At 46.2% G+C, this 57671-nt stretch carries 34 protein-coding genes and 1 tRNA gene (1 of these 35 running past the window's edge); 25 read left to right on the top strand and 10 right to left on the bottom strand.

Annotated features, from left to right (window positions below):
- The 17 genes from JHD69_RS05165 to uxuA form a co-directional block, all read left to right on the top strand.
- Positions 1-974, top strand: partial view of a DUF5009 domain-containing protein gene (locus JHD69_RS05165; protein WP_199138012.1) — the 3' portion only. Its footprint begins 202 nt before the window's first position; the window shows 974 of its 1176 coding nt (coding positions 203-1176); its start codon lies beyond the left edge, outside the window; the stop codon is at positions 972-974.
- Positions 975-976: 2 nt separating this feature from the next.
- Complete coding sequence (locus tag JHD69_RS05160) at positions 977-2119, top strand: glycoside hydrolase family 18 protein (protein ID WP_233165715.1); 1143 nt, start codon at positions 977-979, stop codon at positions 2117-2119.
- 3 nt (positions 2120-2122) lie between these two features.
- Positions 2123-4588 (top strand): glycoside hydrolase family 2 TIM barrel-domain containing protein, encoded by a 2466-nt coding sequence (locus tag JHD69_RS05155; protein WP_199138010.1) that lies wholly within the window; start codon positions 2123-2125, stop codon positions 4586-4588.
- The gene (locus JHD69_RS05150; protein WP_199138008.1) at positions 4588-5754 is read left to right on the top strand and encodes an alginate lyase family protein; all 1167 of its coding nucleotides are present in this window, start codon (positions 4588-4590) and stop codon (positions 5752-5754) included. Before JHD69_RS05155 ends, JHD69_RS05150 begins: the two co-directional genes overlap by 1 nt.
- A 178-nt stretch (positions 5755-5932) precedes the next feature.
- Positions 5933-7327 carry a hypothetical protein gene (locus JHD69_RS05145; RefSeq protein ID WP_233165712.1) on the top strand — a complete coding sequence of 465 codons (1395 nt, stop codon included), beginning with the start codon at positions 5933-5935 and terminating at the stop codon, positions 7325-7327.
- A gap of 3 nt (positions 7328-7330) precedes the next feature.
- Positions 7331-8512, top strand: a complete 1182-nt coding sequence (locus JHD69_RS05140; RefSeq protein WP_199138006.1) for a glycoside hydrolase family 88 protein — start codon at positions 7331-7333, stop codon at positions 8510-8512.
- An 85-nt stretch (positions 8513-8597) separates the two neighbouring features.
- Positions 8598-12752 carry a hybrid sensor histidine kinase/response regulator transcription factor gene (locus JHD69_RS05135; protein WP_199138005.1) on the top strand — a complete coding sequence of 1385 codons (4155 nt, stop codon included), beginning with the start codon at positions 8598-8600 and terminating at the stop codon, positions 12750-12752.
- A 776-nt stretch (positions 12753-13528) separates the two neighbouring features.
- Positions 13529-16657, top strand: coding sequence for a SusC/RagA family TonB-linked outer membrane protein (locus JHD69_RS05130; RefSeq protein ID WP_199138004.1), 3129 nt, complete (start codon positions 13529-13531; stop codon positions 16655-16657).
- Positions 16658-16667: 10 nt separating this feature from the next.
- The gene (locus tag JHD69_RS05125; RefSeq protein ID WP_199138003.1) at positions 16668-18398 is read left to right on the top strand and encodes a RagB/SusD family nutrient uptake outer membrane protein; all 1731 of its coding nucleotides are present in this window, start codon (positions 16668-16670) and stop codon (positions 18396-18398) included.
- A 31-nt stretch (positions 18399-18429) separates the two neighbouring features.
- Entirely contained in the window at positions 18430-21477 is a 3048-nt protein-coding gene (locus tag JHD69_RS05120) for a SusC/RagA family TonB-linked outer membrane protein (protein ID WP_199138002.1), read from the top strand.
- 21 nt (positions 21478-21498) lie between these two features.
- Entirely contained in the window at positions 21499-23214 is a 1716-nt protein-coding gene (locus JHD69_RS05115; protein ID WP_199138001.1) for a RagB/SusD family nutrient uptake outer membrane protein, read from the top strand.
- Positions 23215-23306: 92 nt separating this feature from the next.
- Positions 23307-25061: a glycoside hydrolase family 2 protein gene (locus tag JHD69_RS05110; protein WP_233165710.1), complete on the top strand. Its 1755-nt coding sequence runs from the start codon at positions 23307-23309 to the stop codon at positions 25059-25061.
- A gap of 1 nt (position 25062) precedes the next feature.
- Positions 25063-26658 carry a hypothetical protein gene (locus JHD69_RS05105; RefSeq protein WP_199137999.1) on the top strand — a complete coding sequence of 532 codons (1596 nt, stop codon included), beginning with the start codon at positions 25063-25065 and terminating at the stop codon, positions 26656-26658.
- 18 nt (positions 26659-26676) lie between these two features.
- The gene (locus JHD69_RS05100) at positions 26677-27744 is read left to right on the top strand and encodes an endo-1,4-beta-xylanase (protein ID WP_199137997.1); all 1068 of its coding nucleotides are present in this window, start codon (positions 26677-26679) and stop codon (positions 27742-27744) included.
- 86 nt (positions 27745-27830) lie between these two features.
- Positions 27831-29063 carry an endo-1,4-beta-xylanase gene (locus JHD69_RS05095; RefSeq protein WP_199137995.1) on the top strand — a complete coding sequence of 411 codons (1233 nt, stop codon included), beginning with the start codon at positions 27831-27833 and terminating at the stop codon, positions 29061-29063.
- A gap of 173 nt (positions 29064-29236) precedes the next feature.
- On the top strand, positions 29237-31459 hold the full coding sequence (gene bglX / locus JHD69_RS05090) for a beta-glucosidase BglX (RefSeq protein WP_199137993.1): 2223 nt from the start codon (positions 29237-29239) through the stop codon (positions 31457-31459).
- Positions 31460-31700: 241 nt separating this feature from the next.
- Complete coding sequence (gene uxuA / locus JHD69_RS05085; RefSeq protein WP_199137991.1) at positions 31701-32876, top strand: mannonate dehydratase; 1176 nt, start codon at positions 31701-31703, stop codon at positions 32874-32876.
- A gap of 119 nt (positions 32877-32995) precedes the next feature.
- Here uxuA and JHD69_RS05080 read toward each other — a convergent pair whose 3' ends face one another.
- Complete coding sequence (locus tag JHD69_RS05080; protein ID WP_199137989.1) at positions 32996-34468, bottom strand: aminotransferase-like domain-containing protein; 1473 nt, start codon at positions 34466-34468, stop codon at positions 32996-32998.
- Positions 34469-34539: 71 nt separating this feature from the next.
- On the opposite strand from JHD69_RS05080, the gene JHD69_RS05075 reads away from it, so the two are divergent.
- Both JHD69_RS05075 and JHD69_RS05070 read left to right on the top strand, forming a co-directional pair.
- Positions 34540-34998, top strand: coding sequence for a GNAT family N-acetyltransferase (locus tag JHD69_RS05075; protein ID WP_199137987.1), 459 nt, complete (start codon positions 34540-34542; stop codon positions 34996-34998).
- A gap of 325 nt (positions 34999-35323) precedes the next feature.
- Positions 35324-36724: a pyridoxal phosphate-dependent decarboxylase family protein gene (locus JHD69_RS05070; protein ID WP_199137985.1), complete on the top strand. Its 1401-nt coding sequence runs from the start codon at positions 35324-35326 to the stop codon at positions 36722-36724.
- A gap of 36 nt (positions 36725-36760) precedes the next feature.
- Here JHD69_RS05070 and JHD69_RS05065 read toward each other — a convergent pair whose 3' ends face one another.
- The 3 genes from JHD69_RS05065 to JHD69_RS05055 form a co-directional block, all read right to left on the bottom strand.
- A complete protein-coding gene (locus JHD69_RS05065) occupies positions 36761-37891 on the bottom strand; it encodes an efflux RND transporter periplasmic adaptor subunit (RefSeq protein ID WP_199137983.1) in 1131 nt (376 codons plus the stop codon).
- 4 nt (positions 37892-37895) lie between these two features.
- A complete protein-coding gene (locus JHD69_RS05060) occupies positions 37896-42266 on the bottom strand; it encodes a CusA/CzcA family heavy metal efflux RND transporter (protein WP_199137981.1) in 4371 nt (1456 codons plus the stop codon).
- Between the two features lie 70 nt (positions 42267-42336).
- Complete coding sequence (locus JHD69_RS05055) at positions 42337-42687, bottom strand: hypothetical protein (RefSeq protein ID WP_233165708.1); 351 nt, start codon at positions 42685-42687, stop codon at positions 42337-42339.
- A gap of 353 nt (positions 42688-43040) precedes the next feature.
- Between JHD69_RS05055 and JHD69_RS05050 the strand changes: the two genes are divergently transcribed.
- The 5 genes from JHD69_RS05050 (at position 43041) to JHD69_RS05030 (ending at position 50753) form a co-directional block, all read left to right on the top strand.
- Positions 43041-43727: a response regulator transcription factor gene (locus JHD69_RS05050; protein ID WP_199137977.1), complete on the top strand. Its 687-nt coding sequence runs from the start codon at positions 43041-43043 to the stop codon at positions 43725-43727.
- Positions 43724-45085, top strand: a complete 1362-nt coding sequence (locus JHD69_RS05045) for a sensor histidine kinase (RefSeq protein WP_199137975.1) — start codon at positions 43724-43726, stop codon at positions 45083-45085. The genes JHD69_RS05050 and JHD69_RS05045 overlap by 4 nt, the downstream gene beginning before the upstream one ends.
- 164 nt (positions 45086-45249) lie before the next feature.
- Positions 45250-46518: a TolC family protein gene (locus tag JHD69_RS05040; RefSeq protein WP_199137973.1), complete on the top strand. Its 1269-nt coding sequence runs from the start codon at positions 45250-45252 to the stop codon at positions 46516-46518.
- 5 nt (positions 46519-46523) lie between these two features.
- Positions 46524-47603 (top strand): efflux RND transporter periplasmic adaptor subunit, encoded by a 1080-nt coding sequence (locus JHD69_RS05035; protein ID WP_199137971.1) that lies wholly within the window; start codon positions 46524-46526, stop codon positions 47601-47603.
- A 12-nt stretch (positions 47604-47615) separates the two neighbouring features.
- Positions 47616-50753 (top strand): efflux RND transporter permease subunit, encoded by a 3138-nt coding sequence (locus JHD69_RS05030; protein WP_199137969.1) that lies wholly within the window; start codon positions 47616-47618, stop codon positions 50751-50753.
- Between the two features lie 3 nt (positions 50754-50756).
- On the opposite strand, the gene JHD69_RS05025 is transcribed toward JHD69_RS05030, so the two are convergent.
- The 5 genes from JHD69_RS05025 to JHD69_RS05005 form a co-directional block, all read right to left on the bottom strand.
- The gene (locus JHD69_RS05025; protein ID WP_199137967.1) at positions 50757-51983 is read right to left on the bottom strand and encodes an MFS transporter; all 1227 of its coding nucleotides are present in this window, start codon (positions 51981-51983) and stop codon (positions 50757-50759) included.
- Positions 51984-52097: 114 nt separating this feature from the next.
- Positions 52098-54386, bottom strand: coding sequence for an NADP-dependent malic enzyme (locus JHD69_RS05020; RefSeq protein ID WP_199137965.1), 2289 nt, complete (start codon positions 54384-54386; stop codon positions 52098-52100).
- Positions 54387-54446: 60 nt separating this feature from the next.
- A complete protein-coding gene (locus JHD69_RS05015; RefSeq protein ID WP_199137963.1) occupies positions 54447-55118 on the bottom strand; it encodes a FadR/GntR family transcriptional regulator in 672 nt (223 codons plus the stop codon).
- A gap of 129 nt (positions 55119-55247) precedes the next feature.
- Positions 55248-55586, bottom strand: a complete 339-nt coding sequence (locus JHD69_RS05010) for a YciI family protein (protein WP_199137961.1) — start codon at positions 55584-55586, stop codon at positions 55248-55250.
- A 60-nt stretch (positions 55587-55646) separates the two neighbouring features.
- Complete coding sequence (locus JHD69_RS05005) at positions 55647-56726, bottom strand: zinc-binding dehydrogenase (protein WP_199137959.1); 1080 nt, start codon at positions 56724-56726, stop codon at positions 55647-55649.
- Between the two features lie 304 nt (positions 56727-57030).
- Here JHD69_RS05005 and JHD69_RS05000 point away from each other — a divergent pair.
- Positions 57031-57104, top strand: a tRNA-Arg gene (locus tag JHD69_RS05000).
- A gap of 51 nt (positions 57105-57155) precedes the next feature.
- Here JHD69_RS05000 and JHD69_RS04995 read toward each other — a convergent pair.
- Positions 57156-57671 (bottom strand): hypothetical protein (locus JHD69_RS04995; protein WP_233165706.1); only part of this gene is annotated, 516 nt, incomplete at its 5' end.

Genomic DNA, 57671 nt, shown 5'->3' with positions numbered 1-57671 from the left:
TTGCCATCAAAGCACGCCTCAAAAAAGGCGATTCGTATATCGCCATTCTCTTCCACATTATATTGAGAGCTGCCGCCTTGATCATCATGGGCTTTTTTCACGTGAACATGGAAAATTACAATGGCCATACAGCGCTGCTAAGCTATCCGGTTTATATGATTATCCTTACCGTTGGTTTCTTTCTTGTTTGGCTCGATTACCCAGCTAAACTGGCCAAGGGCTGGAAATATGGTCTCACGGCATTGGGTATTGTTACGGTAGCCATAATGGCTTGCCTGTATAAAGGTGGCAGTAATGAACATCCTAGCGGGATGGAACCTTCGTGGTGGGGCATATTGGGTATTATTGGCTGGGCCTACTTGTTTGCTGCCGTTGCCTATGTGGCTACCCGGGGCAAACTGTTGGTGCTATTGCCGGTATTTATCGCCTTTTCGCTCATCAACGTAACCAGCCACATGGATTTGATCCATGTCGACTTATGGATGATTGGCGATGCTTCGTCCATTACACTGATGCTTGGTGGAGCTTTGGCTTCAACCCTGTATTCGCGGTTGGCAAGCCGTGAAAAAAGCAATGTGCTGTGGTTGCTTTTTGCTTTGGCCGGCCTAACCTGTATAGCCTTTGGTTTAATCATTAGGCCACACGCAGGAGGCATTTCCAAAATCTATTCAACTCCGGCTTGGGTATTCATTTGTATGGGCATCACCTGGCTCATGTTCGAACTGCTTATTTGGCTGGTCGATGTAAAAGACAAAAAGAACTGGTTCAGCTTTATTAAGCCGGCCGGAACCAGTACCTTGACTTGTTATTTAATCCCATACCTGCTTTATGCCTTGCTCAGCCTCATCGATTTCAATTACCCCGATTATTTTAATAACGGCATAGGTGGTATCATCAGGTCTTTTTTTGTCGCATTTTTAGTTATCCGTATCGTAGCTTTTTTAGAAAAGAAACATATCCGTTTAAAAATTTAACCATGGTAGCAGTAATCAACAACAGAATCAATCAGCTTTTCTTCGTTTTAATTGGCATAGCCTTGTTGGTAGCCATGAAAATGCCCGAAAGGAAACCAAAGCCAGTGGTAATTGGCTACGTAACCGGTTTCAATGGTTTGGTAGATCCGAGCCAAATTGCGGCAGAGAAGCTCACGCACATCAATTATGCTTTTGTGAACGTAAAAGACAACAAAGCTTTTCTGCAAAACCTCAAAACAGATACCACCAATTTTGCCCGTTTAAATACACTGAAGCAGAAAAATCCAGCCCTGAAAATCCTGATTTCGATCGGGGGCTGGTCGTGGAGCGAGAATTTCTCTAACGCGGTATTGACCGATTCGCTTCGGAAAGGTTTTGCCACAAGTGCAGTCGACATTATTCGCAAATATAGATTGGATGGGGTAGACATCGACTGGGAATACCCAGGCATGCCAGGCGAGCAAGGCAATGTGTACCGGCCGGAAGACAAACAAAATTTTACCTTGATGTTTGAAGCGATTAGGAAAGAACTGGATGTATTGGAAAAAGAAACCGGCAAAAAGAAACTGCTGACTACGGCTACGGGCGGCTTCCCATCGTTTCTGAACAATACCGAAATGGGCAAGGCCGCTAAATACCTGGATTACATCAACCTCATGACCTACGATTATTACTCGTGGAAACAGGCCGGTCATCACACCAATCTATACGATTCGAAAACCTCGCCTGCAGAAAACTCGGCCGATAAGGCTATCAAAGCTTACCTAGCTGCTGGTGTTCCAGCATCAAAAATCGTGATGGGTATTGCCTTTTATGGCCGTAACTTCAAGTTGAGCCCAACGGCGCAAAAAGGCCTGGGCGATACCATTTTAGATTCGGGCAACAGCTATGGCAGGGGCTATACTTTTATGAAAGACAGCCTTATCAACAAAAAGGGCTTTGTCGAATATAAAGACGAGGATGCCAAAGCGCCATACCTGTTCAATGCCGAAACCAAGCAGTACATTACCTACGATAACGAATGGTCGGTGGCCCATAAATGCGAGTACGTGCTCAAAAATAAACTGGGTGGCGTCATGTTTTGGGAGTACAGCTCAGACCGCAAAAACTACTTGTTAGATCAGATTACCAAAAGTTTCAACTAAAATATGTTCAAAAAATCAGCTGCCTTACTCTTAATTAACCTCTTGGGAATAAGTTTGTTGCTTCAGGCGCAAACTTCCAAACGTCTCAACAACAACTGGGAATTTGTAAAAGAAGACTTGGGAGGCGTTTGGGAAGCCGTGAGGCCAGTAAAGACGGGCAATCCCGAAGAAATGCCTTATTGGCAAAAAGTAAGCCTGCCACACTGTTTCAACGCAACCGATGCCGTTGATCCCGATGTAAATTACTACCAAGGCCCGGGTTGGTACCGTACCCATATTGAGGTAGCCAATCCTTATGCCAAAGGCAGGACTTTATTGCATTTTGAAGGCGCCGGGCAGAAAACGCAAGTCTATATTTATACCACCAAGGTGGCCGAACATGTGGGCGGCTATGACGAATGGACGGCAGATATTACCGATGCGGTAGCAAAATTCAAGCAATCGCCTTTGTTTAAGGGGCAGTTTAAGGGCAAGGTGCCTGTTATTATCCGTTGCAACAATTCGCGCGATTTGGAAATGATACCTTCTAATCTGTCTGATTTTAATGTGTATGGCGGCCTTTACCGCTACCTCAATCTCGTTTATACGCCACAGCTCAGTGCCGATAAACTGTTTGCACACGCCACGGTTGATGCCAAAGGAACAATGGGCAAATTGACCGTAAAAGCAAGGTTGTTAAACCCAGATATGCTAAAAGAGGCCACGTTTAAAATCAGCGTAACCGATCCGAATGGCAAAGTTGTGGGCGATTGGAGCAAGGCCTTGCCCACATTTCAAGGCGACGAACTGCTCTGGGAAACTTCCCTCAAATCGCCAAAATTGTGGTCGCCAGATCTGCCACAGCAATATGAAATCAAATTAAGTATTACAGCCAATGGCGAAACCTCGGTGATGACCGAAAAAGTGGGCTTCCGCAATTTTGAGTTTGTCAAGAAAGGACCTTTTATGCTCAACGGTAAGCGCCTGTTGTTGCGCGGTACCCACAGACACGAAGATCATGCGGGTGTAGGAGCCGCCATGACCGAAGACATGATCGCGACCGAAATGAAGCTCATGAAAGAAATGGGCGTTAACTTTATTCGTTTGGGGCATTACCAGCAATCGCGAATCGTGTTGAACCTGTGCGACAGTCTGGGTATTTTGGTTTGGGAAGAAATTCCTTGGTGCCGAGGCGGCTTGGGCGGTCCGGTTTATCAGCAACAAGCCAAAAGAATGCTGACCAACATGATTGAGCAGCATTACAACCACCCGTCGATCATCATTTGGGGCTTGGGCAACGAAAATGACTGGCCAGGCGATTTCAGCGAGTTTGACCAACAAAAAATCAGGGCATTTATGAAGGAACTGAATGATTTGTCGCACAAATTAGATCCTTCAAGAAATACCGCCATCCGCCGTTGCGATTTTTGTCGCGATATTGTGGATGTGTATTCGCCGTCAATCTGGGCAGGCTGGTACCGTGGCGACTACACCGAGTACAAACAGGTTTCGTTAGACGAGTTTAACAAATCTGACCGCTTTTTGCATGTAGAGTGGGGTGGCGACAGCCATGCCCGCAGGCATTCAGAAAACCCGGATAATGCCTTGAGCAAAATCAAAAAAGGCGGTGGTGCCGACGAGCGCGCAGGCGACGCATCGCTATATGGTGGCGCAGCACGCGTAAGCAAAGACGGCGATTGGAGCGAAAGCTATATAGCCAACCTCATCGACTGGCACTTGAAAGAGCAGGAAACCATGCCTTGGCTCAGCGGTACGGCTTATTGGCCGTTTAAGGATTTTTCTACGCCGATCAGGCCCGAAAATCCGGTTCCTTATGTGAACCAGAAAGGAGTAATTGAACGCGATTTTACCAAGAAAGAAGCCTTTTATATTTTCCAATCCTACTGGACAAATACGCCAATGGTACATCTTTATGGCCATACTTGGCCGATACGTTGGGGTACCGAAGGTGAGGAGAAGATGGTGAAAGTTTACTCCAATTGCGACGAAGCCGAACTTTTTGTAAACGGCAAGAGCTTTGGCCTGAAGAAAAGAAACAGCCAGGACTTTCCGGCGGCTGGCTTGCGTTGGCTCGTACCAATGGGCAAAGGCAAATATACCTTCAAGGTTGTGGCTAAAAAAGGCAAAACGACGGTAACCGACGAAATTGTACAAGAATACCAAACCGATAAATGGGGCAAGCCTGCACAAATGACTTTAGAAAAAATAGACGAAAAAGACGGCGTAGTTACTTTGGAAGCCAAATTGTTCGATGCCCAAAAAGTATTGTGCCTTGATGCCGTAAACCAAGTGGCTTTTAGCTTGGTTGGCGATGGAGAACTGATTAAGGATCAAGGTACATCTACAGGTTCATCTAAAGTGCAACTGTACAATGGCCGAGCCATCATTAAGGTAAAAACCAATCAGGGTAAAAGCGTGGTAAGTGTGCAGTCGAAAGGCATGCCTACCGTATTTTTAAACTTAAACTAATGAGAACATCATCCCTATTGTTTGTGGTGTTGGTGGCGATGGCCATCAATACTTTTGCCCAAAAAACCTCCATAGCACAACAGGCAACTGCTGTGTTAAAAGAGCAGGTACGCAAAGAAGCGGCTTGGGCTATGCAACAACAGCCCGTGACGGTGACCGCCGAAAGCTCGCCAAGAAGTGCAGGTGGCAAACACGATTTCTTTTCGGAGGCCGATTACTTTTGGTCAAATCCGAAAAATCCGGACGGGCCTTACATTAACCGCGATGGCGAAACCAATCCGAATAATTTTGTAGCCCATCGCAAGGCCATGATCCGTTTCAGCACCATCATTGGGGCTTTGGCATCGGCCTATAAAATTACTGGTGACGAGAAATATGCTCAACAGGCCCTCAAACACCTAAAAGCCTGGTTTGTAGATCAGGAAACGTTAATGAACCCTAACCTGTCTTTTGCGCAGGCGGTAAAAGGATCTTCTACCGGACGCAGCTGGGGCATTATCGATACCATTCATTTGATGGAAGTAGCACAAGGCATGCTGGTGCTCGAAAAAGCCAAAGCATTTGATGCATCCACAACCGCTGCCATCAAAAAATGGTTTGCCGATTATATCCTTTGGCTCAACACCAGCAAAAATGGAAAGGCCGAAAAAAACTCGAAAAATAACCACAGTACCTGCTGGGCCATGCAAGTGGCTTCGTTTGCCAAATTGTGCAACGACCAGGCCATGCTCGATTCGCTGCGTAGCCGTTATAAAACGGTATTGTTGCCCAACCAAATGGCAGTTAATGGCAGTTTCCCGTTAGAATTGGAGCGTACCAAGGCCTATGGCTATTCGATATTTAATTTAGATGCCATGGTCATGGTTTGCCAGATTTTATCTACCCCGAAAGACAACCTATGGGCATTTGAAACTGCCGATGGCAAATCGATCAGAAAAGGAATAGAATTTCTCTATCCTTTCGTAGCCGATAAAAGCAAATGGACCCTAAAACCTGATGTCATGTTTTGGGAAAACTGGCCGGTGGCACAGCCGTTTTTGGTTTTTGGTGCCAACCAATACAAAAACCAGGCATGGTTCAATACATGGAAAAGGCTGGATTTAAAGCCAACCGTAGAAGAAATAATCCGGAATTTGCCAATTAGGCATCCTTTAATTTGGTTATAAGATGAAGTTATTTAAAGAAGTCCGTCAATCGGGACATGCCATTCGGGCCTTGTTTAATCGTTGGTCAGAAGTCCATCTCAGAAAGGCTGGGTTATGCTTATGTCTGTTTTTTTGGGCTTTCACCGCCTCAGCTCAGCAAGCCTGGCAATCCAAATACGTTAAAATACAAGGAGGCAAATTGCAATACATCCCAGATGAACAGGGCAACATCATTCCCGATTTCAGTAGGGTAGGCTATCACCAAAACGAGAAAGCCATCCCTAACGTGGCTGTGGTTGCTACGCTTTCGGCAACTGGTGAAAACGACCAGCAGCGCATTCAGGATGCGATTGACGAATTGGCTCGCAAACCTGCCGATGCAAGAGGCATCCGTGGCGCTATTCTATTGAAAAAGGGTGAATACAAAATTCCGGAAAGCCTGCGTATTTCGGTAGGAGGCATTGTTTTGCGTGGAGAAGGAGAAGCGACCAAGCTGATTGCTACAGGCAAAGGACAACGGAAAACCATTATCGCCTCTGGCACGGGAAAAGCAGTAGAAATACCTAATTCGAGGGTGAAAATTGCCGATAAATATGTGCCGTTGGGAGCTAAAAGCTTTCAGGTGGCCGATGCTTCGGGTTTTAAAGTGGGAGATGCCATCATGGTGTACCGGCCGGGTACCCAAAAATGGATTTCCGACTTAAAAATGGATCAGATCGAAGCCCAAGCCAACACGGTACAATGGAAGCCGAGCGATTACAACTTCAATTTCGAGCGCAGGATTACTGCTATCAAAGGTAATACCATTTTTATCGATAATCCTATTGTGATGGCCATGGAAGAACAATATGGCGGCGGCGAAATCTACAAATACAGTTTTACTGGTCGTATTGCCGAAGTAGGCATCGAAAATATGTGGCTCGAATCAGAATATGCCAATGATACCGACGAAGACCATGGTTGGGATGCCATTTCTTTTAACCGTATCGAAAACAGTTGGGTAAGTGGCGTAACCAGTCGCTATTTTGGCTATTCGTGCGTAAACCTGGGTGGCGAAAGCAAGCAGATTACTGTAAAAGACAGCAAATGCCTGGCACCAAAATCGAAAATAGAAGGAGGTAGAAGATATTCGTTCAACAACGACGGCCAATTGAATTTGGTGATGAACTGCTTCGCTTCCGAAGGCCGGCACGATTATGTAACCGGTGCTAAAGTGTGTGGCCCAAATGTATTCTACAACTGCGTTTCCGAAAAGGCCAAGGCCGATATCGGTCCGCACCACCGCTGGGCCATGGGCACTTTGTACGATAACGTGGTGAGCGACGGCGAAATCAACAGCCAAGACCGTGGCAATTGGGGTACCGGCCATGGCTGGGCAGGGGTAAATCAGGTGTTTTGGAATTGCAAGGCCTCCAAAGCAGCCGTTCAAGATCCCTATGTAAGTGGCAAAAACTATGTAATTGGTTTAACTGCCAAGCCCTACGAGGGTAGGTTAAAAGGCCGTCCGGCCACAGCATGGGATGGCCAAGGCGGAGCAGGGTTGCAACCTGTTTCATTATATGCAAAACAAGTAGAGGAAAACAAAAAACGATAAATTATGAAGTTGAAAACTAGTCTATTCGCCTTGTTGATCCCGGTTTGCGGGGCAGTACAAGCGCAGAAAGTTAACGTAGCCAAGGCTTTTGCAGATGCAGCCAAACAAACTGATGTACTGATCAGGAACGTAGATTCGGCCAGAAAAATAAAACCGGCGCAGGTTTCGCCGCGAACCGTAGAAAACGGACAATTTAAAATGGTAGTTTCGAGAGATTGGACCAGTGGTTTCTTTCCGGCCGAACTGTGGTATTTCTATCAATACACCAAAGACAAAAAATGGCTCGAACTGGCTAAAAGATATACAGAGGATATCAAAAAAGAACAGTTTAACAAGGGTACGCACGATTTGGGCTTTATGGTTTTCTGTCCCTTTGGCAACGGCTACCGCTTAACCGGCGATCCGGCTTACCGTGAGGTAATTATCCAGGCCGCTAAATCGCTTTCTACGCGTTTCAATGCCAAGGCCGGTGTGATCAAATCGTGGGACCACAATGGCGATAAGTGGAAATACCCTGTAATTATCGATAACATGATGAATTTGGAGCTGTTGTTTGAAGCGACAAAATTCACTGGTGATTCTTCTTTCTACAAAATTGCCGTTTCGCATGCCAATACCACCATGAAAAATCATTTTCGCCCTGATTTTAGCTCTTGGCACGTGATTGATTACGATACCTTGACCGGCAACGTACGCAACAAGCTGACGGCACAAGGCTACAGCAACGAATCGGCATGGGCTAGGGGGCAGGCTTGGGGCTTGTACGGTTATACTTTGTGCTATCGCTATACCAAAAACCCGGTTTATTTGAAACAGGCTGAAGCTATTGCCAAGTTTATTTTGAACAACCCAACCCAAAACAAGGATTTGGTGCCTTACTGGGATTACAATGCGCCAAATATCCCAAATGCGCCTAGAGATGCTTCGGCTGCTGCCATTACCGCTTCGGCATTCTACGAATTAGCCAATTACAGTAAAGCCGACAAATACAAAGAACTGGCCGATAAGATACTGACTAGCTTAACCAATAGCTACCGCTCGCCAATTGGCAAAAATTATGGATTTATCCTCGAGCACAGCACCGGACACTTGCCGGCCAAAAGCGAAATCGATGTGCCGATCAATTATGCCGATTATTATTACCTAGAAGCTTTGTGGAGAAGCAAAGGGTACCAATACAAGTAAACCTATTTTCTTACTGCCGTAGGCCCTTTCAGCACGATTGAAAGGGCCTCTTTTTTTGATTTTGGAAAAAGAATGGATATATTTAGTGTTCCAACACGAAATTTTGAGGGCTTTCAGGTACATATTTTCTTTGGCGTTGCTTTGGGCCATAGCGCTTGTTTTGGCAAATGCCCAATCGCTACCCATCAAATTCAAGCATTTTTCTTACAAGGAAGGTTTGGTTCAAAGTCCAATATCGAGCTTTTTGCAAGACGATGATGGTTTTATCTGGTTCGGCAACCTCAAAGGCCTGACCCGCTACGACGGCTATAAATTCAAAACCTATATCTTCGACCCAAAACAGTCGAAAAGTTTGAGCAACAACCGGGTAAACATTCTTTTTAAGGATGTAGATAAAAACCTGTGGATAGGCACGGCCAACGGCGTAAACCTGTACAACCGCAACGACGACAATTTTACGGCTATCGATGTACGCGAGGTAAAAGGCGGGCGTAACTATATTTCTTCCATCGTACAGGATCATCAAAAGAATTTGTGGATCGGAACTTTCGGCGGCCTTAAAAAACTGAACCGCAAAACCCTGAAGCTCGAAGACCTTGCCCATGATCCGAATGATCCAGAATTCAGGAACAGTGCTATTTTCTCACTTTTTATCGACCGTAACAACCAGATTTGGGCGGGTACCAAAGCAGGATTGAGAAAGTTTGATCCCGCTACCGGAAAAACGCTTCCATTACCTGCCGTATTTGCTGGACTGAACGAGATGCCTAAATCCCGCATTTTGGTTATCAGGCAGGATTTTGACGGTAATTTATGGTTTGGTACCGAAGTTTCGGGGGTGTTCAAATACAGTCCGCAGGCAGATGCAGTGCAGAAATACCTTTCTTCCGGCAATCCCAACAGCATTTCGTCAGACTGGATCAAGGATATTTTGGTGTACGATAAAAACAACATCTGGTTTGCCACCCGCAATGGCTTGAGTACGCTCAACCTGCAAAGCAACAAGTTCGTTAATTATAGACATGATCCGCTGAACGACAATAGTTTGAACGACGACGCGATATGGTCGCTCATGAAAGACAAAAATGCCTGTGTTTGGATCGGGACTTTCTCGGGGGTGATCAATTTCTATTACGCAGGCAATTCGAATTTTCAGAACATTGGCGAGCGCATTGGCGATAAGCTCGGCTTGAACCATATTTTAGTGAATGGTATAGTGGAAGACAACGACGGCTCGCTATGGGTAGGTACTTCGGGTGGTGGCTTAAACCATATCGACAGGAAAGCCAGAACCAGTTCGTACTATCCCATTGGGGCCAAAAACAATGCCCGGCCCAGCAACGGCGTCAAATCGATGGCCGACGACAAGAAAGGCAATTTATGGATCGGTTCTTTGGATGGATTGAGCCTTTTTAACAAAAGCACCAAGCAATTTAAATATTACGAGTTTCCGGTACGCGACGGCAAGCTGAGCGAAAACCTGATCCTCTCTATTTTGCCCTATAACAATGGGGCTTGGATCGGCACTAACGGTGGTGGTTTGCGCTATGTACTGCAAGACGGCCAGTCGCCCATACTGCTCAGAAAAGACACCCATGTGGGCATCAAAGGTGGGCAATCCATCAGCGATAATTTTGTGACGGCTTTGTTGGAAGACGAACAGCACAACATTTGGGTAGGTACGCAGAACGGCCTAAATTATTATGATGTCAAGCTAGGCAAAATGACCAAGCTCTACCGCAAAATCAAGAACAGTAAACCCTACCAGATCAGTAACAGCAACATCACCACGCTATTTATCGATTCAAAAAAACAGCTGTGGGCAGGTACGGAAGGTGGCGGACTGAACTATTTCGACCAAAAGCACGATCGTTTTTACGCCATCAGCAAGGATTTGGGCCTCGGCGACGACGTGATCCATGCCATTTTGGAAGACGAACTGAAAAACATTTGGATCAGCACCGATTTAGGGCTCTACAAGCTCGTTTTCAAGAACCAAAAATTGCCCTTTACCAAGGAAAATCTAAGCATTACAAGCTATACCTCAAACGATGGACTGATCAGCAGTCAGTTTTCTACACAAGCGGGCGTAAGGCTTAAAACCGGCGAAATCGTGTTTGGTGGTATCAATGGACTGTCTATTTTTTATCCAGACCGCATCATCAAGAACAATTACCGGCCCAAAGTTGCGTTGACCAACCTCTTGGTCAACAACAAAGAGGTTGCCGTTAGTCCGAAAAATTCGCCTTTGAGCCAATCCATTACGCAGGCCTCGTCTATTACGGTGCCTTATGATCAAAGCAACCTGAGCATCGAATTTTCGGCTTTAAATTTCATCAATTCCGAAAACAACCAATATGCCTATAAGCTCGAAGGTTTGCCTGCAGGCGACGAGTGGCAACCCATTGGTAAACAACGGGTGGTGAATTTTGCCAATCTGGCTCCAGGCAATTATGTGCTGAAGGTAAAGGCCGCCAACAACGACGGCATTTGGAGCAATTTTGAAAGAACGATCAAGATCAAGGTATTGCCGCCTTGGTACCAAACCTGGTGGGCCATTTTGATTTATGCGGTAATCTTGTTTTTGATAGGCCGAACCATTTACAGTTTCTTGAAAAACCGCGCTAATTTAAAGCGCGAATTGTATTTAGAGCAGTTGCAAAACGAACGCCAGGAAGAATTGCACCAAATGAAGATCGATTTCTTTACCAATATTTCGCACGAAATCCGTACCCCTTTAACGCTGATCTTGGGTCCGTTGGAGAAAATGGTGCTCAGTTCGGGGGCACATACCGCATTTTACAAGCAGTTATTGCAGGTACAACACAATGCCAACCGGCTGATGCGCTTGGTAACCGAACTGATGGATTTTAGGAAGGCCGAAAGCGGACACATGAAGCTCGCCTTTTCTAACTGCAATTTGGTGAAGTTTGCCGAGGAAATCTACCTGTCGTTTCAAAACCTGGCCGAAGACAAGCGTATTGCGTACGAATTTGTCTGTGCGGAGAACGAAATCATGGTGTATTTTGACAAAGACCATTTTGAGAAGGTGCTGTTCAATCTCCTTTCAAATGCCTTTAAGTTTACGCCAGAAGGGGGCAAGATCGGCTTCAGCATTAAGCGTATGACCGATTCGGTAAGTATTTCGGTTACTGATAACGGCAAGGGCATTTCGCCGAAAAACATTGATAAGCTATTTAACAAGTTCTTTCAGGTATACAACGCCGAAGTTTCGAATAACGGTTATGGCATTGGTTTAGCCTTGTCGAAAAGCATTGTAGAACTACATAAAGGTACAATTGAAGTCAGCAGCAATACCGAAACCATATTTACGGTTATGTTACCTTTGGGTTCGGCACATTTAGACCAAAGTTTGTTGCTTCCAGAATATATGAACAGCGACAATCCGGTACATTATTATTTGCAGTCGCAGGCCAATACCATTTTAACTGCCGAAACGCCGGCAGTACAAGCTATAAAATATACCCTTTTGGTGATTGAAGATAACCAGGAGCTGAGAAGTTTTATCAAAGAATCGTTTCACGACCAATATAAGGTTTTGCAGGCCGCCAATGGTGCCGATGGCTTGGCTTCAGCCTTGGAAAACATGCCCGATCTGATCATCAGCGATGTAATGATGCCCGAAATGGACGGTTTGGAGCTCTGCAGGCGCGTAAAAAGCGATGAAATGATCAACCATATTCCGGTGATGTTGCTCACTGCTAGGGCAGCGTATATTCACCAGGTTAACGGGCTGGAAAAAGGTGCCGATGCCTACATTACGAAGCCATTTAGCATTCAGGTATTGGCGCTCAACATCAAGAATATTCTAGCTACAAAAGAGGCGGGCCGGCAGCGGATGATGCGTGAGGTGTTGCTCAATCCGCAACCCCTTGAAATCGTATCGCCCGATGAAAAGTTTATCAGCAAACTGATGGCCATCATCGAACAGCACCTCGACGATCCCGAATTCGACGTTGCCAAAATTGTGCAGGAGGTAGGCATGAGCAAAACCGTTTTGTACAAAAAAATACAGGCGCTTACCAATTTGTCGGTAGCCGATTTGATCAAGTCTATTCGCCTCAAAAAAGCAGCGATGCTATTGGAAAACAATCAGCTAAGCATTGCCGAGATTGCCTTTTCGGTAGGCTTTAGCGATAGGAAGTACTTTAGCAAGGAGTTTAAGAAGCAGTATAACTGCTCACCATCAGAATACATCGCGATGCACGCCAAGACTTAGGCTTCCTTGCTGGCATGCTTGCCAATAGTTTTATTCCCCTCCCTTGGAGGGGTGCCTGAAAGGCGGGGTGGTTTACGCCTCCTAGCCGGCGGGGCAAGTTCCTTTTGTTTCAAGACAAAAGGAACCAAAAGTTCAAGGCTTCATACCTTTGTCGCAAATCCCTAACCCTCCGCTTGATGGCGCAAGGCCAAGCCGTGTGTAGGCTAAGTGCTTCATTAACGTTGCTGCAACACTGCTGCGCCCTTGCTTGTGCTGTTCAGCATGAAAGTTGCTGCAAAGCTCCATTTTGTCTTTGCTTCCAAAGCTTTGAAGGCCGCTTGGCGAAGTAACGAGGCTTGTGCTTAAAAAACTTATAACGTTGCATTAGCTACAACTTTAAAACCTTCAAACTTTGCAACATTTCAACCTTAAACCTTCCAGCAACTCTGCATCAGCCACAACCTTCCTGCCTTCCAACCCTCCACCTTCCAACCTTGCAGCCTTCCAGTTCCAACACCCTCTAGCCCAATTTTACCCCTAATTAGGGAAGAATTTACCCCCTGTTTGCTGGGGCTTGTCTACATATTTGTTCAAACCAAATATCAAACGTTATGAACCAGGGACGAATCTTTGTAGGCTATCTCAAGCCAAGTGTACAGCATTTCGCACAAATCATCAGGAAACCATATTTTCAGCCTTCCAAAATCCAAACGATTTAACCCAGGCCTAAGACAGCGATGGCAAGGGTTTTTGCGATGCACCAACAATAAATTAACCAAATAATTAATCCAAATTGAATGAAACTATTCTACGAATTAAAAAGTAGGTATTTGCAAATTGCCCCGCACAAGGCAAGGCAAATGGGCTATGTGCTATTAATAGCTATGGCCTGTTGCTTTTTTGCACAGCGTACCTATGCCCAAAACAGAACCATTACAGGTACCGTAACCGATAAGGGCCAAGGGCTGCCTATTCCAGGAGTATCGGTAAAAATAAAAGGAAGCCAAACCGTGGCAATTACCAACGGCGATGGCAAGTACAGCATCAGCGCGCCTGCCGGACCGGTGACCTTGATTTTTGCCTACATCGGTTTTACCCAGCAGGAGATTACCGTAACGGGCGCTACGCAAAACGTGAGTCTGGCCGAAGCCAAAACCGATTTAGAAGAGGTAGTGGTAGTGGCCTATGGCACGCAAAAGCGATCTGACATTACCAGTGCGGTAGTTACTTTAGACAGCAAGGAGATTTTAAAATCGCCAACCTCTAACGTTACCAACAGCTTGGTGGGCAAGGTAACGGGCTTAACCGCCGTACAACAGGGCGGGCAACCGGGACGCGATGCGGCCAATATCAATATCCGCGGTATTTCTACCTACAACAGCTCTGGCGCTATCATTATTGTTGACGGCGTTGAACGACCAGAGTTTGGCAATATCGACCCCAACGAAATCGAAAACATCAGTATCTTAAAAGATGCGGCCTCCACTGCAGTTTACGGTATCCGCGGTGCCAACGGTGTTATTGTGGTTACCACCAAAGGCGGCAAGGAGGGCAGGCCAAGGGTGAGCTATAGCGGCAACTACAGCCTGCAAAGCTTTACTGGTTTGCCCAAAACGCTCAATTCGTACGACAATGCCTTCCTGATTAACGAAGCCAACCGAAACGATGGCTTAACCGAAACCTGGGGGCAGGACGAATTGCAGAAATTCAAGGACCATTCCGATCCGCTGGGCTATCCAGATGTGAACTGGCTGGATTACTTGACCAAGGATTACTATGGCCAAACCCAGCACAACGTGAACGTAAGCGGCGGTACCAAGGTCATTAAATATTATGTATCGGCGGGTTACTTGTACCAAGACGGAATTTTCAAAAAGTTCTATTCGCCTTTTGGCATCAATACTACACCCAACTTTAACCGCTACAATTTCAGGTCTAACTTAGACATTAATTTAAGCAAGGATTTGACCGTGGGCATCAGGTTGGGTGGCCGGTTGGAACGAATTTATACGCCAGCCGGTTTGCGCTCTGATGGCTTCCCTTACAACAACTTCGAAGGGATGATTTCGAGGGCCTTGCAAACGCCAAACTTTGCCTTTCCGGTAACCTTGCCCGATGGACGCATCGCCCAAAACTCGGCCGTAGGTACCAACGTTTGGAACCCGCTGGCGGTAATTTCGCGCTATGGTACCCGTAACGACGATAACAATACCATTGAAAGTACCTTTAACGTCAATTACAAAATGGATTGGCTCACCAAAGGCCTCTCGTTTAAAACCACTTTTGCCTACGATTCTTACTTCACCAGCAATACCGAGCGTAACGCCAACTGGGCGGCCTACAAATACGACAGAAGAACTGGCGTAATTACTTTAGAGGCCGATAAGCCTCGCGACGAGCCTTTGGGTACCTTAAATTCGTTCAGCGGCGGCAATATCGTTTTCGAATTGCAATCGGGCTTCAATTACCAGCGCAGCTTTAACAAGCACAACGTTACGGCTTTGGCCTTGTTTACCCGCAGGCTCGTGAATGTGGAAGGCGGTACGGCCAGAACATCGCCACCAAGGGCTGCGCAAGGCTTGGTCAACAGGTTAGGCTATAACTATGACGAGAGATATTATGCCGAATTTACTTCTGCCTATAACGGATCGGAAAACTTTGCGCCTGGACTGCGCTACGGTTTCTTTCCAGCGGTTTCGGCCGGATGGAACCTGCACCGCGAAAATTTCCTGAAAGACAACAAGGTCATCAATTTCCTGAAAATAAGGGGCAGTTATGGTAAAGTGGGTAATGACCAACTCGACTCGCGTTTCCTTTACCTAACCGATTATGCAGTAACCAGTGGCGGTATCCAGTTTGGCTTGCCAACTTCGTTGGTAAACTACAGCACGGTCGATGTATTGAATGGCCTGCCGGGAAATCCGCTGGTAACTTGGGAAACCGGAATCAAAAGAAACGTCGGCTTTGAGAGCAGGCTGTTCAACAGCGCGTTGAAATTCAACGTCGATTTGTTTGATGAAACCCGAAAAGACATCTTAACACAAAGAGGCTCGGGCTTTACCATGTTTGGCTTAACTTATCCACGCCTAAATATCGGCGAGGTTTACAACAAGGGTTATGAAGTAGAACTTGATTACGAGCGCAAAATCGGCAACGTATCGGTTGGCCTGAACGCGCAAATGAGTTTCTCGCGCAACAGAATCGTCAATAGAGATGAACCTTTGTATGCGCCCGAGTACCAAAAGCAGCAAGGCAAAAGGGTAGGCCAGTACTTTGGCTTCAAAACCGCAGGTTTCTATAATTCGCAGGCCGATATCAATGCCTGGCCGGTTAACCAATTGGGTGCCGTAGTGCCTGGCGATTTGAAATTTGTTGACATCAATGGCGATGGCGTAATCAACAACGACGACAGAACGGCCATCGGCTACTCAAGAAACCCCGAATACATTTACAGCTTCTCGCCTCGCGTATCGTGGAAAGGCTTCTCGTTGTCGATCTTGTTCCAAGGCGTAGCCAACGTAAGTTCCGATTTGATTTTGGCTGAAAACAACAACGGCTCGCAGATGTACGAGTTCATGTTGGATAGGTGGACACCAGCTACGGCAGCTACGGCTACATGGCCAGCGCTGCATTCGAGAGGCGTAACTTCTCCAAACTACAGCCTCAACGACTTTACCTTGCAAAATGCAGCTTACCTTAAAATCCGTAATGCCGAGTTCTCGTGGACGGTACCCGATCGTTGGGTAAAAGCTTTGCGGTTAAACGGGTTGAGGTTGTTCTTGAATGGTCAAAACCTGTATACCTGGACCAAGTTTAAGATGTATTATGATCCGGAGAACATCAATACATCGGTGACCAATTTCAGCAAGCAATCGCTTTATCCTTCCTCAAAGGTTTACAATATCGGCCTTAACCTTTCACTATAAGCTTACAGACATGAAAATATTAAAATATACATTAACCGTATTTGTCTTGGTGGCAGTGTCGTTGCTTTCGGCCTGTAAAAAAGACTTTTTAGAACGTACGCCGGGTGTGGCGCTATCGGAAGAGGCGGTATTTGCCGATCCTATTTTGTCGGCACAGTTTGCCGACAAGGCCTATACCTATCTGGTTGACGATTATGTGCGTTTTGATACGCACCGCGGTGCCAGCTCACAAGCCTCAGACGAAGCCGTTTCGGGTACGTCGAACAGCTCGATCAGGTATTTGAACCAAGGCTTGTTCCACGACCATTCAGATCGTGTGGCCGCCATTAACGATATCCGCGATATATGGGCCAGAGCCTACGCAGGCATCAGGGTAACCAACGTGATGCTAGCCAAATTGCCAAACGTGCCTTGGACGGCTGTACAATCGCCTAAAAGGATAGAAGGCGAAATGCACTTCATCAGGGCATTTTTGTACTTCGAACTGATCAAACGCTTTGGCGGTGTGCCTTTAATCGAACGTGCCTACGGCGTTAACGAGAACCTAGATATTCCGAGGAATACCTATCAGCAATGCCTAAACCTGATTTTGGCCGATTTAGACAATGCAGAAGCCAACCTGCCGGAGGATTATGACAATGCCAACTACGGCCGTGCCACCATAGGCGCTGCCAAAGCCTTAAGGGCAAGGGCTTTATTGTATGCCGCCAGCAAGCTGAACAACGAAAGCAATGATTTGAGCAAATGGGCAGCGGCGGCCGCCGCCGCAAAATCGGTGATGGATATGAACAAATATACCCTGCAGAATACCTACAGCGATATTTTGAACGTAGCCGAATCGCCAGAATACATCATGATCAAAATCAGGGGGCCAAGAGCCAATTCTGAGAATAAGATCGTCGATTTTGCGCAGTCGCCAGGATCGGGCGCCATTTCGGGTTCGATGAATCCTACCCAAAACCATGTGGATTTGTACGAAATGAAAAACGGAAAGGCCATTACCGATCCAACTTCGGGCTACAATCCGCAGGCACCTTATGCCAACCGCGATCCACGTTTGGGCTTCAACGTATTGTACAACGACCAAACCTGGCAAGGCCGCAAGCTCGAAATGTGGTACACCGAAACCACCAATTCAAGTGGACAGAAAGTCATTACCTACAGCCGCGACTGGAACGCAACCAACCCGATTTATACGGCTACCAGATACTATTGCCGCAAATATTGGCCAGAGCCTTACATCAGAAACGTGGCCGGAACGGCTTTGTTGAACTTTGTGTATTTCCGCTATGCCGAAGTATTGCTCAACTACGCCGAAGCCCAAAACGAAGCCGTTGGTCCTGATGCCAGCGTTTATGCGGCCATTAACCAAATCAGGAGCAGGGGTCGTGGCGTGGCTTCGGTACCTGTTGCCGAAAGGGTAGATATGCCCGATTTGCCTGCAGGCCTAACCCAAGAGCAGATGCGTGCGCGCATCCGCAACGAAAGGGCCGTTGAGCTGGCTTTCGAAGACCACCGCTGGTACGACATCATGCGCTGGAAAGCTGGTCCGGAAATCGTGGCACAGCCTGTTTATGGCATGAACATCCTCAAAAATGCCAATGGAACTTTCACCTACAACAAAGTATTGCTGCCCAATACGTTTCAGAAGATTTTCTTAGACCATATGCATCGTTATCCTATCCCTCGCACAGAGATCAATAAGAGCAACAACATTCTTATTCAAAATCCGGGATGGTAAAAATTAACATTAACGATCAAAATTAACCGATATGAACTTCACAAAATTCAGCTATATAAGTTGCCTCCTGTTGATTTTAACCTTAGGGATAGGACAGCTGTGGGCGCAAACCCCTAACCAGACCATTACCGTGTCGGGCAAGGTGGTTGATGATAAAAATGCACCTATAGCAGGGGTAAGCATTCTCATTCAAGAAAAAAAGAGCGGCAATTTGACGGCTGCCGATGGTACCTTCTCGTTTGAAGCCAGTACCAACGACCAGATCATCTTCCAGATGCCGGGCTATCTCATCGTCAGCAAATCGGCCAGCGAGGTAAGCAAAGTAACCATTACGCTTACGCCAGCTTTAATCGAAGCCGATAACAACGACGACGTATTTATTCCTTTTGGCGTGAGAAAAAAACGCCAAGTGAGTGCTACCATCAGCACCGTAAACGTAAGCGAATTGCCCCAGTTGCCTTTGTCTACCTTAAACAACACACTTTCGGGCCGTTTGGCGGGATTGTACATTCAGCAAACGGGCACCAGACCGGGTACAGACGATGCCAGCTTTTTGGTTCGCGGCCGTTCGTCGTACAACAATGGTCAGGCACCATTGGTATTGGTGGATGGCGTAGAGCGCGATTTCGTTGACATGGATCTGTTGGAAATCGAAAGCATCAGCGTATTGAAAGACGCCGCTTCTTTGGCCTGGTATGGCATGAGCGGCAGCAATGGCGTCATCTATGTGCGTACCAAAAGAGGCAGCGCCACCAGTACCAGAGTAACTTTCGATGCACAGGGCGGCTTGCAAACCCCGGTAAATATAACCCGTCCGCTGGATTCGTACAGCTATGCCACGCTTTACAACGAAGCACAGGCCAACAGTGGCATTGCGCCTTTGTACAGCGCTTCGGTATTGCAGGCTTACCGCGATAATTCAAACCCACAGCTCTATCCCAACAACAATTTGGTGAAAGAATTTATGAAAAATGCTTCGCCTGTGCAGCGTTACGTAGGTACGGTGAGTGGCGGCAATGCTTTCGCCAGGTACTTCACCATGTTCAGCTTTTATGATCAATCAGGATTGTACAAAGGCGCCAGCAACCCCAGCTACGATGCCAATACCAATTTTCAGCGCATCAACTTCCGTACAAATCTGGATATTCACGTGAACAAGACTTTAGACGTCAGCCTTGATGTAGGCGGACGTTCGGCAAGCATCCGCTACCCGCGCGATGGCAATGGCAACTTCTTGTCGACCATTTTCGGGACGCCATCAAACGCGTTTCCTATTCTAAATGCCGATGGCAGCTATGGCGGTACCTCCTTGTTCAGGAGCAATCCAAAGGCCATGTTGGAATCGAGAGGCAACATTACCGATTTAACCCGGACTCTCTTAGCCAATGTAAGCGCTAAGCAACAATTAAATTTCATCACCAAAGGCCTATCGTTAAATGCCTTCTATTCATACGATGTAACCAGTTTGTACACTTCAGGTTTTACACAGAACTACGAGGTTTACGAATATAATCCAACCACGGCCAGTTATGCCCGTTTTGGTACCAAAGCCATTTTGGATTACGCCGCTTCTGATTTTAACGGCAACGTAAGGCGCAACGAGTTTTGGGGCGGATTGGATTACGACCGTACTTTTGGCAACCATGCCTTCAATGTTTCATCACGCGTGATGCGTGGCGTTGTAGCTACCCCGGGATCGCTTTTGGATAGGAGAGAACAATGGTCAAACCGTATTTCCTACGGCTTTAAGCAACGCTATTTTGTGGACCTGATTGGAACCTTGGCGGCTTCAGAAACCTTCATGCCGGGCAAGAGAAGCGGTTTCTTCCCTGCAGTTTCGGCCGGGTGGATCGCTTCTGACGAATCGTTCCTTAAAAACGCCAAGTTTTTGGATTATCTAAAAGTTAGGGCTTCTTATGGTTTAGTAGGCAACGATGCCATCAGCACCAGCAGGAGGTTCATGTTCAACACCTATTACAACCGTGGCGGTACCGGCTATTTGTTTGGTACAGGCTATACGGCAAGTGTCAATACCACCGAAGCCGAACTGGCCAACCCTGATTTGACTTGGGAAAGAGCCAAAAAAGCCGATGTAGGGGTTGACTTTAAGCTTTTCAAGCAAATGATTTCTGTTTCGGCCGATTACTTCCACGAAAACAGGACCAAATTACTGACCAATTCCTTATTGCCAGCCATTATCGGCCAAAGCAGCGGTCAGGTTAACGATGGCGAAGCCGAATACAAAGGTTTCGAAACTTCGTTGAACTTCAATAAAAAGCTGGGTGACTTCAATTTGAACGTGTATGGCAACTATACCCATGTAAAAAGCAACATCATCCGTTTAAACCAGGAACCGGGCTTGCCAGCCTACCAAAGGGAAATCGGCTTCCCCATCAGTGGAGTGGTAAATGGAAGTGATTTTAACCGCAGGTTCCTCATTTCGCAGGGCTTGTTCCAAAACCAGGCCGAAATCGACGCGGCACCGGTACAGCGCTTTTCGGGAACGGTTAAGCCCGGCGATATCCGCTACAAAGACATCAATGGCGATGGCGTGATCGATAATTTCGATTTTGTACAGATGGACTACAGCAACGTTCCTACCGATTATTATGGCTTTGGGGCTTCGGTAAGCTACAAAGGCTTCGATTTGTCGGTATTGTTTCAAGGTACGCATGGACGAAGCATCCAAATCAGTTCTTTGGTGAACCAAGGTTCGTCTAACACGGGCTACATCAACCAGTTTAGCGTTGACCGTTGGACGCCTGAAACCGCTGCCACCGCAAAATACCCGCGCTTGGCCTTGGCCGATAGGGGCAACAATACCCAGGTATCCGACTACTGGATCCGTTCTGGCGATTACTTGAGGCTCAAGCATGCCGAAATCGGCTACACCTTAAACTCTTCTTTCGTGAAGAAGATCAAGCTGCAGTCGATTAGGTTCTATGTCAGCGGCTTCAACTTGCTCACTTTCGATAAGCTGGGCGATTTGCCGATCGATCCTGAGATTCCAGAATCGGGCTACATCAACTCTTACCCTTATTTGCGCTCTTATGCACTGGGCCTAAACGTTAAATTTTAAATCGACTTTAAAACATAAAGTATGAAGACATTAAAAATTGCAGCCGCCTTATTGATCGGTACCGCCTTGTTTGCGGGCTGTAAAGACTTTTTGCAGGACGGTTCGCTGGCCGAAGGCCCGATCACTTCGCAAGAAACCTGGGCCAACGACAACTATGCCCGTGGCATCTTGAACAATGCTTATTTCGCGGTACCCGACCGCTTTAATTTAGACGGCAATGGAGCCATGCAGGCTTCGGGAAGCGACGAGGCGGTCAATTCCAACCTCAACTCGAGCATCAATACCTTTAACAACGGCACTTGGAGCCCGGTAAGAACCGTGGATGACATGTACGGCAGCTTGTACGAAGGCCTACGGATCGTGAACCTGTTTATGGCCAACGTGCAAACCAGCGGCATCACTTCGCAACCTTCCGAACTGACCTCGCCAACCGCGGCCGATCAGACCTTGCAGGCGCAAATCAACCGCCTAAAAGGACAAGCCTTTTTCTTGAGGGCTTATTTCCATTTCGAATTGTTAGCGCGTTACGGCCGTATTGTGTTGGCCACCAAAGTGTTCGACAGAAACGAAAACCTCAACCTGCCCAGAAATACCTTTCAGGAATGTGTAGATCAAATCGCTTTAGACTGCGATTCGGCTATCGCACGCTTGCCCTTGTGGACACAAACCTGGTCGTCGGCACAAAGAGGCCGGGCTACGCAAACCGCGGCGATGGCTCTAAAAGCAAGGCTATTCCTGTATGCCGCCAGTCCGCAGTACAACCCCACCAACGATTTAACCAAATGGCAAAAAGCCGCCGATGCCGCTAAAGCTTTGATCGATAAAAACGTGCATTCTTTGTTAAGCGATTACCGTAATCCTTTCTTGTTTGGCGCCAATCCCTACAACAACGAAGTGATTTTCGAAACCCAAACGCCAAATCGCAACGATATTGAGCAAAACAATGCCCCGATCAGCTATGATGGCGCTCTGGGTCGTACCAATCCCACCCAAGAGCTGGTCGATGCCTTCGAAATGCGCACTACCGGTAGGCCAATTACCGATGCTGCTTCAGGTTACAATGCCAATGCGCCCTATACCAACCGTGATAACCGTTTGGCCTTTACCATTTTCTGCAACGGCGTGGTGTACAAAAGCCCGAAAACCGTTGATACCTACATTGGCGGCAAAGACGGTATTGGCGCTAATGTGAACGCCACCAAAACGGGGTATTACATGCGCAAGTTCTTCAATGATGCCGTTACCTGGAACCAACAGTCTAATACATTGTCAAGAAGGCCATGGGTTATTTTCCGCTACGCGGAGGTATTGCTCAATTATGCCGAAGCTCTAAACGAGGCGCAAGGCCCGGTTCCCGCAGTATACACCTACATCAACATGGTGAGACAACGCACTGGAGTGGCCTTGCCTGCGCTACAAAGCACTAACGCAGCGGGCAACGGCTATGTGCCAGCCACCAAGGAAGCCATGCGCCTACGCATCCAAAACGAGCGTAGGGTAGAGCTGTGTTTTGAAGGGCATCGCTTTTTCGACGTACGCAGGTGGAGCAAAGGCGAAGAGTTTTTCAACAAGCCCGTTACCGGTATGAGGATCACCAGAAACGCCGCGAACGGCACTTTCAGCTACGAGCGCTTTACGGTCGAAAACCGGGTGTTCTCAGCTAAAAACTACCTGTATCCTATTTCGCAAAGCAACTTAAACAGAGCGCCTGCCTTGGGCCAAAATCAAGGTTATTAATAAAAACTAAAACCAAAAACATGTTAAAACTAAATTACTGGGCACTATTTATCGCAATCCTCTTTTGTTCAAGCCAAAGCCACGCTCAAAATTTGATACAAAATATCCAGGCCAGAAAGCTGCAAAGCCTCAACGGCAAATGGAATTACATCATAGATCCTTATGAGAATGGGTTTTATGATTACCGACATGAACCATTTGATCAGTCGGCTTCTGGTACTGGAGGCTTTTACGACGACCGCTTGCCGAAAGACAAATCGGAGCTGTTGGAGTACGATTTCGATCATTCTCCAGCTATGAACGTTCCCGGCGACTGGAATTCGCAGGCCGAAAAACTAGAGCTGTACGAGGGTTCGGTTTGGCTGAGGAGAAAATTCGACGCCAAACCGGCAAGCGACAAACGCTATTTTGTGTATTTCGCAGCGGTAAACTATGAGGCCCATGTTTATTTAAACGGCAAGAAACTAGGCATCCATAAGGGTGGATTTACACCTTTCCAGTTCGAAGTGACTGGCAAATTGAAAGACGGTACCAATTCTATTGTGCTGAAAGTGGATAATACCCGTAAGCCCGACGAAATTCCGACCATCAACACCGATTGGTGGAACTACGGAGGCATTACCCGCGACGTGTTTCTGGCCGAATTGCCTAAAACATACGTAGCCGACTATAAAATTCAGTTGCCAAAGGCGAAAGAAAATGTATTGGCAGGTTATGTGCAGCTATCTGACAGTACCCCTGGCCAAAAAGTAACGGTAAATATCGCCGAGTTGAAGATTAGCGCCGTAGTTGTTACCGATGCACAGGGCAGGGCCGAAGTAAAGATTCCCTACAAAAATTTAACCTTATGGTCGCCCGAGAACCCGAAGCTTTATCAGGTAGAGCTCAGCACGGCCGTAGAAAAAATCAGCGATAAAATCGGTTTCAGGCGTATCGAAACCAATGGCAACAATGTATTGCTCAACGGCAAGTCTATTTTCCTGCGTGGCATTTCCCTGCACGATGAAAATCCTTTATTGGCGGGTAGGTTGCGTGGCGAAGGCGATATGCGCATGATGCTGCAATGGGCCAAAGAACTCAACTGCAACTACGTGCGCTTGGCCCACTATCCGCATAACGAAGAAATGATCCGTTTGGCCGATGAAATGGGTTTGCTGGTATGGGCCGAAGTACCGGTGTATTGGACCATATCGTGGACCAATCCCGCTACCTATGCCAATGCCAAGCAGCAACTCACCGATTTGATCGTGAGGGATAAAAATCGCGCCAGTGTAATTGTCTGGTCTATAGGCAACGAAACCCCTTTAAGTGAACCTCGACATCAGTTTATGGGCAACCTGGCTACTACCGCCCGTTCGTTAGACGATACCCGTTTGGTAGCCGCTGCCTTGGAGGTACACCGCGAAGGCAATACCATTATTTTGAATGACCCGCTGGGCGAGAAGATCGATTTGGTAAGCTTTAACGAATATGCGGGCTGGTATTGGGGTGGCACGCCAAAAGAAATCCTACGCTACAACTTCAACATCAAATACAACAAGCCCGTGGTAATTACCGAGTTTGGTGGCGATGCCTTGGCGGGTTTCCATGCCGACGAAGATACCCGTTGGAGCGAGGAATACCAGGAAGCCCTTTACCGCAACCAAGTCGCTTTGCTGGGCAAAATAGATGGCCTAAGAGGAATGACCCCATGGATATTGACTGATTTCAGGTCGCCAAGAAGGCAACACCCTGTTTACCAAAATTTCTGGAACCGCAAAGGCCTCATTTCAGAAACCGGAAAGAAGAAAAAGGCATTCTATATCCTGAAGTCATTTTACGATCAAATGCAGTTAAAATACCAATAAGATGAGTTTAACCACAAAGACACAAAACATACCAAGCTCGGATGCTGCTAAAACGCCAATCGCAATACGCAATACGCGATACGCAGTATGGCAAACACCTGCTACCTTCAGCCTTCAGCCCTCAACCTTAAAACGCTATACGCTATATGCACTACGCGCTGTACTCAACGCCGACCGCCTCACTGCTTACCTTGTGATCGTTATCGCCCTGCTGGCTATCTCGGCCAAGGCTATGGCGCAAGACAGTCTCGATTTTAAGTTGCAGGTAGAAACCAGAAAGGTGCTGAACAACTCGAAGGATAATGCTTCTTTTACGACATATAAACCATTTGCTACAAGAACTTTAGCCAGCTTGAGCGGATTTAAAGCTCAAAGTGTAAAAACCGATGTGTACGGTGGCCGCTTAGACCGCAAGGCTAAGGCTACAGGCTTTTATCACGTACAAAAGATAGATGGTCGCTGGTGGGCTGTTGATCCTGCCGGACACCTGTTCTTCCACAATGCGGTAAATGCTGTAAGCATGGGTACTTCTGATCGCAACAAAGCGGCCTTGGCCAAAGAATTCGGCAACGAAAGCCAGTGGATGAACAAAACCCAAAACCTATTGCACGAAAACGGTTTTAATGGCAGTGGCGCCTGGTCAAATACCAAATTAATTGTGCAGTCTCCGTTGCAAAAGACCAAGCCTTTGGCTTATACCGTCAACCTCGATTTCATGAGTGCCTACGGCGATAAAAGGGGAGGGACCTATCAGGTACCGGGCCATAAAGCCTATCCAAACAATGTGATTTTTGTGTTTGATCCGGCTTTCGAGGCGTTTTGCGACCAGCATGCCAAAAAACTGGCCGAAAACAAGAATGATCCCAACTTGTTTGGCTACTTCTCTGACAACGAAATGCCTTTGGGAATCAAAAACCTGGACGGCTACCTGACCTTAAAGAACCAGGAAGATCCGGGTTATTTGGCAGCCAAAAAATGGATCGACGAGAAAGGCATCAAAGCCGATCAGCTCACTGATGCCAACCGCTTGGAGTTTCTGCAGCTGGTAGCTGATCGCTATTTCGCCATGGTCTCAAAAGCCATCAAAAAATACGACCCCAACCACATGTACCTGGGTTGCAGGTTCCATGGTGCGCAAGGCAAATTGGCCGAGCTATGGAAAGCCGCCGGCAAATATGTAGATGCCATTTCCATGAACTATTACAATGCCTGGACGCCAGAACAGCCTCAAATGAGAGACTGGGCCAATTGGTCGGGCAAGCCTTTTTTAATCACTGAGTGGTATGTTAAAGCCGACGATTCGGGCCTGGGCAACACCGCAGGTGCCGGTTGGATAGTTAAAACCCAGCAGGATAGGGGCTTCTTTTACCAGAACTTCGTTTTAGGTTTAATTGAATCGAAGAACTGCGTAGGCTGGCACTGGTTTAAGTACATGGACAACGACCCTACACAAAAAGGCGCAGAACCTTCCAATACCAACGCCAACAAAGGCATTGTCGACAATAACTATCAATTGTACAAGCCTTTAGTCGCTAAAATGAAAGAACTGAATTTTCAAATGTACCCATTGGCCGATTTCTTCGACCGGAAGAAATAGCCAACCAAAAAACCAAATATGACCAAAAAACTATTCGCCGCATTAGTCCTTGCCAGTTTGCTGGGCTGTGCCAATATGGACCACACCACCTTGATGCCCGATCCGGTAACGACGCCACCAAGCAATTCGGCTACCTTAAAGGACATGCCGTTTCCCTTTGGCGCGGCGGTTAACGCATCGTTATTGCGAAGCAATGCTTCCTACAAAGCATTGGTGGTGAAGGAATTTAGCAGTATCACCGCCGAGAATGCCATGAAATTCGGCACGCTTCACCCGGCAGAGAGCACCTACAACTGGACAGATGCCGACGAGATCGTGGCTTTGGCGCAGGCCAACGGCAAACGCATCCATGGCCATACGTTAAACTGGTACAAGTCGTTGCCAACTTGGGTAACCAATTTTCAGGGCGATACACAGGCTTGGGAAAACCTCTTGAAAACGCACATCCAAACCGTGGTTGGCCACTTCAAAGGCAAGGTAGCTTCTTGGGATGTAGTGAACGAAGCCTTTGAAGACGATGGAACTTACCGCAACAGCATTTGGGTGCAAAAACTAGGGACGGATTATATTGCCCGTGCTTTTCAATACGCGCGTCAAGCCGATCCTGATGCACTGCTCTTTTACAACGATTATGGCCACGAATACAGCACTGCCAAGCGCACTGCCATATTAAATTTGGTGACGAGCCTCAAGACCAGAGGCATCCCTATTGATGGTTTAGGATTGCAGATGCATACACGTTATAATCAGACGGATGCAAATATCAGTGCAGCTATTACTTCAGCTGTTGCAACCGGCTTAAAGGTGCATATTTCGGAGCTGGATATCGCGCTAAATCCCGATAATAACCAGTCGCTAACCTACACTGCCAGCTTGGCAGACCAGCAGGCAGCGAAGTATAAGTCTATCGTAAAAATGTACTACGCTATTCCAAAGGCACAGCAGTTCGGCATTACCATTTGGAATGTAACCGATGGCGACAGCTGGATCCCTGTGGAGTACAACAGACCCGATTGGCCCCTGCCTTTCGACCGCAACTACCAAAGAAAAGCGGCCTACCAAGGTATTTTGGATGGTGTGAAGTAGGACGCTTGCGAAGAACCAATGAATTTTGCTGTACAAATCCCGGTTTGCACAGCAACAAACGTTACTTAATCAAAACCAAATATAACATGAACAAAGTAACCGTTTACACCATGCTATTGGGCGTATCGCTCAGTGCATGTACCAAAGAAAAAGCACCGCTAACCGACCCCGTGCTTGCCAAGCCCAACACAACCATGGCCGGCAACGCAGTAACCGTAAGCGACGTGCTGCAAGAAGTTAATCCCGATATCATTGTTGGGGCGGCCATCAATTCGAACAAGTTTGGCAACACCACCTACACAAACTTGGCGAAACTGCATTACAACAGCATTACGGCAGAAAACGACATGAAAATGAACAGCTTGAATCCAGCCAAGTATACTTGGGATTTCGGTATTTTAGGCAATGGGATTGAAGAAAAGAACGAGAAAGTTCCTAACCTGGCCAAGGATTTTGGCGAAAAGCGCATCCACGGACACGCCTTGGTTTGGCATCGCGCCTTGCCCAATTGGGTAAAAGACGTCGAAACCAATACGCCGGTTGCGGCACGGGCCGATACGCTGAACGCCATCATGAAAAGACATATCGATAAAACGGTAGCCTTTTACAGCAACAATTACAAAGCAGGTAGTCCGGCTTTGCCCTTGCTTACTTCTTGGGACGTCGTAAACGAAGCCTTTTACGATGACGGCACCTTAAGGGGGAACCTTAACTTAGACGCATCGGGCAATGACATTGGCAGCATTTGGAAGCGCTACATGGGCGAAATCTACATCGAAAAAGCTTTCAGGTATGCGCGTTTGGCAGCCAGGGCCAACCAAAACTGGAAACTGAAATTGTTTTACAACGATTATGGCCATGAGTACAGTACCGCCAAGCTCAACGCCATCTACAACAAGGTGATGCAGCTGAAAACAATGACCGAGGGAGGCGATCCGATCATCAATGGGGTGGGGTTACAAATGCACGTGAGGTACAATACGCCTTTGAGCAATATCAAGGCGGCCATCCAAAAGATGAAAGAAACCGGTTTGTATGTACATATTGCCGAGCTGGATATTTCCCTGTTAGGGCCAAGCGAAACCAGCGTACCTGCAGGCGATTTAACCAACCGCCAAAATCTGCAGAAATCTTTGTATTACAACATCGCCAAGGCTTATCAGGAAATTGTTCCGGTAGGGCAGCGCTGGGGCATTACGCTTTGGAACATCGGCGATGCCGATTCGGCTTGGGGCGTGAATGCCGCAGCCACAATTTTCGATACTTCGTATGCCAAGAAGCAGGCTTTTTGGAATTTGAGGGATGGACTTTTGCCTTGATAAAAATTTATGCTTGTAGTGGTAATGATGGGGCACTTCATTTGAAAGAAAACAGATTTACCACTACTTTAGCAAAATTGGCGCGAGCATAATGCTCATGCTTTTATTGTTAAAATACCTAATCCCTAATTTTTAAACAACAAACCGATGAGGTTTGCTTAATGACCAAACAAATGAATAAATTTTTTAGCCTTTCCGTACTCTGTATTTTCGGGCTTATGCCGCTAACCCAGGCGCAGCAGCGCAAAACCATCGACCAAAGGGTTGATTCTTTAATGAAACTCATGACCTTAACCGAAAAGGTAGGCCAATTAAATCAATACTCGGGCAGGGAAGTAACCGGCCCATCGAGCGACAGAAAAAATTACCTGCTCAACGATATTAAAACGGGCATGGTGGGCTCTATGCTCAACGTAAAAGGGGTAAAAGATACCCGCGAAATCCAGGCCGTTGCCTTGCAGTCGCGTTTAAAAATTCCTTTGCTGTTTAGTTTAGATGTCATCCACGGCTACAAAACCGTGTTTCCGATCCCTTTGGCCGAATCGGCATCATGGGATATGGAGGCCATCAGGGCTACGGCACACGTAGCTGCCGAGGAAGCCGCCGCTTCGGGTATCCACTGGACTTTTGCGCCCATGGTTGATATTGCGCGAGATCCGCGCTGGGGGCGCGTAATGGAAGGTGCTGGCGAAGATACCTACTTGGGTGCTGCCATTGCCAGGGCACGTGTTTTAGGCTTTCAGGGCGAAAAACTCGGTGGCGTTGATGCCATTATGGCCTGTGCCAAACATTTTGCAGCCTACGGCGCCGGAATGGCCGGCAGGGATTACAACCCCGTTGACATGAGCGAGCAACTGCTGAACGAGGTCTACCTGCCTCCGTTTAAAGCAGCAGCCGATGCCAAAGTAGCCACTTTTATGAACTCGTTTAACACCATAAATGGCGTTCCTGCCACCGGAAATGCTTATTTGCAACGCGATATTTTGAAAGGCCAATGGGGCTACAAAGGTTTTGTGGTAAGCGACTGGGGCTCGATTGGGGAAATGATGCCTTGGGGATTTGCCAAAAACCTTAGCGAAGCAGCCGAAAAAGCCATCACCGCAGGCAGCGATATGGACATGGAAAGCGAAGCCTACAAAAAAGAACTGGAGAAACTGGTGAAAAGTGGCAAGGTAGACGTCAAATGGGTTGACGATGCCGTTAGAAGAATACTGTATAAAAAGTTCGAATTGGGCTTGTTTGATAACCCTTACAAATTCTCTGACGAAAAACGTGAAGCCAAGGTAATGAACGATCCTAAATACAAGGAAGTAGCCAGGATGGCGGCTCAAAAATCGATTGTGTTGTTGAAAAACGAAGCGAATACCTTGCCTTTGCAAAAAGACGTGAAAAACGTGGCCCTGATCGGACCATTGGTACATGCCAAAAAGGACCAGGCTGGCAGCTGGACCGTTTATGCCGACACAGCTAATATTGTAAGCGTTTACGAAGGATTGAAAAGCAAATTGGGCCATGCCAAATTTACTTATGCCGAAGGAACCTCGATAGACCAAACTAGTACTGCAGGGTTTGATGCAGCTATTAGCACGGCTAAGAACGCCGATGTAGTGGTGATGGTTTTGGGCGAATCAGGAGACATGAGTGGCGAATCCAAATCGCGCACCGATATTGGTTTGCCTGGTCGCCAGGAAGAGTTGTTCAACGCCGTAAAAGCCACTGGCAAACCGGTAATTGTGGTATTGATGGCTGGTCGTCCGTTGATTTTCAACAGCATTGCCGATAAAGCCGATGCCGTGGTTTATGCCTGGTTTTTGGGCGACCAAGGGGGTAACGCCATCGCCGATGTATTGGTGGGCGATTTCAACCCTTCGGGTAAATTGCCGATCAGCTTTCCAAGAAATGTAGGGCAAATCCCGATTTTCTATAACCACTTGAACACAGGTCGCCCGGTAACCAAACCAACCGATATCCGATACAAATCGGCCTATATCGATTCGCCAAACGATCCACGTTTCGCCTTTGGCTATGGCTTGAGCTATACCACTTTTGCGTACAGCAATTTGAAACTGTCGAAACCAGCCATTCAAAAAGGAGAGACCTTGCAATTAACCTTTACCTTAACCAATACCGGTAAAACAGCAGGCGAAGAAGTGGCGCAGTTGTATATCCAAGACAAGTTTGCTTCCTTAGCCCGGCCGGTTAAGGAATTGAAGGATTTTGTTAAAGTGAAATTGAGCCCAGGCGAAAGCAAGCAGCTGACTTTCACTTTAACGCCAGAGAAATTGGCATTCTTCAAGGAAAAACAAGGCTGGACAACCGAACCCGGCGATTTCAAAGTAATGATCGGCGGTTCGTCTGATAACATTAAGCTGGAGAACAACTTTGAGCTGAAATAGTATTTAATTCTCCTTAACGTTGAGATTTGTCATGCTGAGCAAGCGAAGTATCTATTCTCGAGATAGATTCCTTGTTGCACTCGGAATGACAAATCATGCGCAAGTGTAATCAGCCAACCAGCTAATAAATCAATCAACGAGCCAACGAACCAAATTTACGCTAACGTTTCCGTAACTATTTTCGGCCAATTGTTATTGGTCGATTTTTTAATTCAGTATTATTGACTATACATTTAAATAGATGAGTACAAACCAACATAAATTACTGCAAACTTGGCGCTGGTACGGACCGAACGACCCGGTGAGCTTGCAGGATGTGAAACAGGCAGGTGCAACAGGAATTGTTACCGCCTTGCACCATATTCCACATGGCGAAGTTTGGCCATTGGAAGACATCAGAGAAAGAAAAGCTATTATTGAAGCCGCTGGTTTGCATTGGGCAGTGGTAGAAAGCGTTCCGGTGCACGAAGCCATTAAAACCCGTAGGCCAGGCGCCGAGAAATACCTCGAAAACTACAATACTTCACTCAGAAACCTGGCTGCCTGTGGCATCAAAACCGTGTGCTACAATTTTATGCCGGTATTGGATTGGACCCGTACGCAATTGGACCTGGAGATGACCGACGGCTCTAAGGCCTTGTATTTCAACTGGACCGATTTAGCCGTATTCGACATTTACATTTTAAAACGCCCAAACGCCGAAGCAGCTTATCCGGCTAACATCTTAACCAAGGCCAAAGCCAGGTTGGATAGCTTAAGCGAAGCCGAATTGGCCGAACTGCGCATCAACGTACTAATGGGTATTCCGAACGAAAAAGAAATCGAATTGGAAACCTTGCGGGCTAGCATCGATGAATACCAAAATATTGGCAGGGAAGGTTTAAAAGCCAATTTGGCCTGGTTCTTAGCGGGGATTGCAGCTACTTGCACCGAAACCGGCATTAAAATGACCATCCATCCCGATGATCCGCCATATCCGATTTTGGGATTGCCACGCATTGCGAGCACCAAAGAAGACCTGATTAATATTTTGAGAAGCGTTGATCAGCCTTTTAACGGTATCTGTTACTGTACGGGTTCGTTGGGTGCCGGAATGGACAACCAATTGGTCGATATTTTTGAAGCCGTGAAAGAACGCGTGTATTTCTTGCACTTGCGTAACGTAACCAAAGACGAGGAAGGCAATTTTTATGAGGCCGACCACTTGGGCGGCGACGTTAACATGTACGAGGTGATGAAAGCCGTTACGGCAGAAAACGCCAAAAGGAAAGAACCGATGCCATTTAGGCCAGATCATGGACATCAAATGCTGGATGATTTGAATAAAGTAACCAATCCGGGTTATTCGGCCATCGGTCGTTTACGGGGCTTGGCCGAACTACGTGGCCTCGAAATGGGGATTACGGGTAATTATTAGAAGACAGTTTACAGGAAAAATTCCCAAGCCTAGAATCAAGTCGACTCTAGACTTGGGATTTTTTATAGCAACGAATTGCTGTTATTAGATTCGATAGCTTAATTTTTAATCCTGAACCATCAATTCGGAACTCCCATACTGGAACGGATCAACTCCCCTAAAACCTGTATGGAATGCGCTATCTTGGCACTAAACGGATGGCCAAAACTAATGCGGATGTAATTGGTAAAACGTCCGTCGGTGCTGAATACCTGTCCCGGATAAATGCCAATCTGCTGTTTTAAGGCCGTCCGGAAAATTTCGAAGGCATTTACGGCCTTGGGCAGTTCCACCCAAAGCACATAGCCACCAGCCGGCTGGTTTACTTTTACTTCTTCCGGAAAGTAGTCGAATGTGGCTTGTAGGTAGCGCAGACATTGCGTGTGCAGGGCTTTTCGCAGGTTGCGCATGTGCAAGTCGAACCTTCCGGTTTCAAAAAACAAGCCTATGGCTGCCTGCGTAGGCGTAGCCGAAGATATGGTGTGCATCAATTTGATGTTGAGTACCTTGTCTTTAAATTTGCCGGGGATGCACCAGCCCACGCGATAGCCTGGCGCCAGCGATTTGGAAACCGATGAGCAGAGCAGTACCAAGCCGTTTTTGTCGTAGCTTTTGCAGGTTCTGGGCCTCGACTTGCCAAAAAACAAGTCGCCATAAATATCATCTTCAATCAGAGGGATTTCTTTGTTGGCCAATAGCGCTACCAATTGTTGCTTGCGCTGGTCGGGCATGACACAGCCCAAGGGATTGGTAAAGTTGGGCGTAAACAGGCAGGCTTTAATGTTTACTTTTTCAATGGCCTGGGCTAAATATTCGATGCTGATCCCGGTTTGCGGATCAGTTGGTATTTCGAGTACTTTTAGCCCCTGGCTTTGCATCACGTTGAAAATTCCAAAGTAGGTCGGGCTTTCAATGGCAATCGTATCGCCGGGTTCGGCTACGGCCTTCAGGCAAAAAACGAGTGCTTCCATACAGCCCTGCGTGCTCACGATTTCATCGGCCGTAAATGTGCCTCCCCAGGTGAGCGCATTTTTGGCCACCTGTTGGCGTAAACGCAAATTACCTTGAATATCCTCATAGTTGATGCAACTGAAAGCGTTTTCGCGGATGGCTTCGGCCATGGTTTTGTTGAGCTTGCTCTCGGGCAACAAAGAAAGGGCTGGTGCGGCCATCGACAGTTGCGAAACTCCCGTTTTATTGATGCTGCCGTACACCATGGCCAACATTTCATCTACATTGACATCAAAGGGCTCTTTTTCGCTATGAGGCGCCGTACTTACCAACCTTCCTTTGCGATCGGTAAAACGAACATAGTAACCCGATTTGGGCCTGGCTTCGATCAATCCTTTGTTTTCGAGCTCTACATAGGTTTTAAATGCCGTACTCAGGCTAATGCCGTGGTCTTTGCTCAAAGTGCGTACCGATGGCAGTTTATCGCCGGTTTTGAGTACGCCATCCAAAATGTTCTGTGCTATTTTGCCTGCCAATTGCTGGTAAAGGAAATCGTTGGTTGTTGGCGATGCCGTATGCATGTCAAAATCTGTTATGTTCAAAAATATAAAATCTGCATCTGTTTTTATCTGTTTTCTTTCCTGAATTTTGGATTATTAAATCCACTAGAGCTATGAATACTGAAATTATCGAATACGAAACCGCCTTGCAACCTTATTATGAACAGCTGAATATCGATTGGCTCCGAGAATATTTTGTAGTAGAAGAAGCAGACCAATGGATGTTAGAAAACCCAGAAGAAGCCATTTTAAATGACGGAGGCCATATCTTGTTTGCCAAAAAAGGCCAAGAGATCGTAGGTACGGTTGCCCTGAAATTTACGTCGCCTGGCGTTTATGAGCTGGCCAAAATGACGGTAGCCAAAACGGCCAGAGGCTTTGGTTTAGGGCGCTTGCTCTGTGAAGCGGCTCTGCTCAAAGCCAAACAATTGGGTGCAACCAAAGTAATTTTATACACCAATTCCAAGCTGCAGGATGCTATCCATATTTACAAAAAACTAGGCTTTGTAAAGGTTCCAGTAGATAAATTGCAATTTGTGCGTATTGATACGATGATGCAATTAATTTTATGATGAAGTGAATTTTGCTTGCATCAAGAGATTTATGCGCCATTTTCAGCTCCGAGCAGGAGCCGTTAGATCTACTTTAAACCGAACTTGGCCTTTGTGGCATAACTGTAGTAGCCACACCGCAAGCTTTAAAGCAAAGGGCGCCGTCGGCGACTTTTCCTCCATTTTAGTCACTCAAATTGCGCAGCATTCTTGAGAACCGATAAAAAGAAATAAACGAACTCGAAAAAATAGAGTGCCATTGCCCGGCCAGGAGGGCAGAAAAGGTTGTGGGATGGTCACATTTGTTTTTCATCAAACACAGCCCAAACTTATTAAAATAAAAATGATGAACAGACTCCAAGAAGACCTCCATTACTTAGAAGAAATACTAGAACAGGCTAAATTAACAGGCATAGACTTTTTGGCTCAATTGGAAACGCTATCCACTAGTCACCAGGCTGATGAAGTGAAAGCTAGCAAGGATTTACCCGAAGGCGGTGGTGCCTTAGATGCCCTGCAATTGTTTAAGGCCCATTACCTGCACCTTATTACAGCTTCGAGCGGGCCCAGGTACTGGGGCTTTGTAACGGGTGGAACTACGCCCGCTGCACTTATTGGCGACTGGTTGTGCAGTGTTTTCGATCAAAACCCGCAAAGCGTAACGTTAAATGGCGATATTTCTGCCCACATCGAGCATGAAACCATAAAGCTGATGCGTCGTTTGTTTAGCTTGCCCGACAGTTTTAACGGCAGTTTTGTGAGCGGAGCTACCTTGTCTAATTTCACAGGTTTGGCTGTGGCTAGGCAATGGGCGGGCGAACAGCTGCAGCATAACATCGCGTCCGATGGCATGTTGCCGGGGATTAAGGTGTTGAGTGCTAATCCGCATTCGTCGGTACTCAAATCGTTGGCCATGCTGGGTTTTGGCCGGAACCAGCTGGTGCAGGTTAAAAGCAAGCCCCATACCGAATCGATCGATTTGGACGATTTGGAAAGTCTGTTGGCCATGTACCAGGATTCGCCAATTATTTTAAGCGCCAGCGCCGGCACAGTAAATACTTCAGATTTTGACGATTTACAGGCTATAGCTGAGCTTAAAAGGCAATATAAATTCTGGTTGCACATCGATGCGGCTTTTGGCGGCTTTGCGGCTTGCACACCAAAATATGCCTCTTTGTTGCAAGGCTGGGAAACAGCTGACAGCATTACGATCGATGGCCACAAGTGGATGAATGTGCCTTACGACAGTGCCGTAGCTTTTGTGCGCCATGAACATCAGAATCTGCAGATCCAGACCTTTCAAAATTCCAATGCGCCCTACTTGGGCAATCCGGCCACCAATTTTTCCTTTGCCAGCAATGTGCCCGAAAATTCGAGGCGTTTGCGTGCCTTGCCGGCTTGGTTCAGTTTAATCGCCTATGGCAGGGAAGGGTTTAAAAACATCGTTGAAAATTCGATTCAATTGGCACAACAGTTTGGTGGTTTTATTGCTAAAAGTGAAAATTTCGAACTCTTGGCCCCAGTAAAGCTCAATACCGTTTGCTTTACGCTTAAACACAGAAAAGAACAGGTCGATTTGTATTTAGATACGCTCAACAAGCTCGGTAAGGTTTACCTCACGCCAACGGTATATGCAGGACAGCGTTGCATGCGTACAGCCTTTGTAAACTGGCGTACCAGCGCAAATGATCTCGAAATTGCGAAAGAATCCATGCAACAAGCCTACAATACTTGTTTTATCTCTTAAAATAAAACCCCGACCATTTGATCGGGGTTTTTCGTTTTATTCTTCTTCAGCTTTGTTTTTCATCGCCGTAAGTAGGGTATAGGCATTGCTCGTTACCAATTTGCCTGCAACCGGCGTTTTGATTTCGGTATAGCCATCGGCCATATAGCCGATTTGCACTTCTTTGGCGGTAAACTTATTGGTGCCTGTTTCTACAAAAACATATTTTTTGCCTTGCCAATCCACAATGGCGCCATCGGGCAAAGTATTGCTCGAATGGCTTTTCAACTTGATTTGCGCATTGACAAATGTGCCGGGAATTAGCTTTTGATGATTTCCACGCAGGTGACAATGTACTTCAACCGTTCTGTTTTCATCGAGATTTTGGGTAATCAGCATCACTTCTGCCTCTAACTTTTGGTTCGGATCGCCAACGGTATTGAACGTTACTTTTTGTCCCTTGGCCAAGTTTTTGGCATCGTTTTCAAAAATGTTAAGCGAAAGATGGGTTTCGGCTGGATTGATGATCTCGAACAACACATCGGTAGGTCCAACGTACTTGCCCGGATTAACATTTACCTTGGCCACAAATCCGTTAATGGGCGAGTAGATATTAACCGTTCTCGACATGTTATCTTCGGTAAGCTTGGAGGGCGTTATGCCAATCAGTTTCAGTTTTTCGGCTAACGAATTAACCAATATGCGTTGGGTTTCGAAATCGGATTTGGCCTGTTGCAACACCTTTTGGCTGTTCGATTGTGTAGCGTTCAGCTCTTTTTGTCGGTTATAGTCGGCTGTTGCAAATGCCAGTTTAGATTTGGCTGTGAGGTAGTCTTGTTGCATCTGGATAAAGGATACATCTTCTATAGTGGCCAAAATGGTTCCTTTTTGTACGGCCGAGCCGTTAACCAATCGGCTGCTTTTGATAAATCCGCCCAGGGGAAAGCTGATGGTATGAAGGTTTTCTGGTGGCAGTTCGATGCTGCCGTTCACGTTGAGGGTCGATTCAACCGGGCGTGCTTCTATTTGGCCAAGGGTTAGTTCTGCGTTTTTCCGTTGGGCATCGCTGAGGACTATGGTTTCTTCGGTGGGCGTAACGGCTGTCTTTTTAACTTCGGCTGGTGCGGGTTTGCTGCCACAAGAAGCAAAGAACAAACCTGCAAAAATCAAGGCGATTGTATTTTTCATATTGTTATTTGATGATGATGCCGTTAAGGCGTTCAATTTCTATAAGTGTTTCGTTTAAGTGATTGATCAACTGGTAGTATTGGCTTTTGATCTCAATGGTTTGGTTAATCAAAATGGTCCAATCCAGATAGTTGATGTCGCCTGCATCGAGCTTGGCACTAGCCGATTTTTCGATTTTAGCAGCATTGGGCAACAGTTGCTGATGATAGCTCACCAAAGTTTCCTGATAAGCCTTTGCTTTGGCTAAAGCCTTTTCCAGCTCGGCATTGTAGTTGAGTTGCAAAGCTTCGAGTTCTTTCTGTTGCTGCTGTACATAAATGCCCATGGCTTTAGCTTTGGCATTTTGTGCGCCAAAAAACAGGGGAATGGCAATACCCGCACTAAACGATTGGAAACGATACGAACGATTGTAAAATACCTCCTGACCACCAGGCGTGTTTTGCAAGCCCATAAACGAGGCATTGGCATAGCCCAAGTTAAGCGAAGGCAATAATTTGCTTTTTTCGAGCTTTTGATTCAGCTGGCTTTGCTTTACCATTTCCTGCTGCCATAAAATAGATGGGTTTTGGGCAATAGATGGAGCTAACAATAAGCGCGAATCAATAGGATAGATGAGTACCTTAGCATCCAAGGCTACGGTTTCTTTGCTTTGTACCAACATTTGCATTCTTTTTTGCAAGCTGGTTTGGTCGGCCAGCAACACCTTGAGCTGGGCAGCAATCTGTAGCCTTTGGTTGGCGGCTGTGGTTTTTTCAATAATATCGGTTTCGCCCAAGCGGTAACGGTTTTCGGCCTTTTCGGCAAAGCGTGCATAAATGCTGTCGGCTTTGAGAAGTACCGTTTTTTTCTGGTCGATTACCAAAAGATTAAAATACAGGTTTTTGATCTCGGTCTGCAAATCGAGCAGCTGGATGGCCGTTTGTGCCCGCCCAACGTTAAGCATAGAGCGGTTGACATCTTTCTGTCTGCTGTAAACGGTCGGGAATTGAAAACTTTGCGAAACCGTAAACCTGTTGTCGTTAAAGCTGCCATTTAAATGACCTGCCTCGTAAGCCAAATCTGTTTTGGGAATATCTACTGCTGTTGGAATTAAAGCGTTGAGGTAGCTTTCGTTCAATCGGGCGGCATTCATGGTTGGGTAATTTGCCGAAGCCTTTTGCAGCAAATCGTTAAGGCCTACTCGTTCTTGGGCTTTGGCGCTGTTGTTCAGCAGAAACACGCCAAATAAAATAGCCACAACCGGTTTTGGTTTAAAATATTTGAAGCCTTTCTCAAAAAGAATATATAAAACGGGCAATACAAAGAGCGTAAGCAGGGTTGAAATGATCAAGCCGCCGATTACAACGGTGGCCAAAGGTTTTTGTACAGCGCCTCCTGCTCCGGTGCTGATGGCCATCGGAATAAAGCCCAGCGAAGGTACCAGTGCTGTCATCAGTACGGCACGCAGCTTGGTTTTGGTAGCGTGCACCACAATTCGCCGCAAATCGGTCCAGCCTTCCTTTTTAAGGCGGTTAAATTCTGAAACCAACAAAATGCCGTTCAATACTGCTACCCCAAAAAGCGCAATAAAACCTACACCAGCTGAAATGCTGAAAGGCATATCGCGTACCCAAAGCGCAAAAATGCCACCCATGGCCGAGAGTGGGATGGCCGTATAAATCAACAAGCCCTGTTTTACCGAGTTAAAGGCAAAATACAGCAGCAAGAAAATCATGAGCAGGGCTACGGGTACCACAATGGCCAAACGGTCTTTGGCAGCATTCATGTTTTCGAAAGAGCCGCCATAAACCAGGTTATAGCCAGCAGGCAATTTGAGTTGTTTCTCGGCTTTTTGCTGCAGTTCGGCTACAATGGTCTGCACATCGCGCCCGGTAACGTTAAAGCCGATGACGATACGTCTTTTGGTGTTTTCGCGCTGGATTTGGTTTACGCCTTCCACTTCGGTAATTTCGGCCACTTCCGAAACCGGAATCTGATAGCCGTTTCTGGTCGATATCATGAGGTTTCTGATGTCGTCGATGTTCTTTTTGGCTTCTTCATTAAGCCTCACCACCAAATCAAAACGTTTTTCGCCTTCGTATACCTGTCCGGCGCTCTTTCCGGCAAAAGCGGTATTGACCGTATTGTTGATGTCTTCTACATTCAGTCCGTATTTGGCCAAGGCATCGCGGTTAAATTTGATCACGATTTGAGGCATGCCCGTAACCGTTTCTTCATAAATGTTGATGGCACCCGGTACGGTTTGGATAATCTCGTTTAAGCGATGTGCATAAACAGAAAGACTGTCTAAATCTTCGCCAAAGATCTTGCACACAACATCCTGACGGGCTCCGGTCATCAGCTCGTTAAAGCGCATCTGTACTGGAAACTGAAAGCCCACCGTAATACCCGGAACGGCCGAGAGTTCTTTGGTCATTTTTTCGGAAAGTTCGGGGAAAGAAGTGGCAGAGGTCCATTCTTTTTTGGGTTTGAGGATTACCATCATATCGCCAGCCTCAAAAGGCATCGGGTCGGTTGGTATTTCGGCGCTGCCTATTTTGGTCACCACTTTTTCTACTTCTGGAAACTTCTTCAGCAAAATGCCAGAAGCTTGTTGGGTATATTTAATGGTATTATTCAGGTTACTGCCGGTCAACAAGCGCGTTTCGACGGCAAAATCGCCTTCTTCAATCTGCGGGATAAATTCGCCACCCAAGCGTCCCAGTACCATAACGGCAACGGCAAACAAGGCCAAAGTAGTTAAGATCATGGTTTTTGGAAACTTCATCAATCGCTTGAGTAAGGGCATGTATCTTCTTTCTAACCAAATGGTTAACTTGTCGGCCAAAGTAGCTTTATGGTTTAGTTTTTTGCTTAGGAAAAGCGCATTCATCATCGGTACATAGGTAATGGACAAGATGAAAGCACCTAGGATGGCAAAGGCAATAGTGAGTGCCATGGGTCTAAACATTTTGCCTTCTATGCCTTCTAATGAAAGAATGGGCAAGTAAACTATCAGGATGATAATTTGACTGAATACCGCAGAATTGATGATGCTACCGGTCGATTTGGAAACCTCTTTGTCCATTTCCTCCTGCGAGATGGAACTGAGTTTTCTAAATTGGTGCGAATGCGAGAAACGGTGCAGCACGGCCTCTACCACGATTACCGAACCATCAACAATCAACCCGAAATCGATAGCGCCCAAACTCATCAGGTTGCCACCCACACCAAACATGTTCATGAGGATGATGGCAAACAGCATGGCCAAGGGAATAACCGATGATACGATGAGCCCGGCACGCAGGTTGCCCAAAAAGAACACCAATACAAAAACCACAATCAATGCACCTTCCAGTAGGTTGGTTTCTACTGTTTCGATGGCGCTGTTTACCATCTTGGTACGGTCTAAAAAGGGCTCTACCACTACGCCTTCGGGCAGGTCTTTCTGTATTTCGGCAATTTTTTGCTTCACACGTTCCACCACTACCGAGCTGTTTTCGCCTTTGAGCATCATTACTACGGCGCCAGCCACTTCGCCTTTGTCGTTATAGGTCATGGCTCCATAGCGGATGGCCGAGCCGAGTTGCACCTTGGCTACGTCTCTTACCAATACAGGCAGGCCATTGTCGAGCGTTTTGACTACAATTTTGCCAATATCTTCCAAACTGGCGGTTAAGCCTTCGCTTCTGATATAGAGTACCGTAGGCCCTTTCTCAATGTAGGCACCACCTGTATTTTGATTGTTTTTTTCGAGGGCGGCAAAAATATCGGCAATGGTAATGTTGTTGGCTTTGAGGTAGCTAGGATTAACGGCAATTTCATATTGTTTGAGCTTGCCGCCAAAGCTCGAAACTTCGGCTACACCTTTGGTACCCATCAATTGCCGACGTACAATCCAGTCTTGAATGGTCCGAAGTTGCATGGCATCATACTTATGCTCATAACCGGCTTTGGGCCTCACTACATACTGGTAAATTTCGCCTAGGCCGGTACTCACGGGCGCCAATTCGGGCGAACCAATGCCCGAAGGCAAGTCGCGTTGTACTTGTTGCAGTCGTTCGGTTACTTGTTGCCTGGCCCAATAGAGGTCGGTATCATCATTAAAAACAATGGTAGCCAGCGAGAGGCCAAATCTCGAAAAACTTCTGATTTGTTTAAGGCCCGGGATGTTGCTGCACGATTGTTCTATCGGGAAAGTAATTAATCGTTCAATGTCTGGAGCACCCAAAGAAGGGGATACGGTCAGTACTTGTACCTGGTTGTCGGTGATGTCAGGTACAGCGTCGATAGGGAGTTTTCTCAGTTCGAAAATACCCCATAGCAATAGGGCAAATACAAATAGCCCTATAACCAGCTTGTTCTTTACAGAAAAGCTGATGATTTTGTTCATCATAAAATTAAGTTGTTAAGACGCAGAAAGCGTTGTTTGCATACAGATAATTAATCGGCCTTTGGCCGAAAGGTTAGCATGCAACTGGGCGCGGAGGCCTAAACAACGAAGAATTGATGTTATCGGGAATGAAGCTGTCGTTAGGCAAAGGATAGTTTTGCGAGTATTTGAATAAAAAAACCGCTGTAACCAGCAAAGGCTTGGCCGGAATGCAAAACGAAAGTACAGCGGGATTGGCCATCTTTTTAAAGGGCAGCTTCATGTCTTCCTCGTCGTCCGAGTCGCTGTGGTCGCTACCCCAATAATGCATGGAAAGAAAATCGATGAAAGAAATATCGGGACTTTGTTGGCTGTGGTAGTGAAAATGATGGAAAAGGGCAGGTATTTTGAGCAACTGATGCACTGGCGTGATGTTAAAAGTCACGACCATTATCAGGAGATATGAATAGAGCCTGTTCACAAAGGCAAAAGTATAAAAAATACAAATCCAAAGAAATTTTAAAGTATGATTGACTTTAAATCAACAGTTTTGTTGCATTGCTAGCCAAAGATTAACGGATTTTGGTAAGGTGTATTGAGGCTGCCAATATCTACTCATTGCTGAGAAGTGCCTGATTTGGTTTGCAGTTCGCAGTTTTCAATTGGCAATTTGGCTTAATAGAGCATAAATCTGTTAATCTGTGGCTTACCTTCGCTAGTCAAACTACTCAATACCCTTCAGGTAAATTTTCCATAAAAACGTGGTTTCGTAAACATAAAATCACAACTTTGCTTTTGATGAACAGAATACTCCTTACCGAAGATGATCAGCGTGTGGCTTCCTTTATTGAAAAAGGGCTAAGAGAAAATCTATACCAGGTTAAAACGGTAGGCAAGGGGCGAGAAGCGATCGACGAAGCCAGCGAAAACAAGTACGATGTCATCATTTTAGACATCATGCTGCCCGATATCAGCGGGTTTGAGGTTTGTACTCTGCTGAGGCAACGCAAAAATACCACGCCGATTATTATCCTCAGCGCTTTGGATACACCCGAAGAAAAAGTACGCGGCTTGGAAAGCGGCGCCGATGACTATTTGGCCAAGCCTTTTCTGTTCGATGAGCTGTTGGCGCGCATCAACGCCCAGCTGAGAAGAACCGAGTTCAACAATGGCATTGTCGATTTTCAGCGCTACGGCGGCGTAGAAATCAATGTAAAGGAACAAAGTGCCCAGCGCGACGGCAAGGCGCTCAATTTGTCGCCACGCGAATTTAAACTCCTGGTTTTTCTGATGAAGAACCGTGAAAAGGCCCTTTCACGCATTTCTATTGCACAAGCCGTATGGGACATTAATTTCGATACCACCTCCAATTCGGTAGATGTGTACATCAACTACCTGCGCAACAAAATAGACAAGGATTTTGAACAGCCGCTGATCCATACCATCAAGGGTACTGGATATATGTTTAAATTGAAAACGCCATGACCTTAAGAAATAAGCTCATCATTCTTTCGACCCTGCTTTTTGCCTTTGCCTTAGGATTGGTGTTTTTAGGCACTTTTTTATTGTTTAAGCAACATACACGCGAACTTTACTTTAAAAAATTGCTCGAGCGTGCCAATACAGCTGCTTATTTCTATTTTGAGAAAGACGAAGTAAACGACAAAAAATACCGAAGCATCGAGGCTCAGTACAGGCGCATCTATAACGAATCGATCCGTGTATACCATGCTGGCGACCAAAGCTTGTTTATTGACGATAAACTTAATTTAAGGCTTTCTGCCGAAATGCTCGACAAAATAGTGGCCGAAGGCAGCCTTACTTTTAAGCTTGGCGATAAGCAATTGGCAGGCTTGTATTACAAAGACAACCAAGGTAATTTCATCATTGTTGTTTCCGGAACAGATAATGCCGGAAATATGCAATTGGATGCCTTGAAAAAAATGCTGGTTTTCTTTTACCTGCTTGGTGCGCTCATCCATTTTCTGTTGGCCGGTTTTTTGGCCAAAAGAACATTCAGGCCTTTCGCCACGCTGATCAAAAAGGTAAATTCAATGACCACTGATAACCTCCATTCGCGTTTGGATGTGCCAAGCGGTCACAAAGATGAAATCAAAGAACTCATCATTACCTTCAACTATTTTTTGGCTCGTTTAGAAAACGGCGTGCAAACCCAGAAGAATTTCCTTAAAAATGCTTCTCACGAACTCAAAACACCATTAACTGCGATGATGGGCGATATCGAAGTAACCCTTAACCAGCCACGAAGCAACGAAGAATACGAAACTTTGCTGGCTTCGCTCAAAAACGATACGGTGCATCTCAAGTCTATTTTAGATAGCCTGCTGATCCTCTCTGGCTTAGAAATGTCGGGCGAGCAAAAAATGACCGAGGTGCGCATTGACGAAGTTTTGTGGAACGTATTAGAGAAAAAAGCCATCGAATATCCACATGCACAGGTTTCGGTCGATGTACAAATTCCACCTTTGCAAGAACAGCTTTTGACGATAAGCGCCAATAGGGAACTGCTTTACATCGCTTTATCGAACCTCTTGGACAATGCGATCAAATTTTCGGAACCGCCAAAGGTAAATGTGCTGATTTCGATAATGAATGGACAATTGCAAGTGTCTATTAGCGATAACGGCCCCGGCATTCCCCTAAATGATAGAGTAGCGGTTTTCGAACTGTTCTATCGCAGCAACCAAACCCGTCATATCAAAGGGCAGGGTATCGGTTTGTACATTACCAAACAGATTTTGCAATTACATGGCATCGAAGCACAACTGCTTTCCGAACTAGAACAGGGCACTTGTGTTACGCTTGTTTTTCCATTAGTATAGCGTACGGGGTATAGCGATAGATTTTTGTCAGCAGATATACAATTGAACAATTAGCGCAATCGCTCTACACAATACCCTTCTAATCATTTTCTAATCTAGCCAAAACCAATCTCTAATGATGGGAATCTAATTTTGGGCCATTCGCATTTTACGCGATAAACAAGATGAGAAGAAACTACCTCCAAGTAGCCATTATTTTAGCCTTAAGCCTATTGCGTCAGCTTTGTTGGGCACAAGACAGTTTGCGCTTAACCTTGCCCGAAGCCGAAAAGATCTTTTTGCAACAAAACCTTTCGCTTTTGGCTCAACGCTACCATATCGATATGGCCAAGGCGCAGGTGATCCAAGCCAAATTGTATAATAACCCCAATATTCAGTTCGAAGGCAATATTTATAATCCACAGCTCAAAAAAGCCTTTAACATAGGCAATCCCTATGGGCAATACACAGTAGAGGTTACCCAGCTGATTAACTTGGCCGGTAAGAGAAACAAGCAGGTTAAAATGGCACAAACCAATGTGGTTTTAGAAGAAAGCCGTTTTTTCGATCTGTTGCGTACGCTACAATTTACCTTGCGCAGCAATTTTTACCAGCTCTACTTTTTGCAGCAAGCTATCAATGGCTATGCCTTGCAGGTTTCGTACCTCGAAAAGCTGAATACCGCACACCAAGAATTGTTAGCCAAAGGAATGGTGACCTTAAAAGATGCTGTTCGCATCAAATCGTTGCTGTATACCTTGAAGGCCGAACAAACCTCTTTGCAAAACCAGGTGAACGAAATCAATGCAGAACTCCAGTTGCTTTTGCAAAACAGGGCTCCCTTGATACCCGTGATTAAGCAGTTCAATGCAGTCAGCGAACTGAAACGCTATACTTTGGCCAGTTTATTAGATACTGCCACCGCCAATCGCTACGATTTGAAGGAAGCCCGGCAAAACCTGGTTTACAGTCAGCAAAACTATGCCCTGCAAAAAGCCTTGGCTGTTCCAGATGTGACCTTGGGTGCACAGTTCGATAAAAGGGGGAGTTTTGTAGACAATGCCACCTTTTTTACTGTGGGTATCGACCTGCCGTTCTTTAACCGCAACCAGGGAAATATCAAATCGGCGAAGTTTAATATCGACCAGTCAAAAGTAGTGTTGCAGCTGCAAAACGAAACCCTGCGCAAAGAGGTGCAATCGGCTTACCTCAAAGCCATCAATACCAGCCAGATGCTCCAGTCATTCGATCCTGGATTTGTACAGGAGCTTCAAAAACTGCTCGTTTCCGTTGCCAATGGTTTTCAGCGCAAAGACCTGAGCCTATTGGAGTTTACCGATTTCTACGAAAGCTATAAAGATAACCTCGTCCAGTTTTACCAGTTGCAGAACGAACAGATGCAGGCTATTGAAACCTTGCAATTCGCCGTGGGAAAAACCATTTTCAATTATTGATACAGATGAAGAAATTTCCATTCTATGTGATGGCCCTGCTGGCAAGCAGCTTTTTTGCAGCCTGTGCCGACAAGCCTACCGAAGCACCTCAATCGGACGAGCTGTTGCCCGATAGTTTGATCAAAAACGTACAAACCGTACCGGTAAAGCTCGAAGACGAAAACGGTATCATCAAGCTCAATGGCAAAGTACAGGCCAACGAAGCGCATCAGGCCAAGGTATTTGCCTTGGTGAGTGGCAAGGTACAGTCGCTAAAAGTAGAATTGGGCGATTTTGTGCACAAGGGGCAAGTCCTCGCGCTGCTGAACAGTATCGAAGTGGCGGGCATTGCAAACGATTTGGCCAATGCCGAAGCCAATGTAATACTGGCCGAAAAAACGCTGGCCACTACCAAATCGTTGTACGAGGGCAACTTGGCTACCGAACAAGATTACCTCGGTGCCAAGGTAAATTACAATAAATCGGTTGCCGATCTGCAAAAAGCCAAACAAATAGCCTCTATTTCGGGAGGAAACCAATCGCAGTACCTCATCAAGGCACCAATTAGCGGTTATGTCATCGAAAAAAACATCACCAACAACTCGGCCATTCGCCCCGACAATAATGCAGATCTCTTTGTCATTGCCGACTTGTCTGATGTATGGATTATGGCCAATGTATACGAAGCGGATATGAATAGCGTGCATTTGGGCGACGAGGTGAAGGTAAGCACGCTGGCCAATCCCGAAAAAAGCTATACCGGCAAAATAGACAAAATCTACAATGTACTCGATGCCAGTACCCGTACCATGAAAGTGCGCATCAGCATGAACAACGCCAACAACGAATTTAAGCCCGAAATGTTCGCTAAGGTAAGAGTAGACCGTAAGGTAACCCAAAAGGCATTGACCATTCCGGCACAGGCCATGGTGATGGATAACGGCAAAAACTATGTGGTTGTGAAAAAGAACAACAAGCTCAGCGTACAAGCTATTCAGGTGAGGAGCCGCTTTGAAGACAAAGCCTATGTTACAGGTCTTGCCCTTGGCGACGAGGTGGTAACCAGTTCGCAATTATTCTTGTATCAGGCATTGACCAATAATTAATACCAAAAGCGCATGTCTAAAATCATCAAAAGTATCATTGCCTTTTCGCTCAAGAATAAGTTTTTCATCTTTTTGGCCACTTTGGTGCTGATTATTTGGGGAGCATTGGCCTTTAAGCATATTCCGATAGAAGCCTTTCCCGATGTAACCAACACACAAATCACCGTAATTACGCAATGGCCGGGCCGAAGCGCCGAAGAGGTGGAGAAATTCGTTTCCATGCCCATTGAAGTAGCGCTTAATCCTGTGCAAAAGAAAACTTCGGTAAGATCTACCACAGTATTTGGGCTCTCGGTGGTCAAAGTAATTTTCGACGATGGAGTTGACGATGCCTTTGCCCGTCAGCAAGTAAACAACCTCCTGCGCGATGTGGCCCTGCCCGAAGGCGCCGATCCCGATGTACAGCCACCAACCGGACCAACCGGCGAGATTTTTCGCTATACCTTAACCAGTCATTCTAAAACCGTAAAAGAACTCAAAACCTTGCAAGATTGGGTTATAGAACGCCAATTGTTGGGCGTGCCCGGCGTAGGCGATATCGTGAGCTTTGGAGGAGAAGTGAAAACCTTCGAAATCAAAGTTAATCCAGAAAAATTGGCTTCTTACAATATTAGCCCCCTGGATGTTTACGAAGCGGCTTCAAAAAGCAACATCAACGTGGGTGGCGATGTCATTGTTGATAATGCCCAGGCTTATGTAGTGCGTGGTATCGGCTTGTTGCAAAACGAAGAGGAAATCCGCAACATTATTGTAACCAACATTGATGGAACACCCATTTTGGTGAAAGACGTGGCTTCGGTGGCAATATCGAGCCTGCCCAGGTTGGGTCAGGTAGGTCGCGACCAGCTCAATGACGTGGTAGAGGGCATTGTGGTTATGCGCAAGGGCGAGAATCCGAGCGAGGTAATCCGTAAGGTTCAGGAAAAAATAGAATACCTGAATGAAAAGGTACTGCCCGAAGATGTAAAGATCAATACTTTTTATAACCGCAACGACCTGATCAGTTTTGCCACCCATACCGTGTTGCACAACATGCTGGAGGGCATTATTTTCGTAACGGTTATTGTTTTTCTGTTTATGGCCGATTGGCGAACCACTTTTATTGTGGCCATAATTATTCCGTTGGCCTTGTTGTTTGCATTTGTTTGTTTAACCCTAAAAGGCATGAGCGCGAACCTGCTATCTATGGGTGCCATCGATTTTGGTATTATTATAGATGGGGCGGTGGTAATGGTAGAAGGTATTTTTGTGGTGCTCGATCAAAAGGCGCACAAAGTAGGAATGCCTCGTTTCAACCAGTTATCGAAGTTAGGTGCGATAAAAAACACTGGTGGAGAATTGGGAAAGGCCGTTTTCTTTTCCAAACTCATTATCATCGCCGCGCTATTGCCAATTTTTGCCTTTCAAAAGGTAGAAGGCAAAATGTTCTCGCCTTTGGCCTGGACCCTGGGTTTCGCCCTGTTGGGTGCCTTGATTTTAACCTTGACCCTGGTGCCTTTGCTCAGCAGTTTGCTGCTGCGCAAAAACGTGAAGGAAAAGCACAACAGCTTTGTAGAAAGCTTAACCAATGGTGTAATGAGACTTTTTTCGTGGTCGTACCGCAACAAAAGAATTGCCCTGGTTTCGGCTATGGCAGTGGTGGCAACCGGTTTGTTTTCGTTCAAGTTTCTGGGCACCGAGTTTTTGCCCGAATTGGATGAAGGCGCGATTTACATCAGGGCAACCTGTCCGTTGAGCATTTCGCTCGATCAATCGAAAAATATTGCCAACCAGATGCGTAAAATCATTCGCAAATTTCCAGAAGTCAGGCAGGTGATGTCGCAAACCGGAAGGCCCAATGACGGTACCGATGCTACGGGATTTTACAACATCGAGTTCCATGTAGATATCTATCCGAAAAAAGAGTGGAAAAGCAAAATCAGCAAAGAACAGCTCATCGATCAGATGCAAAAGGAATTGGAAAGATTTCCGGGCATCGACCTCAATTTTTCGCAACCTATTATGGATAACGTAGAAGAAGCCGTATCGGGTGTAAAAGGCTCTTTGGTGGTGAAGATTTATGGCGATAGCCTGGCCATTACCGAGCAAAAAGCCAACGAGGTATTTGCCGTGATGAAAAATGTGCCAGGTGTAGAAGACTTGGGCGTCATCAGAAACATGGGGCAACCCGAACTGCGCATCGATCTGGATGCCTCTAAAATGGCTTTGTATGGCGTAACCACTGCCGATGCCAATGCCATTATTGAGATGGCCATAGGAGGCAAGGCTATTTCGCAGATTTACGAAGGCGAAAAGAAATTCCAGTTGCGCCTGCGTTATGAAGAAGCCTATCGGAGTAGCGCCGAAGCCATTGGCAACCTGATGGTGCCGACAATAAGAGGCTCGCAGGTGCCGATTAAGAATATTGCTTCTATTCAACGTCTAACGGGGCCGAGTTTGATATTTCGTGACGATAACCGCCGCTACAGTGCCGTGAAGTTCTCGGTTCGTGGTCGCGATATGGGTAGTACCATCGGCGAGGCGCAAAACAAGGTAAACGAAGCCGTAAAACTGGGCAAGGGCTACGAAATGGAATGGGCCGGCGATTTTGAAAACCAGCAACGCGCTACCAAACGCCTGCAGGAAGTGGTTCCGGTTAGCTTGTTGGTTATCTTTTTCATCCTCTTTATGCTATTTGGCAATGCCAAAGATGCCGGTATTGTATTGCTCAACGTGCCATTCGCCATCATTGGCGGTATTGCCGCTTTGCTGTTTACCGGTACCAATTTCAGCATCTCGGCAGGGATAGGCTTTATCGCCCTGTTTGGGATCTGTATACAGAACGGCGTGATCCTGATTTCGGTTTTTAAAAGCAACGTACAAAAGCTGCGGTTGAGCGAATTAAATAGCCTCACCCTCGAACAAGCCATTAAAGACGGCGTACGCTCGAGGGTAAGGCCAGTGGTGATGACAGCCCTGATGGCAGCCATTGGGCTGATGCCTGCCGCCCTGTCAACCGGTATTGGATCGGAAACTTCCAAGCCTTTGGCCATTGTGGTTATTGGTGGACTGATTACCGCTACCGTATTAACGCTGCTGGTGTTTCCGCTGTTCTTTTTTCTTTCGTACCGCAGAACAACCAGCAAAGCCGAGCGCCTAAGCGCTGGCTAAAGACTATTTCTTACGTTCTATATTGGGTAAAAAGCCAGTGATGATGCCTATCAATGGCAAAAATGCGCAGACTTTGTATACATATTCGATACTGGTTTGGTCGGCCAATTTGCCTAGCAAAGCCGAGCCTAAACCACCCATGCCGAAAGCAAGACCAAAGAAAAGCCCGGCAATCATGCCAACTTTTCCCGGAACAAGTTCGGTGGCATAAACCAATATGGCCGAGAATGCGGAAGAAAGGATCAAGCCGATAATGACAGAAAGAACACCCGTCCAGAACAAGCCTACATAAGGCAATAGCAAGGTAAAGGGCGCTACGCCCAGAATGGAAATCCAGATGATATACTTACGGCCAAAACGGTCGCCAAGCGGACCGCCAAACAAGGTTCCGGCCGCTACGGCCGCTAAAAAGGCAAACAGATAAACCTGCGACTGTTGGATGCTCAAATGGAACTTGTCCATCAAATAAAAGGTGTAGTAGCTGGTCATGCTGGCCATGTAAAAGTATTTAGAGAAAACCAGTACCAATAAAATAAACAAAGAGAAAATCACTTTTTTCTTCGAGAATTTGCTCACCACTTCGTCAGAGAAATTAGCTTTTTTAGCAGCGCGGTTAACCAAATGAACTTTGTACCATTTAGAAACCACCGAAAGCACCATCATGCCCACAATGGCTATCAGCGAAAACCAAATGATGTTAAACTGGCCATAAGGCACTACAATAATGGCAGCCAGCAAGGGCCCTAAGGCACTGCCTGCATTGCCGCCCAACTGGAAAATGGATTGGGCGAGGCCTTTTTTGCCACCCGAAGCCAAATGTGCTACCCTCGATGATTCTGGATGGAAAATTGACGAACCGATACCAATCAGGCTGACGGCCAACAGTACATGTATAAAACTCGAGGCAAACGACACGGCAACCAAGCCGATCAAAGTAAAGCCCATGCCTATCACCAGCGAATAAGGGCGCGGATTGCGATCGGTATACAAACCCACAAAAGGTTGCAACAAAGATGCGGTGAGCTGATAGGTAAGGGTAATTAGCCCCACCTGAGCAAAAGTTAAATGAAACTCGTCTTTTAAAATAGGGTATACCGCAGGCACAACGGCCTGCAACATGTCGTTGATGAGATGCGTAAGGCTAACCGTAAACAGAATAGAAAAAATGGTTTGCTGTGCCAATGCCTTGGCATCAGCAGCATTTGGGTTTTGGGGGATTTTAGTTTCCATAAGGACGAAAGGTAATAGTGTAAAAAATATACATCATATCATCTGATGATTTGAAATAAAAAATATTTGTGAACTAAATATTGGCCTCTCCAATAAGGAAAGGCCAATGCGGTTTTATTTTTTGGTGGTTACGGGTTTAGACTTAGCCTGTGCATCAACTACGGCAATCGTAACCATGTTTACGATTTCGCGTACCGAACTGCCTAGCTGTACAATGTGCACCGGCTTGTTTAGGCCTAATAAAATTGGTCCAACCGCTTCGGCCTCGCCCAGTTCCTGCAGCAGCTTGTAAGCCATATTGCCTGATTCTAGCGTAGGGAAGATCAGTGTATTGGCTGGTGCATCGCTTAGGGCACTGAAAGGAAAGTTCTCCTTCAGCATTTCGTTGTTCATGGCAAAGTTGGCCTGCATTTCGCCATCGGCCACTACATCGGGATGGTTTTTATGCAGCAAACGTACGGCCTGTCTTACCTTCTCCGGAATTTCGCCCGAGTTGGAACCGAAGTTTGAATAAGATAGCAAAGCGATTCTCGGTTTAACATTAAACTGTTTTACCGATTTGTTCACCAATAAGGTAATATCAACCAATTCTTCGGGTGTTGGATCAACGTTAACGGTGGTATCACCAAAAAATACCGGGCCTTTTTTGGTAATCATCATATACATGCCCGCCACGCGCTTCACGCCAGGCTCAACCCCAATTACCTGCAAAGCCGGTTTTACGGTGGTTGCATAGTTTTTGGTCAATCCCGAAATCATGGCATCGGCTTCGCCAAATTCAACCATCGATGCGCCAAAGTAATTCCTGTCGCGCATCAATTTGTTGGCTTCGAACAAGGTCACGCCCCTGCGCTGTCTTTTTTGGTACAAGGCTTCGGCATATTTCTTAATTCTTTCCTGTTCCAAAACCGGTTCTATAATTTCAACGCCTTCCAAATCGAGCACATTTTCGTAAATGATACGCTGTATGGCTTCCTTGTTGCCCAATAGGATAGGGATGGCGATCTTTTCTTCCTTCACAATTTGGGCGGCTTTTAAGATTTTGTAGTTGTCGGCCTCTGCAAACACCACTTTTTTCGGGTTGGCCTTGGCATTGGTCGTTACCTGGCGCATAATAGTATCATCAATGCCCAGTCTCTTTTTCAGCTCGTCTTCATATTTGCTCCAATCGGCAATTGCCTTTCTGGCCACCCCGCTTTCGATGGCTGCCTTGGCCACCGCCATCGAAACTTCGGTAATCAGCCTCGAATCGACCGGTTTGGGGATGATGTATTCCTTGCCAAATTTAAAGTTGCGGGCGTTGTAGGCCTGGCTTACCGCATCTGGAACCGATTTTTTGGCTAAATTGGCAATGGCGCGTACGGCTGCAATCTTCATTTCTTCGTTGATGCTGGTGGCACGCACATCCAGGGCACCCCTAAAAATATATGGGAAACCCAATACGTTGTTTACCTGGTTCGGATAATCAGACCTTCCGGTGGCCATGATAATATCTTTACGGGTTTTAACGGCCAAATCATAGGCGATTTCTGGATTTGGATTGGCCATGGCAAATACAATCGGGTTTTTGGCCATGCCCATGAGCATTTCGGGTTTGATCACATCGCCGGCCGAAAGACCGATCAATACATCGGCACCTTTTAGCGCGTCGGTAATGTTGTGGATGTCTTTTCGGGTGGTGGCAAACTCCATCCTGATCTCGTCGAGGTCGGTCCTCGAGGTAGTGATTAGGCCGTTGATGTCGAACATGACCAAATTTTTGGGCGTTACGCCCAACGACAGGTACATTTTGGCGCAAGATACCGCGGCGGCGCCTGCACCACTTACCACTACTTTGATGTCTTTTAGCTTTTTCTTCTGCAATTCGCAGGCGTTGAGCAAAGCTGCGCCCGAAATAATGGCCGTACCGTGCTGGTCGTCGTGCATTACAGGGATATTCAGCTCGGCTTTGAGTCTGCGCTCGATTTCAAAGCATTCTGGCGCCTTGATGTCTTCGAGGTTGATGCCGCCAAAAGTAGGCTCAACACCCTTCACCATTTTAATGAAATCTTCTACCGAATCGGCGTTTAGTTCCAAATCGAATACATCAATATCAGCGAAGATCTTAAAAAGCAATCCCTTGCCCTCCATGACAGGCTTACTGGCCAACGCGCCGATATTGCCCAGGCCCAAAACTGCCGTACCATTGCTAATTACAGCCACCAAATTGCCTTTGGCCGTGTAACTATAAGCTTTGTCGGCATCTGCGGCAATCTCCAAGCAAGGCTCAGCCACGCCAGGCGAATAGGCCAATGTCAAATCTCTTTGAGAGGAGTGGGGTTTGGTAGGAACTACTTCTATTTTGCCCGGACGGCCTTGCGAGTGGTAGTCGAGTGCGTCTTGCTTCTTATTCTGCGTATTCATTTGTTGCATTTGATGAACACCTTTGCAAAGTTTTAAAACTTGCCGGGGTGTTTGTTTAAATTAAAAAATATGGTTAAGTATCCTGGTAGCCGTATTCCATGCTGCTTTCGGATCTTTTGCTATAATATTGTTCAGCAATTGCTGGTGTAAAAGGTAACTGTCTTGAAAAGTTTGGGTGTCTTGGTGAATTTCGTGGAACCAATTTTTGAGGTGCGCTGATGCGGTTTTGTAAATATCGGCCAGCACCTCGTTTTTAGAGGCATTGGCAATGGCCAGGTGAAACTGGATATCGGCCTCTATACATTCTTCCAAATGGCCTTCATCGGCAGTTTGTTTGCGCATTTCGAGGTAGGACTGTATTTTTTCGATGTCTTCTTCAGAACGGTTAAGCGCTGCTTTTTCGGCAATTTTAATCTCGATCAGCTGCCTCACTTCGTCGAGCTCAACCTTGTCGGCACGCTTAAGCCTTTGGTCCATAGGTTCTTGGGTAGATACGGTACGCTCTACAAAAGTACCCAAGCCCTGCTGTACGCGTAACAGGCCCGAATTGACCAATAGTTTGATGGCTTCTCTAATGGTAGAGCGGCCAACACCAAACATTTTCATTAATTCTGGTTCAATCGGAAGTTTTTCGTTTACTTTGAAAATTCCTAGCGACAATTGCTTGCGCAAGCCATCAGCCACTTCATCGGCCAACGATTTTCTATGGATTAAAACTGTAGTATTCGTCATATCATCAGATGATGCAAAGGTAGACGAATTTTTAACTAAACCTTGTATTTTTGTTTTTATTTATGGGGATAGGTTAATCTTCATGGTTACGAAATGTTTTTTGATGCTATTTAACCGCAAGCAAGCTGTTTAGTTTTGCATTTCGCGCACTTCGGCATAGCCGCCAAATTCGAAAATGGGGCAGGAGCTGGCTATTTCAGTTGCTTGCTCCAAGTCGTTGGCTTGCAATAGTAAAAAGCCGCCCACAATTTCTGTTCCTGCACGATGGATCTGGTCGGTGATTTCGCGATCTGAGCCATGGATGAGTTTTCCATTCAGGCTAAGGCCGCTTCCGCCTTTGAGGTTTCCTGCCTTGCCCCATTCTTCAAACCATTTTTTCCAATGCTGCTGATGCAGGTTCACTTCTTCTTGGCTATGTTGCAGGGTTCTGCCGTCGGATTCCCTAAAAATGACTATAAAATTTTTCATAATTGGATTGTTGGATTAAAGCTACCAAATCCAAGCGAAAAAGAAGACGATTGAGGGGGTTCAAGCTTCGCCGATGCGAATACCTACCCTTAACGGTTTGTGCTCTAATGCATATTGAAAGGCTTCCTGCGTTTGATCGAGGGAAAATTCTTTGGCTACAACAGTATCAAACGGAAAGCGCTGATGGTTTGCTGTTATAAAGTTTAAGGCATACTGCAGGTCGTCGAAATTATAATTGTGCAAACCTTTGATGGTAATCAGCTTTCGGATAACCTGCTCGGCGTCGATAGCTATAGGTCTGGTTTTGAAAACCGCACCAGCCCATACAGCGGTTCCGCCAATGGCTAAACTGGCAATGCCCAATTCAACGGCATCGGGGTGGCCGCTCATATCGAATACAGTATCTATCTGATGCTTAAGCAAGCTGGCCAATAGCTGGGGTTCGGTTGAAGAATAACAGAAATTGGCGCCAAATGCCTCGGCTTGGGTCAAACGCTTGCTATCGATATCGACCGCAATAATGTTTTTTGCACCAAGGGTTTGGCATAGGGCTGCCGTTACGTTACCCAATAACCCCAAACCTGTAATCAATACGTTTTTTCCGGACAAATTGCCCGCCAGTCTGATGGCGCCAGCAACGGTTGCTATGGCACAGTTAAGGGTAGCGGCGATGGGCAATGGAATGCTCTCTGGAATTTTTAAAAGACAGGTATGGGCTTTCAGGATGCAATAATCGCTTAAACCGCCATGAAAAGCATCATTTGTGGTGACTTGTGCATGGCCATACTTGAATAAATTGTCGGCTTTTTGGGGCATGCCCTTGACGAGCCAAGCTGTTTGCGGCGATGAACAGAACACAGCCCAGGTTACCAAATCGCCTATAGCCAAGGGCTTTCCGGCATTATCAATTTGGGGATGGTTTTTATCAAGAGCGACAATGCGCCCTACAATTTCATGGCCTAAAACGGTAGGAGTTTGCTCTTTGCGCAACCCGCAAAAAGTATGCAAGTCGCTGCCACAAATGGTCGTGTAGAGGTTTTTAACGAGTATTTCGCCTGGTTTAAGTGCTGGTATAGGATGCTTTTGCTTTTGCAGGGGTAAGCTGGCATCTTCAAATACAATAATGTTTCCTTCGGTCATGTTTTGGGGTTAATAATGCATAAATACTAAACAAAAGTTTATAAATACTTAATTTTAAATTAAGAAATTGTTAAGTGGTTGGTGCCCGAAATCAAAAGCTATAACTGTAGCCGACGATATTAGACAATTACTGGGTTCTTGCCAAAGTAAACGTGCTTATCAAATAGGTTGTGGGCATATGGCCAGGGATGGATTAAAGGTTTGATTGCGAGAAGTTTAACGGCTTGTGGTGCGAAATGAAAATTTATATTGTTCTTTTTGTTTGGAAAGTCTATCTTTGCAGCATCAGCCTACAAGCTGAGAGGCCTCCATAGCTCAGCTGGATAGAGCACCGGTTTTCTAAACCGTAGGTCACAGGTTCGAATCCTGTTGGGGGTACAAATAGAGTTAGTGCTTGTCAACAGGATTGTCAAGTAAAGAGAAAGCCACTTAGAGATGAGTGGCTTTCTCTTTAAAATATTTAGCACTACCAGGTTTCTTTCGAATCCTAAATCCTTGATCTTGTAATTCCAATAATTCTCTAATTTTCGACATATCCTTTCCTCTAGAAGAGCAAAAGCCTATCAAATCATATTCAATCTTGCGATGAATATTTTCCGCTTGGTACGAAATAGAATGGATCTTGAATAGTAAGTCTTCTTTTATAATTCCCGCATTAAAATCCTCTTCATTTCCATAGATAACTTTGTAAACTAACCAATTCCTTTGTTCTAAAAAAGCATTTAATTCTTCTTGTAATGATAAAATATATAGCTTCTGTTCGTTTGCAATTTTGATAGCCTGACCTAAAGTATATCGCTGTTGTCGCCTTAAAAATTCATCAGCTCGTTCTTTTGTTTCGTCAGGATTCATTTTAAGTGTAATTGAATGACTTAAAGCTTGTTCAACTACTTGAGTTTTTAATAAGGCTTCTCCTAAGGACGTATACCTGTCTCTTATACACAT

The organism is Pedobacter sp. ASV12 (assembly GCF_016429155.1).
Lineage (GTDB): Bacteria > Bacteroidota > Bacteroidia > Sphingobacteriales > Sphingobacteriaceae > Pedobacter.
This window is presented reverse-complemented; position numbering and strand designations above follow the sequence as displayed.

What these genes read in the sequence shown, in the direction of transcription:
- JHD69_RS05040 (WP_199137973.1), top strand. Translation starts at nt 45,250, where the DNA reads ATGAGAAGAAACTACCTCCAAGTAGCCATTATTTTAGCCTTAAGCCTA.
- JHD69_RS05150 (WP_199138008.1), top strand. Translation starts at nt 4,588, where the DNA reads ATGAGAACATCATCCCTATTGTTTGTGGTGTTGGTGGCGATGGCCATC.
- bglX (WP_199137993.1), top strand. Translation starts at nt 29,237, where the DNA reads ATGAATAAATTTTTTAGCCTTTCCGTACTCTGTATTTTCGGGCTTATG.
- JHD69_RS05030 (WP_199137969.1), top strand. Translation starts at nt 47,616, where the DNA reads ATGTCTAAAATCATCAAAAGTATCATTGCCTTTTCGCTCAAGAATAAG.
- JHD69_RS05005 (WP_199137959.1), bottom strand. Translation starts at nt 56,726, where the DNA reads ATGACCGAAGGAAACATTATTGTATTTGAAGATGCCAGCTTACCCCTG.
- JHD69_RS05025 (WP_199137967.1), bottom strand. Translation starts at nt 51,983, where the DNA reads ATGGAAACTAAAATCCCCCAAAACCCAAATGCTGCTGATGCCAAGGCA.
- JHD69_RS05125 (WP_199138003.1), top strand. Translation starts at nt 16,668, where the DNA reads ATGAAAATATTAAAATATACATTAACCGTATTTGTCTTGGTGGCAGTG.
- JHD69_RS05130 (WP_199138004.1), top strand. Translation starts at nt 13,529, where the DNA reads ATGAAACTATTCTACGAATTAAAAAGTAGGTATTTGCAAATTGCCCCG.
- JHD69_RS05100 (WP_199137997.1), top strand. Translation starts at nt 26,677, where the DNA reads ATGACCAAAAAACTATTCGCCGCATTAGTCCTTGCCAGTTTGCTGGGC.
- JHD69_RS05115 (WP_199138001.1), top strand. Translation starts at nt 21,499, where the DNA reads ATGAAGACATTAAAAATTGCAGCCGCCTTATTGATCGGTACCGCCTTG.
- JHD69_RS05095 (WP_199137995.1), top strand. Translation starts at nt 27,831, where the DNA reads ATGAACAAAGTAACCGTTTACACCATGCTATTGGGCGTATCGCTCAGT.
- JHD69_RS05065 (WP_199137983.1), bottom strand. Translation starts at nt 37,891, where the DNA reads ATGAAAAATACAATCGCCTTGATTTTTGCAGGTTTGTTCTTTGCTTCT.
- uxuA (WP_199137991.1), top strand. Translation starts at nt 31,701, where the DNA reads ATGAGTACAAACCAACATAAATTACTGCAAACTTGGCGCTGGTACGGA.
- JHD69_RS05120 (WP_199138002.1), top strand. Translation starts at nt 18,430, where the DNA reads ATGAACTTCACAAAATTCAGCTATATAAGTTGCCTCCTGTTGATTTTA.
- JHD69_RS05045 (WP_199137975.1), top strand. Translation starts at nt 43,724, where the DNA reads ATGACCTTAAGAAATAAGCTCATCATTCTTTCGACCCTGCTTTTTGCC.
- JHD69_RS05140 (WP_199138006.1), top strand. Translation starts at nt 7,331, where the DNA reads ATGAAGTTGAAAACTAGTCTATTCGCCTTGTTGATCCCGGTTTGCGGG.
- JHD69_RS05075 (WP_199137987.1), top strand. Translation starts at nt 34,540, where the DNA reads ATGAATACTGAAATTATCGAATACGAAACCGCCTTGCAACCTTATTAT.
- JHD69_RS05070 (WP_199137985.1), top strand. Translation starts at nt 35,324, where the DNA reads ATGAACAGACTCCAAGAAGACCTCCATTACTTAGAAGAAATACTAGAA.
- JHD69_RS05060 (WP_199137981.1), bottom strand. Translation starts at nt 42,266, where the DNA reads ATGATGAACAAAATCATCAGCTTTTCTGTAAAGAACAAGCTGGTTATA.
- JHD69_RS05105 (WP_199137999.1), top strand. Translation starts at nt 25,063, where the DNA reads ATGAGTTTAACCACAAAGACACAAAACATACCAAGCTCGGATGCTGCT.
- JHD69_RS05050 (WP_199137977.1), top strand. Translation starts at nt 43,041, where the DNA reads ATGAACAGAATACTCCTTACCGAAGATGATCAGCGTGTGGCTTCCTTT.
- JHD69_RS05020 (WP_199137965.1), bottom strand. Translation starts at nt 54,386, where the DNA reads ATGAATACGCAGAATAAGAAGCAAGACGCACTCGACTACCACTCGCAA.
- JHD69_RS05035 (WP_199137971.1), top strand. Translation starts at nt 46,524, where the DNA reads ATGAAGAAATTTCCATTCTATGTGATGGCCCTGCTGGCAAGCAGCTTT.
- JHD69_RS05155 (WP_199138010.1), top strand. Translation starts at nt 2,123, where the DNA reads ATGTTCAAAAAATCAGCTGCCTTACTCTTAATTAACCTCTTGGGAATA.
- JHD69_RS05015 (WP_199137963.1), bottom strand. Translation starts at nt 55,118, where the DNA reads ATGACGAATACTACAGTTTTAATCCATAGAAAATCGTTGGCCGATGAA.
- JHD69_RS05010 (WP_199137961.1), bottom strand. Translation starts at nt 55,586, where the DNA reads ATGAAAAATTTTATAGTCATTTTTAGGGAATCCGACGGCAGAACCCTG.
- JHD69_RS05160 (WP_233165715.1), top strand. Translation starts at nt 977, where the DNA reads ATGGTAGCAGTAATCAACAACAGAATCAATCAGCTTTTCTTCGTTTTA.